Raw genomic sequence first — 57671 nt, 5'->3', positions numbered from 1 at the left:
TTGCTACACCGGTTGCACAGTTGTTCAGGTGGCAGATGCGCAGATATTTACAGCCCAGTGCAACCATTGGACCGGTACCAAAGCCGAAGCTTTCTGCACCCAGACAAGCTGCTTTAACCACATCCAGACCGGTTTTCAGGCCGCCATCGGTTTGCAGGCGGACTTTATGGCGCAGGCCATTTTCTACCAGCGCCTGCTGAGTTTCTGCCAGACCCAGTTCAAATGGACTACCAGCATATTTCACTGATGTCAGCGGACTGGCACCGGTACCCCCATCGTAGCCAGATACCGTAATCAGATCGGCGTAGGCTTTAGCAACACCGGTAGCAATGGTACCAACCCCAGGCTCTGAGACCAGCTTAACGGAGATAAGGGCTGCCGGGTTGACCTGTTTTAAGTCAAATATCAGCTGCGCCAAATCTTCGATAGAGTAGATATCATGATGCGGCGGCGGAGAAATCAGCGTTACGCCGGGTACTGAAAAGCGCAAGGTTGCGATATAGCGATTGACCTTATCACCGGGAAGCTGACCACCTTCACCGGGCTTAGCGCCCTGGGCGACTTTAATCTGGATAACATTCGCATTGACCAAATAGTGCGGTGTTACGCCAAAGCGTCCTGATGCTACTTGTTTAATCTTAGAATTTTTTTCGGTACCAAAGCGCGAAGGATGCTCACCGCCTTCACCGGAGTTGGACTGACCGCCCAAACGGTTCATGGCAATAGCGAGCGCCTCATGGGCTTCGGGACTTAACGCACCGATGGACATTGCAGCGGTATCGAAGCGTGGGAATAGATTCTCGGCAGACTCTACCTCACTAACATCAATTGCCTCAGCCTGAGGATTGAATGTCAGCAGATCACGCAGGTGGGCCGGATCGCGCTCATTAACCTGTCTGGCGTACTCCTGATAATCTTCATATTTACCCGATACCACGGCTTTTTGCAAAGACATGACTACACCCGGGTTATACGCATGGTACTCCCCATCGTGCACATACTTTAACAAGCCACCATGTGAAATCGCTTTACGTTTGAGCCACGCGATGCGTGCCTGGTTAAGAATGTCCTGCTCAAAATCACTGAACCCGGCGCCCTGAATTCTTGACGCAATACCGTCAAAACATAGCTGCATCACTTCACTATTAATGCCAATAGCTTCAAACAGTTTGGCTGAACGATAGCTGGCCACCGTGCTGATGCCCATTTTGGACATAATCTTGTAAAGGCCTTTATTAATGCCCTTACGATAGTTGATGGTGGCTTCCATCGCAGAGATATCCAGCTCACCTTTATCGCACAACTGCTCAATGGTCTCGTATGCCAGAAACGGATAAATTGCCGTGGCACCAAGACCAATCAGTACAGCGTAATGATGTGGATCGCGGGTAGTGGCCGTTTCCACCACAATATTAGCATCACAGCGTAGCGCTTTATCGACCAGTCGGCGCTGTACCGCGCCCACCGCCATAGCAGCTGGAATGGGTAAACGGTTCTTGCGGATGTTACGGTCAGACAGGACGACAAATGCTGCCTTTTTGGTCTTAACCAGATATTCCACTTCGTTACAGATTCGCTCGATAGCTTTGCGTAAGCCTTCTTCCTGCGAATACTGAAGCTCGACAATTTCTGAATAATAATGCTCGGGATTAAACTCCCGCAGCTGTTTCAGGTCGGTGTACATCAGTATGGGCGATTGGAAGAGGACACGGTCAGCGTAGCCGGATGTTTCGCTGAAGACGTTTTGCTCACGGCCAATACAGGTGGCCAGCGACATCACATGATTTTCCCGCAGCGGATCGATAGGCGGGTTAGTGACCTGCGCAAACTGCTGGCGGAAATAATCATAAAGCGTGCGGGTTTTTGATGACATGACGGCCATCGGCGTATCATCACCCATAGAGCCCACCGCTTCCTGACCATCCTTAGCCAGCACTTTTATAACCTGCTGAATCTCTTCATAGCTATAGTTATAAAGCTTGTGATAGACCGCCATCATATCGTCGTCAAACACACGGGTGCCTATTTGTGAGGCATCCGCCTCCTCAACAGGCGTTAACCGGCGGATATGTTTGTCTAGCCACTCACGGTAGGGGTGACGATCTTTAAGCTCATCATCAATTTCATTCGAGCGCCACACCTTGCCATTGTACGTATCCACCGCCAGCATTTCGCCGGGCCCCACACGGCCTTTTTCTATCACATCCTTTTCATCGTAATCCCAGATGCCGACTTCAGACGCGAGGGTAATAAAACCGTTTTTGGTAATGACATAGCGAGCAGGACGCAGACCGTTACGGTCCAGATTACAGGCCACGTGGCGACCGTTTGTTAATACGATACCAGCAGGTCCGTCCCACGGCTCCATGTGCATTGAGTTGAACTCATAAAAAGCACGAAGGTTATCGTCCATAGTACGGTTATTCTGGTATGCCGGTGGCACCAGCAATCGCATCGCCCGAAATAAATCCATGCCGCCGGCCAGGAATAATTCCAGCATGTTATCCAGTGAAGAGGAATCTGAACCATCCGAATTCACATACGGCGCAGCGTCTTTAAGATCCGGAATTAACGGCGTTGAAAATTTTCCGGTACGGGCTTTCGCCCAGTCACGGTTACCTTTAATGGTATTGATTTCACCATTATGCGCCAGAAAGCGAAACGGCTGGGCCAATGGCCAGCGAGGTAATGTGTTTGTGGAAAAGCGCTGGTGGAAAACACAAATTGCACTTTGCATGCGCTCGTCGGCCAGATCCGCATAGAATGCCGGCAGATCTTTGGGCATGACCAGGCCTTTGTAAATCGTGACCAGTCCTGATAAACAGGCTACATAAAAGTCAGGATCCTGCTCAAGGCGTTTTTCTGCCCGGCGTCGAACCATATAAAGGCGGCGTTCAAGATCACGCTTGCGCCAGCCTGGCGGCGCGTTAACAAAAACCTGTTCAATCTGCGGTACGCCAGTGAGTGCAAGCTCGCCCAGTACATCATTGTTTACCGGAACTTTGCGCCAGCCAGGTACACTTAATGTTTCTTTCTCAAGCTCTTCATTAAGCACATCTCTGGCCTGTTGGGCGAGTGTGTCGTCCTGGCTCAGAAAAATCATGCCGACAGCATATTTCTTACTTAGCTTCCAGCCATTTTCCTGAGCAACAGATTTAAAAAATGCGTCCGGCTTTTGCAGCAATAAGCCACAGCCGTCACCTGTTTTACCATCGGCAGCGATACCGCCGCGATGTTGCATCCTGTCCAGACCATGAATGGCTGTCTTAACCAACTGGTGACTGGCTTCGCCATTTGTATGGGCGATAAGGCCAAAACCACAGTTGTCCCTTGAATCATTGGGATTATATAAACTCATCTCTAAACTCCTTCAACCTTCGACTGGGCAAGGTACAGGCTACATTTTCACGCAGAGGTTCGTGAACTGTAGCTACGTCAGACATCTTATTTTGCGGGCGTTTGTCGCCCATCAGGCATGTGTCTGTTATTTGTCGTTATTTATTATTAGAGGATACCAGCCATGTGCGCCGCATCATTATGCAATGTTGCATAGCGGGGGATACAAAATAACCATAATGAGAAATAAAATCAATTCATAACAAAGACCGAATACAGCCCTAATCAATGGTTTTTTTAAAAATCAAAACAAAACAATAGGTTGCTGTTTTAACGAAGGATGGCGCTAAACGCATTAGAAGACGGGAATTTACTAATTTTAGTATGTTTATACTAAATATCCATTTTTTGCATTTCTGCCAAGATGAATAAATATTTAATATTGATAGTTAAATATACGCATCCAGTTAACACTATGTTTGCAAAAATATACGTACCGTTAACATGAGGATACCCAAAGTCTGGGAAATCTGCATTACATTTACGTGTGTGAAACACATTCTCATACAGAAAATCAAAAGTTAATGCAAGGTGGTCGAGCTTTTGCATTATCTAGGTTAAGTGTTAATTGGCGAACTCTGTAGCCAGACCGTCATGCACGAGAGCTACAGTCGGATATAGCGGCTGTGACATTCAATTTGACGACCCGATAAAAGGTGAAGCTATGTTAGATTTTCATGCATTTGATGAAGAAGAAATCGACGATATTGCTGTTCCAGGTTATAACTGAAACAAAAACAGGAAGTTAGAAAACTTTCTAAGCAATATCTACTCTATAAAATTTGTATGCCGGTGGTAGTAGACCTCAGTTATAGCAGGTCTGCCGGTGCCCCTTCTTGCTCAATAATTCCTTCCTTTTAAATTATACCGGCATTTTTTTATACCGCCCACGGATTTGCTCATAATATGAAGCTGTCACAAGTTGCCTGTTAACGGTGCAGCTGTCTGCAAAATGGTGCACTTGAAGGCTGATTCTGCGGGATCGCGTTTATGTTATTTGTTCCGTATCTAAGACCTGCTAGGATACCTGCAGTTTTATCTGAGAAAAAAGTTATATGCATCAGGATTCTCCCAATGATTCATGGGCCATTCGTATTGCCCAGTTTGTTAAACGCTTCGGTACACTGAAACTCAGTATTTTATTTGTCCTGGTGACCCTGGTGTTTACGCTGGGAAGCTCTTATGTCGTCAGGGTGAGTCTGGGAAAATCCGTACAGCCGGATGATTTTATCATTGCCATCATCATCACACTATTGTCGGCGCCCTGGGTGTTGTACTTTTTCAGTGAATTGGTAAAGCAACTTGAAAACTCCAGAACAAATCTTAAAGAGGTTGTCACTCAGCTTGAGCGGCTGCGCGAAGAAGACGTCTTTCTGAATCGCGAGTTGCAGTCTAATATCAGACAACTGAATCATGAGATTGAACAGCGTAAACAGGCTCAGGAGGAGCGTGAAGCGGTATTCAAGGAGCTTGAGCGGGAAATTGACGACAAGTCCAGCTCAGAAGAACAGGCCCGACGCCTCTCAACGTTGCTGCGCTCGATTATCGATGCGTCTCCTGATCTGATTTACTATCGCAATGAGGAAGGACGCTTCGCCGGGTGCAACCGGATTGCTGAATTGCTGACCGGAAAAACTGAAGAAGAGCTGGTGGGTCTGACGCTGCATGATGTCTTTGAAGAAGAGCTGGCCAGTCAGATTGTGGCCAGTGATCAGGAAGTACTGGAAACCAACGCCAGTATTACCGAGGATTTGTGGCTGCGCTTCGCGGATGGTCGTCGCCGTTACTTTGAAATGAAGCGCGTGCCGTTTTTTGATGCAGCAGGTAACCGGCTTGGTCTGCTGGCGTTCGGGCGAGATATGACAGAACGCAAACAGGCAGAAAGTGCAGCAGCCAAAGCCAACACAGATAAAACCCGCTTTATTGCCACAATCAGTCACGAGCTACGAACGCCGCTGAATGGCATCGTCGGTTTGAGCCGCATGCTTCGTGATACTGATTTATCCGAAGAGCAATTTAACTGGGTAAGTACTATCTATGCCAGCGCGATTACGCTGGGAAATATCTTCAATGACATTATTGATTTGGACAAACTGGACAGAGATAAGCTTGAGCTGAGTCTGAAGACCGTTTCACTGCGTGATTTCACCGAGGAGTTGTCCAGCATCATCCGTCTGCTTGCCGCCGATAAGGGACTGGAGCTGGTCACTTCAATAAAAGAGCCCCTGCCTCAACAGGTTGAGGTTGATGGAACGCGCCTGCGTCAGATCCTGTGGAACATTTTGTTCAACGCCGTAAAATTCACGCAAAAAGGGCAGGTTAGTTTGACGGTGTCAGCTACCGAAGCGGCCAATGGCATCAGTGTGGTCACCTTTGTTGTGCAGGATACAGGTGTGGGTATTCCTGATAGTGAAATCGATAAAATTTTTGCCATGTATTATCAGGTTGATCACCCCGACCATCAGTCGGCGACGGGAACGGGTATCGGTCTGGCAATCTGTAAGCAAATGGTAGATTTGATGAAAGGTGACATTCGTGTCAGCAGTGAGGTCAACCAGGGCACGCGGTTTGAAATTGAACTACCGTTACAGATTTCGACTAAGCCTATGCAGGCTTCAAAGCTGCTGGTCACCGATTTGAGTATTTTGCTGGTCGAAGATATCGAGCTGAACGTGATGGTTGCCAAAGCGCTGCTTGAAAAACTGGGCCAGCGTGTGGATGTGGCGATGACCGGCCAAGAGGCGATCGATAAAGCACGGGCAAACACGTATGATCTGATTTTACTGGATATTCAGCTACCTGATATGACCGGGTTCGATGTTGCCAATGTGCTGCACGAAGAGGATCTGGTGATGCAAACACCGATTGTGGCCCTGACCGCTAATGTGATTAAAAAGCGTGAAGAATACCTGCAAAACGGTATGGACGATGTTATAGCCAAGCCCATCAAGAAAAGCCGGGTGGTTGAGGTCTTCAATCTTCTGTTTGCCGAGCCTGCCGCGCCCTCTGTGCAGGATGCAGAACAAAGGCGTGAAAAGCCTGATGCGACTAAATCGCTGTCGAATATTCTGGATATGGACCTGCTGCAAATGCTCGTAGATACGATAGGTGAAGACATGGTACGGGCCAGTGTAAAGGTATTTCAGGATAAGATGCCTGAGTACATGGAAATCCTGCAGCTGAGCTTAAGCGCCGATGAGAAATCTGAGGTCTGCTCTCAGGCTCATAAGATAAAAGGTGCGGCCGGCTCAGTCGGGCTGTCCCGGGTGCAGCGTATCGCTAATCAGATCCAGCAGGGCGATCATCCGGCGTGGTGGCAAAATGTTCACGACTGGGTCGAGGAACTGCAAATGGCCGTGCAACATGATATGAATGCTTTGGATGAATGGTTAAACGAGCAGGTGCTGGATGACTGAAAACGACTCATCGGCTGTGGCAGCGTTTGAAAACCGGGAAGTGGATGTTAAGACACTGCCCGATATGATGGCGGTGTCGATGCAACCGATATCGCCGCGTTACCGGTGGCTGAACCTTACAGTTGCGGTGGCCGCAGTTGTCATCGTTTCAGCGATATTGAGCTTTTTCAGGTATCAGTCCTTTATGGCTGTGCCGTTTGGTCTTGAGCGTTTTTATACGATGGCCATCGTGGTGGTCTGTACACTGGGGGCGCTAAGCTTTATCTACCACTTGCTGGCGGATAAGAAAATTAAATACTGTTTGCGTGAACAGGATTTGGTGATGCAGCACGGGCTTATTTTCAGAAAAATTGCCTGTCAGCCGATATTGCGGATCCAGCATATCGAACTTAAGCGCGGCCCGCTGGACAGGGTTGCCGACCTGGCATGCCTGCAGGTGTTTTCGGCCGGCGGCGCCATGCATACCTTTGAAATCCCCGGGTTAAGACTGACTGATGCGCAAAAGGTAAGGCAGTATATTCTCAATCATAAAGAACTCGATGCTAAATAAGGTGTTATGCCGACAATGAATCACGCATCTGAGCCGCAGAACGTCGATAACCCTGGTGAGGTAAATACCGGCAAACACTGGCGCAGACTGGCGCCGGTGGCGCTGCTGTACTTTATCGCCAGCAACATCAAAAGTACTGTTCAAAGTGCACTGTATATTATTCCTGCGCTGGCGATTAGCGTCCAGACCACCAGTGTTATTGATACGCAATGGTTCTGGCCGGCAGTGTGTGCGATTATCGCACTGATTGTTATCAGTGGCATCGTAAGCTATTTATTTTACCAGTTTCGGGTACGCAACAGCCATGTTGAAATTCGTACGGGACTGTTTAATCGCCGTCATATTAACTTACCTTTCTGGCGGATCCAGAATGTAAAGGTCGAACGGCCCTTTTACTACCGCCCGACGCAGTTTGCGGTGGTCGTACTGGATACCGCGGGCTCTGCTAAAGAAGAGGCGAAGATTGTTGCTGTGACGCAGCGTTATGCAAACCGGCTTCGTGCGCAGATCCTCAACGAACGAACAGAATTTCTGCAAAATGAAGAAAGTGCAGAGGCTCGAGAGCCTGTTGAGGATACGGAATCAGTCAGCCAGTCGCCCGGTCAGGACACAGTAATCAATCGCCGCTCATTGAGCGATCTGGTGATACACGGCATTACCAATAACCGGGTGTGGATTATTCTTGGTGCGCTTGCCCCTTTCTACGATGATTTGGCGGGGATGGTGAGTGACTGGCTTTCCCGCCATGGGCTGCAACTTGAGCAACTGGTGGGCTCGTCCAGTGTAACCTGGTGGCAATGGGGATTGTACGCATTTACTATTATGATGCTGATTATGGCCCTGATGGCGCTCTTGTCGATAGGCGGCTCATTGCTGACCTATTATGGATATACCCTTACCCGCAGTGATGATCGCTATGTGCGGAAAAGCGGTCTGTTAAGTCAGCAGGAAGTTAGCATGCGGCAATCCCGGGTGCAGATGGTGGCGGTGAAACAGGATTGGCTGGATCGGGTACTTAAACGCGCCAACGTATTTTTTGAGCAGAACAAAACCGGTAATCAACAAAACCAGGAACTGATGGCACCGAATAAACTGCTGGTGCCCTCAGTCACATTGCCTGAAGCCGGCGCGCTATGCGAAGAAGTCTTACCCGATAGCCGGTTGTTCAGTCAGACATTCTCACCCGTTACGCCCTTCTATCTGGCCCATCACCTGTTGGTTCGCTTGTTTCCGGTTGCGGTGATTGTTGCGTTGATTCTTATCCTTGAGCAGCAATGGCAAGCGTTATCCGTTGCGGTTACCGCGGCTGTTGTGGTGTCGATAGCAATCTGGCTTCGCTACAAACGATGGGGCGTTGCCCGTGATGACAACTATATATATGTTCGCAGCGGTATAATTGGTGAGGATTTTCAGGTGTTCCCGTTGTACAAGGTGCAGCAGGTGGTTATCAAACAAAGTGTGATGATGAAACGGCGGCAGCTTGCGTCAATAAAGTTTGTTTTAGCCAGTGGGTCGGTGACGGTCCCGTTTTTAAAAGAAGTCCAGGTAAGACAATTAGCGAACCTGGCACTGGCAGATGTTGAGCGCAGTGCCAGATCCTGGATGTGATAAGCGCAGGGAGGGCCGCCCTGCGACATAACAGATCAGCCGTTAACGGGCGGGATGTGTACAAAACCATGCATCAGTACCCGCGCGCTGCGACTCATAATGGCTTTTTCTACTTCCCACTGTTCACCCTGTTTCGTGGCCTTCGCGCCAACTTTGAGGGTGCCTGAAGGATGACCGAAAACAACGGACTCTCTGTCTGTTCCGCCGGCTGCCTGATTAACCAGCGTCCCCCTGATTGACGCTGCAGTGCCAATTGCCACTGCAGCAGTTCCCATCATCGCATGGTGCAGTTTGCCCATTGACATAGCGCGTACTAACACATCGATCTCTTCAGCAGCAATTTGCTTGTTGCTTGATGCAGTGTAGCTGCAAGGCGGAGCAACGAAGGCAATTTTTGGAGTATGCTGGCGGGAGACAGCCTCGCCTACATCGCTAATTAAGCCCATTTTAACTGCACCATGGGCGCGCAGGCTTTCAAACTTCGCCAGCGCATCAGCATTTGAATTTATATCATCCTGAAGCTCCGTGCCGGTATAGCCTATATCTTTGGCATTCACAAAAATGGTCGGGATCCCAGCGTTAATCATGGTGGCTTCGATACTGCCAAATTCAGGGACGCTAAGGGTGTCTACCAGATTTCCCGTCGGGAAAAGGGCTTTTTCGCTATCTGCGGGGTCGATAAATTCTATTTTTACTTCTGCAGCAGGAAAGGTCACGCCATCCAGTTCAAAGTCACCGGTTTCCTGCACATTGCCGTCAGTCATAGGAACATGGGCAATAATGGCTTTTTGAATATTGACCTGCCAGATACGAATTTCAGCGATACCATTGGCAGGCACGCGCGCTGGATCCACAAGCCCGTTGCTGATTGCAAACGCGCCTACGGCCGCAGTCAGGTTACCGCAGTTACCGCTCCAGTCGACAAACGGCTTATCTATGGCTACCTGTCCAAACAGGTAATCTACATCGTAACCTTCATGTTCACTGGCTGATAAAATCACCGTTTTACTGGTGCTGGAGGTTGCGCCGCCCATTCCGTCGGTATGTTTTCCATAAGGGTCAGGGCTGCCAATCACGCGCAAAAGTAATGCATCGCGCTCTGGGCCAGGCTGCTGCGCGTATTCAGGTAAGTCGGCTAATTTAAAAAACACACCTTTACTGGTCCCGCCGCGCATGTAGGTGGCGGGAATTTGAATCTGTGGCTTATGCGCCATATACACTCCTTAAAACCTTTAAAAGGTCTGCCCCAGGGCACTGACATATGTTCGCGTCAGTTCCCGGGGAGCAGGCCGCTGTCATCGCTGATACATGTCTGATCAGCGCTCTGAAACAGCTTCTTCCGCTTCCAGAAAGTCCTTCGCGAAGCGTTGCAGCACGCCACCTGCGGAGTAGATGGAAAGCTCTTCAAAGGTATCCAGACGACAGGTAACAGGTACGGATTCTGCTTCGCCGTTTTTACGATTTACGATTAACGTGAGCTCGGCACCCGGGCTGGGCTCACCTTTGACATCATAGGTTTCTGTACCATCAAGTTTAAGCGTGATACGGGTTGTGCCCGGTTTAAACTCCAGCGGCAGAACCCCCATACCAATGAGGTTGGTGCGGTGGATCCGCTCAAAGCCTTCCGCTACAATAACCTCAACGCCTGCCAGACGAACGCCCTTAGCCGCCCAGTCCCGCGACGAGCCCTGCCCGTAATCAGCACCGGCAATAATAATCAGCGGTTGTTTACGCTCCATATAGGTCTCGATGGCATCCCACATGCGCATCACTTTGCCTTCAGGCTCCAGACGGGTGAGTGAACCCTGTACCACTTCGCCCTGTTCCATAACCATCTCGTTAAAGATTTTGGGGTTGGCCAGCGTTGCGCGCTGCGCAGTGAGGTGATCGCCACGGTGTGTGGCATACGAGTTGTAGTCCACTTCCGGTACGCCCATGCTGGTCAGGTATTCACCTGCTGCACTGGTTGGCAGAATAGCATTGGACGGGGACAGGTGGTCGGTGGTGATATTATCTGGCAGAATCGCCAGCGGTCGCATTCCCGTCATCGTGCGCTCAGCCGCCAGCGCGCCTTCCCAATAGGGTGGCCGGCGGATGTAGGTACTCATCTCACGCCAGTTGTACAGCGGATTGATATCTTTGCCATAGTCGACTTTCAAATCGAACATGGGTTCGTAAACTTTGGTGAAATGCTCAGGCTTAACATAATTGGCGACCACATTGTCAATTTCTTCCTCTGTAGGCCACAGGTCTTTCAATGTTATCGGATTGCCGTTTTTATCGGTTCCCAGCACGTCTTTTTCAATATCAAAACGGATGGAGCCGGCAATTGCATACGCCACGACCAGAGCTGGGGACGCTAAGAATGCCTGTTTGGCAAACGGATGGATACGGCCATCAAAATTCCGGTTACCTGAGAGCACCGCGACAGAATAAAGATCCCGCTCTTCCAGTTCTTTTTGAATATCCGGGTCAAGCGCGCCGCTCATTCCGTTACAGGTGGTACAGGCGAAGGCCACCACACCAAATCCCAATGATTCCAGCTCACCCATCAGGTTGGCTTCTTCAAGGTAGAGTTTTACCGCTTTAGAGCCAGGGGCCAGCGAGGTCTTTACCCAGGGCTTTCTGCTCAGGCCATACTCATTGGCTTTTTTGGCCAGCAGGCCAGCTGCGACTACGTTTCTCGGATTACTGGTATTGGTACAACTGGTGATAGCTGCAATGATGATAGCCCCGTCAGGCATCTGGCCATCTTCGTGTTCCACCGAGCCCAGCAGACCGTGTTGCTTCAAATCGCTGGTAGGCAATTTAGCATGTGGCTTGGATGGCCCCGCCATGGTTCTGTTAACCGCTCCTAAGTCAAACTCAAGTACGCGTTCATACTCAGCGGTTGCCAGGTCGTCGGCCCACAGTCCGGTATGCCGTGCATAGTTTTCAACCAGAGCAACCTGCGCATCATCACGTCCGGTGAGCTTCAGATAGTCGATGGTCTGCTCGTCAATATAGAACATAGCCGCGGTGGCACCATATTCAGGCGTCATGTTGGAGATGGTCGCACGATCGCCGACTGTAAGGTTCGCTGCCCCTTCGCCAAAGAACTCCAGATAGGCGCTGACCACACGTTGTTCACGCAGATATTCTGTCAGGGCCAGTACGATGTCGGTGGCGGTGATACCTGGTTTGGGTTTACCTTTAAGTTCAACACCTACAATATCCGGCAGGCGCATGTAGGAAGCGCGGCCCAACATGACGCTTTCTGCTTCCAGACCGCCCACGCCTACGGCAATGACGCCCAGTGCATCAACATGCGGCGTATGACTGTCGGTACCCACCAAGGTATCAGGGAAGGCTACGCCATCCCGGCTATGTACAACCGGTGACATCTTCTCTAAGTTGATTTGGTGCATGATGCCATTACCAGGCCCAATCACATCAACATTTTTAAATGCCGTTTTCGTCCAGTTGATAAAGTGAAATCTGTCATCGTTACGACGATCTTCAATGGCACGGTTTTTATCAAACGCGTCTTTTTCAAATCCGGCGTGCTCAACAGCCAGCGAATGGTCAACAATTAATTGCGTCGGCACCACAGGGTTTACTTTTGACGGATCGCCGCCTTTTGCAGCAATGGCATCGCGCAGACCAGCCAGATCGACAAATGCGGTTTGCCCCAGAATGTCATGACACACGACTCTGGATGGGAACCAGGGAAAATCATGCTCACGCTTTTTAAAAACAAGTTGTTCCAGGGATTGAGTCAGAATGTCTGACGGGCATTTGCGTACCAGGTTTTCGGCCAGTACCCGGGAGGTGTAAGGCAATGTCTCATAAGCGCCCGGCTTGATATCATTGATGGCCTGACGGGTATCGAAATAATCCAGATGACTGCCCGGCAGGGGCTTTCGATAATCGGTATTCATAACGGTCTCTCAGATGAAAAAAAGGCGCACGGTTAGTGCGCCAATTTATTAATTAATCACGTTCGCTCATTGGCGGCACCGGACGCAGTTCCTCACCGGTATATTCAGCAGAAGGGCGGATAATCCGGTTATCTGCCCGCTGCTCCATAACATGAGCAGCCCAGCCGGTCAGACGTGACATCACGAAGATTGGCGTGAAAAGCTTAGTGGGAATGCCCATAAAGTTATACGCCGAGGCATGGAAGAAGTCGGCGTTACAGAACAGTTTCTTCTCGCGCCACATCACCTCTTCACAGCGCTCAGAGACCGCGTACAGCACCTCATCACCGACATCTTCAGACAGTTTTTTCGACCATTGCTTGATAATTTCATTGCGCGGGTCGCTGTCAGAGTAAACAGCGTGGCCGAAGCCCATTATTTTTTCTTTACGCTCAAGTTTCGCCATCATTTCTTTTTCGGCGTGCTCGGGTGAGGTAAAGCCCTCAATCATTTCCATAGCCGCTTCGTTAGCGCCACCGTGCAATGGCCCGCGCAGTGAACCGATGGCACCGGTAATGCACGAGTGCATATCAGAAAGCGTGGATGCGCACACGCGAGCAGTAAAGGTTGAAGCGTTAAATTCGTGTTCCGCATAAAGAATCAGTGATACGTGCATCACATCTTCGTGCAGCTGTGAGGGTTTTTCGCCGCGAAGCAGGTGTAGGAAGTGCCCGCCGATAGACTCATCATCGGTATTCTCGTCAATTCTGACGCCATCGTGGGTAAAGCGATACCAATAGCAGATGATGCTTGGGAAAGCCGCGAGCATACGCTCGGTGACATCCTGCTGCTGATCGAAATTGGCTTCACCTTCCAGATTACCCAGCATCGAGCAACCCGTGCGCATTACGTCCATAGGATGCGCATCCTTTGGAATGCGCTCCAGCACTTCTTTTAGCGGCTGGGGCAGACTGCGAAGTGACTGTAATGTCTTTTTATAGGCCTTTAGCTCCTGCTGGTTAGGCAATTTACCTTTTAAAATAAGGTGGGCGACTTCTTCAAACTGGCAGTTATTGGCCAGATCTTTTACATCATAACCGCGATACGTCAGACCTGAACCTGAAACGCCAACGGTAGACAATGCTGTTTTGCCAGCGACCTGTCCACGCAGTCCTGCGCCACCGAGTTGTTTAGCCATGCGTTATCTCCTGAAAAAATGTAGTGTACAAAGGGAAAAATTTATTAATTTTTATTGCGGCTGAACAAATCGTCCAGCTTCTGTTCGTAGTCGTGATAGCCCAGGTAATCGTATAGATCCATGCGGGTTTGCATGTCATCCACAACGGCTTTTTGATCGCCGTCTGTCAGAATGGTCTGATAAACCCGTTCAGCGGCTTTGTTCATGGCTCTAAAAGCGCTCAGTGGATACAGCACCATGTCTGCGCCCCATTCACCCAGCTCTTTTTTATTCCATAATTCGGTTTTTCCAAATTCGGTAATGTTGGCCAGAATCGGCACATCAAGCGCATCAGCGAAGGCGCGGTAATGTTCTTCGGTCTGCACAGCTTCTGCAAAAATACCGTCGGCACCTGCAGCGACATAAGCTTTGGCGCGCTCAATTGCAGCCTCCAGGCCTTCCTGTGCGAACGCATCGGTACGCGCCATAATAAAAAAGTCCGGATCGGTACGGGCATCAACCGCTGCTTTGATACGATCAACCATCTCCTGCGTGCTGACAATTTCTTTATTCGGGCGATGGCCGCAGCGCTTCTGCGCCACCTGATCTTCCATGTGAACCGCCGCTGCGCCTGCTTTTTCCATATCCCGTATGGTTTTGGCAATATTAAATGCGCCGCCCCAGCCTGTATCAATGTCGACCAACAGGGGTAAGTCACACGCCCGGGTAATGCGCTGCACATCTTCAATGACATCATTGAGCGATGTCATGCCTAAATCAGGCAAGCCATAAGAAGCATTTGCAACGCCACCGCCTGACAAATAAATGGCTTTGTGGCCGATTTGTTTTGCCATAATCGCTGTGTACGCGTTAATTGTGCCGACAATCTGAAGCGGGTGATTGTCAGTTAACGCCTGACGAAATTTTTTTCCTGCACTTTGCATAATTAAAGCCTCGTAGGGTTAAACAGAAATTGAGTTCAGTTTTCTTTCGATGTTGTTCTTTGAATAGAGTATATGTCTGCGCATAAGCATTTCAGCCAGCTCGCCGTCTCGATTGGCAATCGCCCGTACAATATGGCTGTGCTCTTCAAACGCAGTGGTAACACGGGGGCCCGCCATGCCAAGCTGAACGCGGTACATGCGAACCAGATGGTAGATACCGTCGATCAGAACGCTGATGAGGTGGGCATTTTTGCTTCCTAATACAATCCGGTAATGAAAATCCACATCACCGGCCTCTTGGTAATAGGTTTCCCCCGAGCTGACCTTATTAGAGTGAGCATCCAGTAACGACTGCAAATCGCTGATTTCATCCGCATCCATGTTTTCAGCGGCCAGTCTGGCCGCCATACCTTCCAGTGCTTCGCGCACCTGGTAAAGTTGCACCAGCCCGGCAGCTGAAAGCGTAACGACTTTTGCGCCGACATTAGCCTTGCGCTCGACCAGGTGACAGGCTTCAAGCCGGTTAATTGCTTCGCGGATGACAGCCCGGCTCACCGCGTAGCGTGTCGACAATTCAGTCTCGCTGAGTTTTGCGCCTGCCTGAATGACACCCTCTACAATATCGGTCCGCAAACGAAAGAATGTTTTGTCCGCATTGGTGACAGGTGTTTCGATAGGTAGCGACATAGGATGAACAGGAATGTAAATGCAATGTCGACAATATAGGGGTTTGGGATGTGTGAGTCAATGGTATTGTGGTGGTATTGTCGACAAAGCGCCCGGCGGGCGCTTGTCTTTTGAGACTATTCTGCTGTTTGCAGCCTGACGATGGTGTCAGCGTCTATCTCATAATCTTCGAAAAAGTCATCTTCAATTGAAGCGGTGACTTTTACCCGGTCGCCGTGCTTAAGCACAAGGTAGCCATCTTTATCCAGCGGGTTATCGCGAAGATCATCCACTTCTACGGTAAGTGCAGCATCCCCGGCACCAAACTGAAATGCATCATCGGATAGCGTGGTCACATTCCCAATAAGTGTCACTTCTGACTTATCCAAATCCAGACCCGCGGCAGAAATCAGCATATCTGACTCATGCGCCATGGTATTTGCGGCCACAAACGCCGTGCCTACGTTTTCAAGATAGAGGCTTGAAGCACGCATTCTGCCTTCAGTAAGTAATTGCTGATTCAACATGCCAGTGACAGTCACCGTTGCATCCTCAAGATTCTCAAATGCAGTCTTATCCAACTGCAGAGTATCTGTGTCGACAATTAACTCACCTTCACCATAATCCATGGTGATAAATTTTGAGTCAACTTCGGTGACCGTGCCGGTCAGAGATATCCAGGTCGTGCTGGCCTGCGATGTAGCCACAGGTACGCTGTTCGTTTGCGTTTCCTGGGCGATAGCCGTACCGGCCATCAGTGATGTGGAGATAAGTGTAGCAAGCATCAGTTTATTGGCGTTCATAGAACCTCCTTAGTGAGCTTTTCAGGCTGTGCCGGCAAAGTGTCCGGTTTAGCCAGACTTTTCATTGTCTTGCCGAAGAAGCGATGCAACTTTGATGCTAATTTATTTTTTTATTATATTTCATGCAATTAACATTTTTAAGATAGATCGCTACGCACTTGCCGGGTGGAGAAGGTTGTAGCTTTTACATAAAAATCGTCACTAGCGGGCACGCCGGTGGTTAAGTACAGCGTCACCGATGTCTGACTCAACCCGTGCGCTGTTAACCAGAGATATCAGCGCAATAATCCCCATGAATACCATCGTCAGTTGGAAGTCAGACGTCACTGGCGTGCTTCGCGTGTCATCGATAATAAATGTTGCCAGGGCTAACGCCAGTGCGCCTGCCGTGATGCCCATCCCCCGGGTCATTTGCATGATGACGGCACTGAGCGTATTGGCGTCGCGGATATAGGATTGCGGGACGTCCGCAAAGCTCAGCGTGTTAAGCACCGTCAGATGCATTGAGCGCGTCATGCCACTTAAAAACAAAATAATACCCAGCAGCCACGCTGAGGTTTGTGCATCGCACAGTGCCAGTACAAAAAAGCCAGCAGCAACCAGAACGGTGTTGTAAATGAGCACATTTTTAAAACCAAATGTGTTCATAATCCAGGTTGTTGCCGGCTTAACAGCAAGGTTACCGGCGAATAACCACAGTAATAGGGTGCCGGCTTCAATTGCACTGTAGCCAAGACCCACTTGCAGCATCAATGGGATAATAAACGGCGCACTGGATAGCGAGATGCGTATTATCGACCCTCCTGTCATGGTGGCACGGAATGTTGAAAATCTCAGCGCCGACAGTGAAAACAGGGGGTTACTGGCATACAGCATATGGCGGATAGCGAAGGCGAGAATTCCGCTTCCTCCTGCAACCATCAGGAGGGGAAGTAAGATATCGTCAGGGCGGGCACTAAACGATTCCAGTCCTGCCATCAAAGTGCCAAAACCGGTTGCACTGAGTAAAAAGCCGGTCACGTCAAAGGGCTGCCATTGCCCCTTATCGTTATTGAGTAACCAATAGGCAAACAGCAACGCAATGATGCCAAGCGGAACGTTTATAAAGAATATCCACGACCAGTGCCAGGTTTCTGCAATCCAGCCCCCCAGAACCGGTCCTATTAACGGGGCGCCGAGTGCAGGCCAGGTCAGAATAGCCATCGCGTTGACAATCTGTTCTTTGGGCAGGTTGCGTAATACCACCAGGCGACCCACAGGTACCATCATTGCACCGCCAATTCCCTGCAGAACTCTGGCAACAGTAAATTGAGTCAGACTTTGGCTGAATCCACACAGGACCGAGGCGGCTACGAATATTAAAATAGCCAGGGAAAATATGCGCTTGGCGCCAAACCGATCTGCAGCCCAGCCACTGATAGGGATGAAGATCGTGACGGCCACCAGATAAGCACTCACCCCCACAGATAAATGCGCAGCCGGTACACCAAATTCGGCTGCTATTATAGGCAACGCCGTAGTAATGATGGTGGCATCAAGAATTTCCATAAACAATGCGGCGGCAACGAGCAACGCCGTCGCCGTTTTGTGCGATACAGTTGGCATGTGAGTGTTGTCTCACTTTTTTACAAAACGAATAATGAGTCAGAGCAATCTTGCGGAAGATTGATTCGAAGGAGCGGGCCGGCGAGTCGTAACAATCAGTGACACTCGCTGACCTCATTCTATAAGCAGATTCGCAGGGGACAGATCACCCCTTTTTTAAGCACTTGTGCTACGTAATTTCAAACGCTCTGACAACACGCTGTACCCCATCAACATTTCGCGCTATATCGACAGCGTAAGTGGCCTCCTGGTTTGTCACGCGTCCCATCAGAAAAACTTCAGAGTTTTCTACGACCACTTTAATTTGCATAGAGGGTACATTATCGTTGGCCAGAAGCTTAGCTCTGATTTTATTTGCCAACCAAAGGTCATAGGCCTGTGAAGACGCACCTTGTGGTGTGCCGACTCTCACCTGATTGTGAATTTTTCTGATGTAGGCGACCTGCTGAACCTCACTAACAGCCTGCTCGATAAGCTGACGGTCCGGAGCCTGGCCTGTCATCAGGGCAACACCATTGTAAACGTCCACCCGTAGATTGGCTTCGTCTTTAAGACGATCATATTTGGCCCATCGAAATGACACTTTTCCTTCAGCGTTCTGGTCATCCAGTTGCGTACCAACAGTACGACGGTCATTGGCGACTTTAGCCGCCGCAGCAGCGCCTGCACCCACAGCTGCAACAACGCAGCCCTGTAGCTGGATTGTTGCAATGATAAGTGCCAGAACGCCTGCCGAAAAGGCGCGGTTTGTCATCTAGCTATTATCTCCATGATCAGCAGGGAACAGACTATCATCAATGCATTCACACAGATTATGAATAACCAGTAGGTGAACCTCCTGAATACGGGCGGTACGGTTTGATGGCACACGAATTTCAACATCATGCTCGCTCAGAAAACCTGCCATTTCGCCGCCGTCTTTGCCCGTAAGCGCAACAATAGTCATATCCCGGGACAGAGCAGCTTCCATCGCCGCTATTACGTTACGTGAGTTACCACTGGTAGATATGGCCAGCAGGATATCGCCGGACTGACCCAGCGCACGAACCTGTTTGGCAAATATCTCATCATAGCTGTAGTCGTTTGCGATGGACGTCAGCGTAGAGGTATCCGTGCTTAAAGCAATGGCAGGCAGGCTAGGGCGATCACGCTCGTAACGATTAAGCATTTCAGAGGAAAAATGCTGCGCATCACCCGCGGAGCCACCATTCCCGCAGCTAAGAATTTTATTTCCACGAATCAAAGCCTCGACCATCATGGTAGCCGCTTTTTCGATGGCCTCAGGAAGCACCTCCGAGGCTGCTATCTTAGTCTGGATACTTTCAGTAAAATTGGCTTTAATATTTTCAATCATATCGCTTCACTATTCAGGCAATGTTTTAGCCTGCAATGTTCTTTATCCATTGCAGATTCTGATTATCTAATGCTACCACATCAAGTCGCATTGATGTGTGATTCGGGTTAAGACCGCGTGCCAGCAAATATTGTTCAAAGCAAGTTTGCAGCTTTCTGCACTTTGAGGCGGTGACAAATTCGCTGGCCAGACCATGGGTTGAGCGTCGTCTTGCCTTGACCTCTACACATACCCACGTTTGCCCGTCGCGCATAACAATATCCAGCTCACCATAGCGCGTTTGAAAATTACGGGCTTCCAGTTTCAGGCCCTGTGCCAACAGATAAGCCGCGGCGCGCTCTTCTGCCTGCTGACCAGCCTCTCTGGACATGGCTATTCTCCGGTGACCGGAATAATCTGTTGATTGTTAATACGCGCCTGAGGCAGCGTTCGAATTACCCGGCCATCTTTGTCCACCGATAGTTTCCCGGTAAGCCCTTCAAGACTCACCTGGGGTAGCAGGGCCATTTGTTGAACATTTGGCAGCATCTGGTATGCATCAACGCCAAAGGCAAAAAAACGAGAGAACGCAGTACTCCGGTCCGGCCATAATGCATTTGCTGTGCGGGTAAATTCGGGCCAGCGATTTTGCGGAAGCATCCAGGGCATATCGATAAAACGAACATTCTGCAGATCACGCCACTGATTTTTGCCGCTGTCATACTCCATTGAGCGCGACGTTGTATAAACCGGCACCGTTTTACCGTCGAAGGGGCTCAGACTGGCTTCAACCATAGGATTCAGAAGTTCCGTTTGTTCCGGCGAGGCAAATACAACAATGGCGTCTATATCACGCCGGTTGCGGGTAACGTTATGCAATTTTTCATTAACCATGTAGCGAATCTGGTCGATACGCGATTTACTTTGCGCAACGCCTAACGCATCGGTTATACCGTCTTTGAGCGTTCCACTGTCATCAAAGGTTACGATATTCAGTGTATGTGGCTTGTCGTCTTCGCTGTGATGGCGCTGCCAGCGCGCTTCAAAGGCGTCCAGTAAACGCTGATAAATGGTATTGTTGGCGGCGACTACGATGGGCGAGCGGTATCCTTTTTGCGCAATGTGATCAGCCAGTTGATACGCTTCGTCTTCCGGTGCCAGGGCAAACCAGGTTGCGGGTACCGGAGCGGCAGCGGGAACAGCAAATTCTTCCGGGATCAGCGGACTATCAATAGTACTGAGTGTGACCGGCGACGTGTCATCCGGACGGTTCAACGCTAAAAGATGGATATCGCGGGGCAACATCGGCAGCATCAGATCCAGGGTTTCTTTTAATAACGGGCCGATGACCCACTGTGAATCACCAATTGCACTGATGAGTGCTTCACCCGACTTACCATTGGTATCGACAAACCTCAGTTGTGGTACTGAGTTAGATCCGGAACGGGACAACTGGTCATAATAGGCAGCCAGTATGCCGTCTTTGACCGCCATTCCTGTTGCTTTATAACGACCACTTAATGGCAGCATGACCGTTGCCTGCTGAATTCCGGCGCGGCGCAAGCCGGCGGCTTTGGTGATATTTTCCGGAAGATAAGTAACCAGTGATGAACCGCGGTAGACGCGTGTAAACCGACTGAGCGCCTTTTTAAACTGTGCTGCATGCAAACCGTTTTCTTCAATCAGGTTTTGCAGGGCAAAATAGGGCTGAAGATCATTGTATCGCGATGCATTTTGTTTAATTTCGCTGGCTGGTACGTTATTTACCCACTGCCATACGCGTTCCACCGCCTGCGGCGCATCTGGCATGATTTGCACATAAGATGCCGCAGCATCGAGGTAATTTTGCTGGCGCTCGTACAGGTGAGTAAGCAATGTGAGCTGATGCGTCTTAACCTGCTCATCGTTTGCCAACGGCGTGAGCAGATTAATTAACTGCTCTGTATCAGCAGCTGGATCGTTCATGTAACTTTGCGCGATCAGTGTTTTTGTACGACGTCTTTCGGGTGCATCAAGCGGCTGAGAAATTAAAGACAGTAAAATCTGTTGTGCCCGGGCAGGCTGTTCGCGCTGCAAATAAGCCGTGGCGGCATCCAGCAATATCCGGGTTACTTGCTTTTGATCAGCATCCGGTCCCATTTGCTCAGCGCGAAGCAGCAGAGACTCTGGCGATTGCTCGACCTTTTCCACCACCGGTATCGTATTTGTTGCGATTGGATTTTTTTCGGGCGCCCGACTAACTGGTGAGGTACAGCCAGCTATTGTTAACACAAGCACAAGAGCACAGCACGATAAAGATAAACGGCCCTGACTGTTTAATTGCACATCTGATCCCTCTTATTCTGAAGCCACAAGTTTATCTGAACACACAGGAAAATCTACGCCTGCAACAATAAACCGTACTCAAGCCGTGGTACACTGCCGGTTTTCAAAATGGCTGAAACAGGTGAGCACGTTTATGCCCGCAACGCTGTATATTGTACCCACACCCATTGGTAATCTGGAAGATATCACTACCAGAGCGTTGAAAACGCTGGAATCAGCAGACTGGATTGCCGCCGAGGACACCCGCCACACCCAGCGTCTTTTGCAGCATTTCAGTATTAAAACCCGTACGCTCTCGTTGCATGAACATAACGAGGAAAAGCGTGCCGCCATGCTTTGTCATCGGTTACTTGAGGGCGAAACGGTGGCCCTGGTCAGTGACGCCGGCACACCACTTATCAGCGACCCGGGATTTGTACTGGTGCGACACTGTCGGGAGCAGGGCATTCCAGTCGTCCCGTTGCCCGGACCGTGCGCCGCAATTACTGCGTTAAGCGGTTCAGGGCTGCCCACCGATCGCTTTATTTTCGAGGGGTTTCTGCCAGTTAAAAATCAGGCAAAGGAAAACAGACTGGCGCTTTTAGCAGATCGCAACGCCACTACCGTTTTTTACGAAGCGCCACGTCGGGTTATTGCTACTCTCAGGGATATTCAAAAAGTCCTTGGCGAGGCGCGGCAGGTGGTCATCGCCAAAGAGCTTACCAAAGCCTTTGAGTCAATTATCAGCGGGCGGCCAGAAGAGGTTATTGCGTGGCTGGAAGCTGAACCGGCCAGGCAAAAAGGCGAGTTTGTTGTGATGGTATCGCCAGCGCCTGATAAGGAGACTGAGATTTCAGCGGAAGCATTATCCCTGCTCAAGACGCTTGCAGCAGAGCTACCACTGAAAAAAGCGGCGGCAGTTGTGGCATCGCACTATAAACTTAAAAAGAATGCGCTGTATCAGGCGGGGTTGAACTTTTCTGAGTGAACCGGTGCCGCTGTGTTCGTTATGTTGCCAGGCCGGGCCGCAATACCAGCGCGCGGTAATCAAAATTAGCAGCCTTTGCGTACCCAACATATATAACTTGGAGGGCATATGACAAATCGTACTTTGAAGCTGGACATTCACGAGGGAACGTGGATGGTGAATGTTATCGACAGAGCCAATGATGATGGGGTTTATGAGCTGCTGCATCCGAATAAGGAAGCGCAGGTTGAGGTAAACGACGATAAAATGCAGGGCTTTGAGTACAACATCACGGCGCATGCCGGAACACCATTTAAGCTGTTTCTTGATGATACGGTGCTTGCTGAGGGTGAGGTGCCTGATGAAGGGGTAGCAAGAGGAAAAGGTGTCCTGTAAATTAGTTTGTTGATGTGATGCTACATCGCACAGTGTATATGTATTGCGGAAAATAAAAAACGGGCAGTTGGTGGTATACCTATTGCCCGATTTTTATGGGATTACAGCACTAAGCCGAATGATTTTTCGGTGATGTCGCAATTATGCTCAGGACAGGCGACCCTTAAAATCTTCATAGGTAAACTGCCGGACCAATTCGAACTCACCATTCTTTCTTAAGATACCAATGGAAGGATGTTCAACCCCGTTGAAAAAACTGGTTTTTACCATGGTGTAATGCATCATATCTTCAAACTGGATGCGGTCGCCAATATTAAGCGGTGCATCGAATGAATAGGTATCAATGACATCACCAGCCAGACAGGAATTTCCACCCAAGCGATAGTTATGTGCTTTATCCCCTGGCATACCTGCATGTGTGATAGCAGGACGGTAAGGCATCTCTAATACATCAGGCATATGGGCAGTGGCTGAGATATCCAGAATGGCAATATCACCCTCATTTTTAACAATATCCACGACTTCTGCTATCAGCGGGCCGGTTTGCCATGCCACAGCAGATCCGGGTTCGAGGATAACATCGAGATGCGGATACCTGTCTTTAAATGCTTTTAGCGTACTAATCAGGTGATCAACATCATAATCGGCCCGAGTCATCAGGTGACCGCCACCCAGATTAAGCCATTTCAGCGAGGGAAGCCACTGGCTAAACCGGGCTTCAATCGCTTCCAGGGTCCGCGCGGTAGCAAACGAGTCGCACTCACACAAGTTGTGACAGTGAAAACCGTCAATGCCGGTTAAATCAACATTGTTTAATTCGCTTGCGCGCACACCCAGGCGTGAGCCCGGCGCGGCAGGATCATATAACGGCGTTTCTGCTTCCTGATGTTCGGGATTAATTCTAAGCCCCAGAGATACATCAGGCATGGCATCGCGGTAACGCTCCCACTGCCCGAGGCTGTTAAACGACAGGTGATTGACCAGCTTATTAAGCTGGTCAATATCATCAGGTTTGTAAGCGGGAGAGTAAGCATGCACCTCTTTGCCCATTTCACTGGCCAGTTTGGCTTCCCAGACGGAACTGGCGGTAGCGCCATGTAAATAAGGTTTGATGATGTCAAACGCTGACCACATGGAAAAACCCTTTAACGCCAAAATGATCCGGGCACCCGATTGATCCTGAACACGCTGCATCAGTGCCAGATTCTCCAGTAACCTGGCTTCCTCAAGCACATAGCAGGGTGAAGGAATATCATCCCGAGATGTTAAGTCGTTCAAACCCGTACTCCTGACTATTTAGAAAAAGGGCTCTGGTCACACTCGATGACATGCCATGGGAGGCCATGCTTACCCAATTCTTCCATAAACGGGTCAGGGTCAAATTGTTCCATGTTCCAAACACCCGGCTTCTTCCAGGTACCGTCCAGCATCAACTTGGCGCCAATCATCGCCGGTACGCCGGTGGTGTAAGATACCGCCTGTGCACCCACTTCCTCATTGGTTTTTGCATGATCACAATTGTTATAGATAAAGATTGTTTTTTCTTTACCATCTTTAACACCCGTAATGTAGGTGCCAATGCAGGTCATGCCGGTATAGCCTTCCGCCAGCGAACCGGGGTTTGGCAGCACTGCTTTTAAGAACTCCAGAGGCACAATTTTCTGGCCCTGAAACTCAACCGGTTCAATGCTCGTCATGCCGATACCTTCCAGCACTCGCAGGTGATTCAGATATGCTTCGCCAAACGTCATCCAGAACCGTGCACGCTTGATGCCCGGAATATGTTTAACAATGGATTCAAGCTCTTCGTGATACATCAGGTATGAGGGGCGAACACCGATATTCTGATAATCGAGATCTTCACGCACACTCAACGGATCCGTCTCTTTCCACTGACCGTCTTCATAGAATTTACCACGCTGAGTAATTTCACGAATATTGATCTCAGGATTGAAGTTGGTCGCAAACGCCTGACCATGGTCACCGCCGTTACAATCTACGATATCCAGATAATGGATCTCATCAAAGTAGTGTTTGGCAGCATACGCCGTGAATACATTCGTTACGCCAGGATCAAAGCCTGAACCCAGCAGCGCCATGATGCCGGCATCTTTAAACTTGTCCTGATAAGCCCATTGCCACTTGTATTCAAACTTGGCTTCATCTTTTGGCTCATAGTTCGCCGTATCCAGATAATCGGTACCTGTGGCCAGACACGCATCCATTATGGGTAAGTCCTGGTAAGGCAATGCCAGATTGATGACCAGATCAGGCTTAACCTCGTTAATAAGCGATTCTACTTCGCCGGCATTGTCTGCATCTACAGCAAACACAGCCTTAACGCGATCTGCACCTACTTCTTTTTGCAGGGCTTCACATTTTGACACTGTACGGCTTGCCAAATAGATTTCGTCGAAATATTCAGGCAACCGTGCACATTTTTTTACCGTTACCGTAGAGACGCCGCCGGCGCCAATGATTAAAACTCGAGACATAATTGAATTCCCAAGGTATTGAAATTTGCGGTGAATCCTAGCAGACATCATTAAATTGGCAAGCAAAGTTGATATCGGCAAATACAAAAAAGCCATCACCATGTGATGACTTTACGTGATAAATAGCTTAGCTATTAAGCGGCAAGCTATGACTAATAACCTAACACTGACCGGCTTATGCTTTCTACCTGAATTGGTATTGCAGCTGTTACTTGTCAGGTCGCAGAGTGATTCATAGGCGGTGAAATCAGAATCTTGCCGTCAATGCGCTTATACGGGTAAAGCAGTACTGTTTCATAGCCCGACGCATCTGTTGCATTAATTGCAATTGCATCGAGTTGCTTTTGATATTCAGTTGTTACAGTTGCTGCATACACTAAGATACTGTGGCTGTGAGTATCAGTGGTTGTATCGATAATCCGCCACTGCAATTGCTCGATAAGATAGCTTTCATTCTGCGAACTGGTAATGTCATCAGCAAACAGACATCCGGCTTTACCATTTTCATAAACGGCAGCAAAAGGATAGAACGCCTGGCTGTGTGGCAACATCAATTCGCATAAAGTCAGTGCTTTGCGAATAAGCGTTTGTAATGGAGTGGACAACTGAATAGGACCATTAATCACAGAATCACCCTCCGGCATATTCAGGGACAGATAATGAATATGCATTGTCGAATTTACGGTCAGTTTTTGAACCGACTTGAACAAGAAAAAATCCCACGTCTGTCTTAGGGTTTAAAACGAAATTCAGCAAGGGCAAGATCAGTTTCTCGCCCCTTGTAAGCCACCAGTATGTAAGGCAATCAGGCTACTGCCCTCAGCAAACTCTCCTGCAGCGATTTTATTTTTCAATGCGAAGAACAATTTACCGGAATAAACCGGTTCAACCGGGATATTATAGGTCTCCTGCATTTCGTGGCAAAAGTCTTTCAATATGACATCCTGTTTTGCATAGCCGCCGCCATGGAAACGATGATCAACATACCAGTTGCCTTGCGGCCCGGGCATCAATTCACTTACCAGCGACTCCAGATATTGATTACCTTTAAGCACTGCAATACCACAGACGGTTTTTTGTGAAGAGACTGAACTGGCAATACCGGCAAGGGTAGCGCCGCTTGCAACCGGGGCCAGAATATAATCGAAATCGACTGAAATTTCATCCACCAATGCTGATACGCCGGTTAGTGCTGCTGATGAACTTCCTCCCTCAGGAATGATAAGCGCATCGTCATACTGGTGACGAAGTTGTGTTAAGAACCGCTTGTCGTGTCTTTTGCTATAGGTTGCGCGATCAACAAACCGAATATTAATCTGCCAGTGCTTCAGGTCAATTAACATCGGTGTCATATTTTTTGAATAGTCGCCGCGAACGATAACAGTGCAGTTGATGTTAAGCGTTTTGCATAAATAGCCCAGTGCATGCAGGTGATTGGAATACCCGCCACCAAAACTAACAATATGTGACGGCAGACTTTGCGAATCGTTAAACAGACTACTGAGCTTGCGCCATTTATTGCCCGATATCACCGAATGAATCAGGTCATCGCGTTTGATGTAAATATTCAGTCCTTCGGCCCCTGGCCAATCGGGACGAAAAATATGTAACGGACTGGGCATGGTCAGTGACAGTAAATCGGTAATGGATTGCGGCATAACGTGAAACAGTATTTTACTTAATATTGTGTAATGAATGATCAGCCCGACAGCATCGCGGGGTAAATATAATACTACCAGCAAACAGGAGCAGACTATGCGATATATTGTTCTAATCATGTCGCTTTTGGCAGGCAGTCCGGCACTTGCTATGTCGCAGACTGTTCAGCAAGAGCTAACTAACCCAGCCGAAGTCGGGCAGGGCAAGTTTACCTATTATTTCTGGGATGTGTATAACGCCACCCTTTACGCGCCTGAAGGACAGTGGGACAAATCGGGACCATTTGCGCTGACCCTTGAATATTTGCGCGACTTCGAGGGGCGAGATATTGCCGAAAGAAGTATTGAAGAGATGGAAAAGCAGGGCGCCACCAATCAGCAACAACTGTCGGACTGGCAGGCACAGATGGAGCAAATATTTCCTGATGTTAAAGACGGTGATGCATTGACAGGGGTCGTAACCAATGAAGGAAAAACACGATTCTTCTTCAATGGGTCATTAATTGGTGAAGTAGAGGACAAGGCGTTTACACAGCGCTTTTTCGATATTTGGCTGGCTGAAAATACGTCTGAGCCAGAACTTAGAGAAAAATTATTAGGAGACACGGATTGATGACATTGAAACGACTAAGTATTTTTTTGCTGCCACTGATAATGTTATCCGGATGCATTGGCGCGCCAGACGGTAAAGATTATCAATCAATGTCGCCGACATTGAATATTCAAACGTTTTTTGTTGGTGACGTGAAGGCATGGGGGATTGCTCAGGATCGCTTTGGCGAGGTCGTACAACGCTTCAAAGTTGATATCGAAGGGCGGATGGAAGGCGATACACTGATTATGGACGAAACCTTTGAGTATGGCGTTGGAAAAGGGCCAAATTCGCGGACCTGGCGCATAGAGCCAGATGGCGAGGGTGGTTTTATCGGCAGAGCCGGAGACATCAATGGTGTGGCTAAGGGTGAAAATTACGGTAACGCGTTTAATTTTGAATATGAAATGGATTTACCGGTGGGAGATTCATCTTACACCGTTACGTTTGACGACTGGTTTTTTGCATTCGATGAAAATACATTGATGAACCGGTCATATATTAAGAAATACGGTGTGATGGTTGCTGAGGTGACAATTTTTATGCAGCGACAAAATTGATTTATTAGCCCAAGGCCACTGAGGGCTTTTTGAACATTAACGTGATGCCAAGGCCCGATCCTTCCAGTAACGGATCGGGAATGTAATAAATGTGTGCGTTATGCAGGTCAGCCACCGCTTTGACCATAGACAGTCCCAGTCCGTTACCTTTTGAAGTCCGACTTTCCTGAGCACGATAGAAACGACGGTCCAGTTGTTTAAAATTGCTGACATCCACGCCCGGCCCGGAGTCATCGACGCTAACGATGTAACTGGTAGATGTTTCTTTTGCAGTAACGCGGATTTGTGCGTTTTCTCCGGCATATTTGACGGCATTATCGATAAGATTCGCGAAGGCCTGAAACAGCAGATTGCGGTCGCCGCGTAGCGTGGCTGGCTCAATGTCAAACGTAAGTGACATGTGTTTTTCTTCAATATAAGGTTCGTACAGATCCACTACATCGCGCACAATGTCGCCCAGACTCACTTCAGAAAAGCCCATCCGCTGGCGTTTACTTTCAATATCAGCAATACGCAACAGGCCATTGAACATACCCAGCAGAACATCGGTTTCCGCCAGAGCCTGTTGTTTTAAACTGCTATCGGGCAAATCTTCCAGTCGAGAACGAAGGCGAGACAACGGTGTGCGAAGATCATGGGCAACATTATCGGTGACAGACTTAATGTTTTGGACTGAATACTCGATCTTATCCAGCATCTTGTTCAGCACCAGCGCGAGCTTACTCAAATCGTCCCAGTTGCTGTCTATATCAAGGCGCTCTTTCAGGTTGCCCGTCTGCATAATAGAGTCAGCCGTGGCCGACATCCGGTTAATGCGATTTACCACATAGAGAGCAACGCCCAGGCTCAAGCCGGAAATCAGCCCCAGGATGGCGATAAACACCCAGCTCAGGGAGCGACTTAATGTCTGCGCGCTGTAAAGTTCATCAACATCGCGGGCAACAGTCACAGTCACGCCTTCATCAATAGTCTGCCGGCGTACTAGTACCGCTTTGTGGCCCCAGCCAGGTGCATCCTCGGCAGTAAGCGGAGTGTCGATTTCCAGAATGTCCGCGTCATCTTCTATTACCAGCTTACCCAGTGGACGACTATTTCCGGCTAAAAATTTACCATTTTTATCTGTAATAGCGACCCAGTTTATTAAGTCATTATTCAGGTTTTGTTCTACCAAACCGATAACGGCCTGGCGACCACCACGCTCATATAAAGCCTCGTAAGCCCAAAGCTGGGATAGCGCCGCATTTCTGGCTTCGTCAATTAAAATGTCTTTGTTGGTCACAGACCACAAGTAGATGATAAACGCCATGGCGGCGCCAGAGAGGAGGGTAATCAGCGCACCTACCCGAAAGCTAGAGCTTCGGGTAAATGTGCCTATCGCGATCACGCCAGATTTTCCGAAATCCGGTAACCAGTACCGCGTACAGTTTCGATTAACGGCACGTTAAACGTTTTGTCGACCTTTTGACGAAGTCGACTTATGTGCACATCAATCACATTTGTTTGCGGATCGAAATGATAATTCCACACATGTTCAAGCAACATGCTGCGGGTTACCACCTTGCCACGATTGCGCATCAAACATTCCAGTAACTGAAACTCTTTGGATTGCAACTCAATCTCGGTATCGCCGCGGGTGACTTTCCTGTTAAGCAGATCCAGTGTCAGATCGCCCACTTTTAATGCAGTGGTGGTATCGGCCTGTCGACCCACCAGACCTTCAACCCGTGCCAGCAACTCCTCAACAGCGAAGGGTTTTGTCAGGTAGTCATTGGCGCCTGAGCGCAGGCCCAGAACTTTGTCTTCGACCTGACTTTTGGCGCTGAGTAGTAGCACCGGTGTCGTATCTTCCTGTTCTCTGAGAGACTTCAGAATACTGATACCATCTGTACCTGGCAGCATAATATCCAGAATAATTATATCAAATGTGTCATTGCGCGCCGTCAAAAGACCATCTGAACCATTTTCAACTGCGGTGCAGGTGTGACCGGCAGACTCCAGTCCTTTTTTCACGTGCCCGGCTACCGTGCTATCATCTTCAATAATTAACGCTTTCATGATTCGCCATTCTTCTGTGTGCCCGGAATCCATTTAGGTATTTGTCTTTGCTGATACAGGTAAAATTACCTAAATCGATCACTTAACACGCAAAATCATATCGTCGCTATACGTCATCCCGGGGCAATCTGGCGGACGCATCATAGGGGGTAAAGTTTGGCACCGCGCCGCTACCTGCTATGGCTTGCAACTCCCGCCAATACGATGCGGTCATCAGGTCGCCGTGCATTGATTTAAGCATTGCTTTCAGGTGGCGCTTGCCGACAATAAAATGCTCAAACTGTTCCGGAAATACATCATCCGGCGCCACTGATAATGTATCCATGGCATAGGGATCGTCACTTTTGGGTAATTCCCGAAAGTTGCGGTCTTTCATCAGGCAAATTTCGTCGTAGTCATAAAAAATGACACGGCCTAATCGCGTAATGCCGAAATTTTTATGCAACATATCGCCGGGAAAAATATTGGCAAGAGCTATTTGCTTGATACAGGTGCCAAGTTCATTTATCGCGCTGCGTATTTTTTCCGGATCAGTTTCCTTATCCAGATAAAGGTTGAGTGGCGTCATTTTTCGCTCAATGTAAAGGTGGCTGATAATGAGTTCATCACCTACTATTTTTACACTGGATGCGCAGGTTTCATGGAGCTCCTGCAACAATTCAGGCGCAATGCGCGCCAGCGGAAAGCGAAAGTTGACGTATTCATGGGTGTCAGCCATACGGCCAACGCGGTCAGACATCTTCACCAGTTTATAGCAACTTTTAACGTGGTCGCGGGTGATTTTTTTACTTTCGGCAAATTCATCTTTAATAATTTTAAATACTACACCGTATGAAGGCAGGTGAAACACCATCATAACCAGTCCCCGCGTGCCAGGTGCTGCCTCAAACAGGTCCGTACTGTGCTCCTGATGATGCAGGAAATTTCGGTAAAATACGGTTTTACCATGTTTAAAGTGTCCTAACGCCATATACAATTCGAAGTGCTTCTTATGTGGCAGCAACTCTTGCAGAAAGGCGGCAACTTCAGCCGGATACAGAGTATCGGCCATAAAATAACTGCGGGCGAAGCCAAAGATGATACTCAAATCCTTCCTGTCAGTGAGCAGGGCATCAACAAACAGGGCCTGGCGGGTGCTTGTCTGCAAGGCAATTACAAAAGGCAGAGTTTCATCGGGCATGCATATTCTGCCAATGACATACGCCGCTTTAGAGCGGTAAAAAACAGGCTTTAGCATTTCAACCGCTGTCACGCTGGCCAGTTGCGCAGTAGATAACCGCTGTCGCAATGCAGTCTCCAGATTGCCAATATCACGTGCTTTATCCTCAAAGGGTATATTGAAGCGGTAGATGTGAAAAATGGCCTCATACATTTGCGCGACCGTTGTGGTGGGGTCAAAGCTATTGATAACCTTTTCTCTGTCACGGCCCGGAAGGTAACAACGACTCGGTAGCATGAACATGACACTGTTATCAATTCTCTGGTGTTTGAAAATGCGTCCAATAACTGAGTTATAAAAAGTTTCTGCCAGTTCAAATTGGGGGTGGCCTTCCAGTAATGAAAAGTAAGCCTGCTTCATGGCATGCCAGAATGCGTCATTTTTCTGATGCACGGTAAGGTCATGATAAATATCAGCCACGGCTTCAGACAGGCTTTGCTCGTAAACCGTAATGCGTTCCTTAGAGGCGCGAACGGTTTCCTGCCATTGGCCATTTTCAAACCGCTCCTGCGCCCCCCGGGTGATGCGTGAGAACCACCGGTAGCTTTTGTCGAAATGTTGAATTATCCGAAACGCTATTTTTTGTGCAGGCTGTTGCTCAGCAGGGCTCATGCGCTGATCTCACTATTGAAGGGTACATAGGGTAGTAAACAAAATTGTTGCTTTTTTGACTACCTTGGGTAATTTATTGAGCGGAAATAAAGCCGCCTATGGTTACAGTGTTATACCACAGGGAAGAAGTACAGGGTATATCGTGAGTTTTACTGTTTTAGTGTGTGATGATTCTGCTATTGCCCGCAAGATGGCAATTAAAAGCCTGCCCTCTGCGCTGCAGAAGAATGTTTATCAGGCAGCGGATGGCGAGGAAGCATTGTCGGTACTCAACGCCCGGCGTATAGATCTGCTATTGCTGGATTTAACCATGCCGGTGCTGGATGGGGTTGGTGTGCTGGAGTCAATCAGACAGCACGTGCATGAGGTGTATGTACTGATCATCTCTGGCGATATTCAGCCTCATATGCAGCAAAAAATCCGACAGTTTAATGTACTGGGATTTTTACCTAAGCCAGTGTGTACAACGCAAATGTCGTACACACTGAACCAGTATGGATTGTACTAGTTAGTTGGCATCAGATAAATTTCTCTGACGCTGTTGCGCTGGTGCGCGTCAATGGCAAAGGCAACCGCTTCTGCCACATCTTCTGGTTGTAACTTGTCATCTTTTGCTTCATCAAAAAAAGGTGTGTTCACTACACCCGGGCAAATTGTGGTACAACGACCATTCCACTCTTTCATTTCTTCCGCCAAATTATTGCCAAAACCATATGCGAACCATTTGCTCGCGCCATACACCGACCCCTTGATAGCCCGACGACCAGCGGCTGAGGATGTCATGATAAAGTGACCTTCCGTTTTTCGCAGATGCGGCAAGGTCAGGTTTGCTGTCCACAACAGCGCTTTCACATTAATATCTATTAGTTTATCCCACTCCTGTGGATCACCGTTTTCTGTTCCGGCGGCATTTAAGCCAATCCCTGCGTTAGCAAAAGCCACATCAAGTCGGCCATAGTGAGCGACCGTTTTCTCTACCACCTCTTTTTGCGCATCAAAAGAAGTTGCATCAGCGCTGAACGCAACGGCATTGTCTTGCCCTAACTCTGAAACCAGGCTATTGAGCTTGTCTTCACTGCGCGCCGTGAGTGCTACTTTATGCCCGTTTTTAACCAGCTCCTGGGCAGTCGCACGACCAATGCCACTGGACGCGCCGGTAATGAGTACAATTTTACTTTTTGACATGATGTCCTCCGTAATCAATATACTCACTTTCGCAAATTCGCAGCAGACAGATCATTTTTATCGCCACATCATGACAGCCCTATGAACTTGAAATAACAAAAACGTGACAGCGGGGGAAAGCATGTTGGATAGGCACAGTGTCGCAACGCGTTGGTTTAACGATATTAAGCAAGGTCTGCGCGTTTAGCGGATAGCGTTTGAAATACAAACAAGACGCTGATTACATTTTTTACAGTTTTTATTTGAAACGCGGTTGACAGATAGACGTCTATACGGCAAATTGAAGTCATGAAGACAATAATTAGCACCACCGGCATGATGATGATTACCACCTCAATGAGGGCGGTTGCTGGTTAGTGCACGAAAGTCACACATACCAAAAACCCGCCCTCCAAAGAGAGCGGGTTTTTTTTTACCTGAATGATCTGCCAGATAGGCGATACAAAAAGGAGCGACAAATGAAAGTGTTAAAGTTTGGTGGTTCATCTCTGGCCGATGCCCAACGTTATCTGACTGTGACAGATATTAGTATCGATACACACCAAACCGACGGCGCTGCAGTTGTTTTGTCTGCTCCCAAAGGAGTGACAAATGCACTGGCGTTATTATGCGACCAAGCTGCAGCCAACGAGGATTTTCTGCCGTTATTCGATAAGCTGACCACACTGGTGAGTGGTATTGCTGCTGATCTGCAGGCTGAATTAGACGGGTTTGACTACGAACGTGTTATTACCTTTATCAACGATCAGCTCGCTGCGCTTAAAAAGCAGCTTGATGGTATTCGTTTACTGGGATGTGCGCCAGAGTCTGTTGCAGCGGGCATCTTAAGTATGGGGGAATACATCAGTGTGACCCTCTTCGGGGCAATCTTATCGGCCCGCAATATAAATAATCAGGTGCTGGACCCTGTTAACTACATTCAGGCGCAGGGCGATTTTCTGGATAGTATTGCCGATGTGGCAGTCAGCAAGGCTCGTTTTTCTGATGTACAGCGAGACGGCAGTGTGCTTCTTGTGATGCCGGGTTTTGTCGCTGCAAACGAGCAGGGCCAGAAAGTGACGCTCGGCCGCAATGGCTCGGATTATTCAGCGGCCATTCTGGCCGCGTGCATTGATGCACAAACCTGCGAAATATGGACTGACGTAGATGGGGTCTACAATGCCGATCCCAATCAGGTGGAAGGGGCCATTCTGCTGGACAAGCTGACGTATCAGGAAGCGATGGAATTGTCCTACTTCGGAGCAAAAGTCCTTCATCCAAAAACCATTGGCCCTATCGCTCAGCACCATATTCCCTGCCGCATCAGAAACACCCTCAACCCTGCCGCGCCCGGCACATTAATTTCCAAAGAGGCCAGCGAAACCTGGACGTCAGTTAAAGGTATCTCGCAGTTAGATGACATCACTATGTTTAATGTCGCAGGTCCGGGCCTTAAGGGAATGGTGGGCATGGCTAGCCGGGTTTTTGAGGTTATGTCCAACGCCAATATTTCCATCAGTCTTATCACTCAGTCCAGCTCGGAGTACAGCATCAGCTTTTGTATTGCTGAAAAAGACTCTGATAAAGCGCTGGCGCTGTTGGAAGATGCATTTGCGCTGGAGCTGCAAAATCAGTTATTGGATCCCATCGAAGTGCGCCGTAGTCTGGCGATTGTGACGCTGGTGGGTGACGGCATGCGACACACGAAAGGCCTGGCTGCCCGCTTTTTCAACGCACTGGCGCAGGCACGGGTTAATAATGTCGCTATTGCGCAGGGCTCCTCTGAACGCTCCATATCCACCGTTATTGAAGCGCCCAAAGCGCGTAAAGCGGTACGCGTTATCCATCAGAACTTTTTTTCGAACAGGCATAATATTGATGTTTTTCTGGTGGGCTGCGGTAATGTCGGTACCGAGCTTCTCAGCCAGATTTCACGACAACAACCGGCACTGCTCAAACGCAATGTGCAGCTGAGAGTATACGGTATCGCCAATAGCCGGAAGCTTTTATTAAGCGAGCAGGGGATAGATATCGCCGGCGACTGGGCCGGGCAGCTGTCTGCTTCGCAAAAGGCATTCAGCATCGACACGCTGCGTGAGTTTGTTAACGCAAACAGCCTGGTGAACCCGGTGATTGTTGATTGCACCAGTCACGCCGGAATTGCCAATCAGTACGTAGAAATGATGGAGCAGGGTTTTCACGTGGTGACGCCCAACAAGAAGGCGAATACCGATACCATCGACTACTATCGTCAACTGCGCAAAACAGCGCTTAAAACCAATCGCCAGTATCTTTACGAAACGACGGTGGGCGCAGGGCTCCCGGTAATTGATAATTTGCAGAAGCTGTTTAGCGCCGGTGATGTTCTGCACCGTTTCGAGGGAATTCTTTCGGGCAGTCTGTCTTATGTATTCGGAAAGCTGGAAGAAGGCATGACACTGTCGGAAGCTACGTCTACGGCTAAGCAGAATGGTTATACCGAGCCGGATCCCCGCGATGATTTAAGCGGTATGGACGTAGCCAGGAAGCTGCTGATTATGGCCAGAGAAGCTGATCTAGAGCTTGAATTGTCTGACATCGAGATTGAGTCTGTGCTGCCTGAAGGGTTCGGAGAATCATTCAGCGTTGATGAATTCATGAATGAACTTCCCACCCTTGACGCTGAGTTTGATAAAAAGGTACAGCAGGCTCAGGCGCAGGGTAAAGTTCTGCGCTACATTGGTACTATTGAGCAGGACAAATGCAAAGTCAGCATTCAGGCGGTGACCCAGGATCATCCGCTGGCTGCGGTGAAAGATGGCGAAAATGCCCTTGCTATCAGCAGCGATTACTATCAACCTATCCCTTATGTTATTCGTGGTTATGGGGCCGGCGGAACAGTGACAGCAGCGGGAGTGTTTGCTGATATCTTGCGGACAATGCCATGGAAGCAAATAAACGGTTGAGGATGATTGCATGAGTGATTCAGGTAGCCAGAGCAGCGCATTTGCGCCGGCATCAATTGGTAATGTCAGTCTGGGCTATGATGTTCTGGGGGCAGCCATTGAGCCAATAGACGGTACTCGGCTGGGCGATGAAGTGGTGGTTAAGGCTGCCAGTCAGTTCAGCCTCACTGTGACCGGTCCTTTTGGCCACAAGTTGCCGGACAATGTGAACCAGAATATCGTGACACACTGCTACGAGCATTTTATTGAGGCCTGCGTAAAGTACGGTCATCAAACCCATTCGGTAGCCATGACGCTGCACAAGAATTTGCCAGTTGGCAGTGGCCTTGGCTCAAGCGCCAGCTCCATCGTGGCAGCCCTCAGTGCGCTGAACAGTCATTTCGGTCACCCCTTTGATAAAAATGCGATGTTATTGATGATGGGGGAAATGGAAGGGCAAATCAGTGGCAGTATTCATTATGATAATGTGGCGCCCTGTTATCTGGGGGGGATGACGTTGATGAGCGGAAAATCGCGTCCGGTTTCGCTTTCATTGCCCGTTTTTAAAAACTGGTACTGGGCGATCTGTTATTCGGGAATCAGTGTTTCCACCTCTGCAGCTCGTGAGATCTTACCTGACAGCGTATCGGTTCCAACCGCACTGGCCTTTGGTCGGCAGCTTGGTGTGTTTGTCCATGCGCTACATACGCAGGATGAGTCACTTGCGGCCAGTGTGATGCAGGATGTTATCGCAGAGCCATTTCGCAAGCAGTTACTCCCCGGGTTTGATGATGCCAGAGATTATTGTCTGGCCAACGGCGCGTTAGCGTTTGGTATTTCGGGGTCTGGGCCAACGGTTTTTGCAGCTTGTCCGGATAAGCCGACCGCAGAAGCATTAACGCAATGGCTGGACCAGCATTATAAGCAAAACGAAGATGGCTTTAGCCACGTATGTTGTATTCCCGATGTGGGTGCACAGGAACAGCAAGGGTAATTGATAAGTGGAATTAGTTAATTTAAAAGATGCCAGTGATACGGCTTCATTCTCTCAGGCAATTGTAAGAGGGTTGGGTAAAAATCAGGGCCTGTACTTTCCCACCGCTATTCCGAAGCTGGCCAATATGGAACAACTGCTTCAAAAGCCATTTGTCGAGCGCAGTATCGAAATTCTTCATGCGCTGATTGGCGATGAACTGGGTGAGGGTGTTTTGCAGGATGTTGTCGAGCAGGCCTTTACGTTTCCGGCCCCAGTGGAAAAAGTCTCGGATGATATCTATACCCTGGAGCTTTTTCACGGGCCTACGCTGGCGTTCAAAGATTTTGGCGGACGCTTCATGGCACAGTGTCTGTCGCGCATTCTGGACGGTAAACCGGTCACCATTTTAACGGCAACGTCCGGCGATACCGGTGCTGCAGTTGCCCATGCATTTCACGGCATAGAGAATATCAACGTCGTCATTTTGTTTCCGGATGGCAAGATTAGTCCGTTGCAGGAAAAGCTATTCTCGACATTAGGTGACAATATTCACACTGTGGCCATTGACGGTGATTTTGATGATTGCCAAGCCTTAGTTAAACGCGCCTTTGACGACAAACAGGTTCGTGATGAGCTGCATCTTAACTCGGCCAACTCAATCAACATCAGTCGGCTTCTGGCACAGGTTTGCTATTATTTTGAGGCCGTTAGCCAAATTCCTGAAAACGAAAGGGAGCATCTGGTTATCTCTGTTCCCAGCGGTAATTTTGGTAATCTGACCGCAGGACTTATCGCGCAGGCCATGGGCATGCCGGTAAAACGCTTTATTGCGGCAACGAATCTTAACGATACCGTGCCGCGCTACCTGAGGACCGGAGAGTGGGAGCCGAAGAAAACGGTTGCCACTATGTCCAATGCCATGGATGTCAGCCAGCCAAATAACTGGCCTCGCATTGAGGGGTTAATCGAGCGCGGATTTGTGAACAAAGACGTGCTCAAGGGCGAGTCAATTGACGAACAGTACACACAAATGGCACTGCGCCAACTTGCTCAGGCTGGCTACACCAGTGAACCCCACGCGGCTATTGCATATCGCTCGGTGAGTCATGATCTGGCACCGGGCGAGAAAGGCTTGTTTCTGGGCACGGCGCATCCGGCAAAATTTCGTGAGACAGTAGAAAATGTGCTCGGGCAGCCTATCAGTCTGCCTAAAGTGCTGGCAGATGTGGCAGGTGAAGATAGCCTGGCGAAACAACTTCCGGCCGATTACGAAACACTCAAGAAGCATATTTTCGACACTCTCAAGGGGCATGCGTGAACTGGGAGGATGTCTTAGGCGCAGAAAAGCAAAAGCCATACTTTCAGTCATTGATGAGGCGCGTAGAAGAGGCACGTCAAAGTGGCAAGACGATATATCCTGCCCGTGAGGATGTTTTTAATGCGCTTACATTGACCCCTTTTGATGATGTGAAGGTCGTGATACTTGGCCAGGATCCATACCATGGGCCGGACCAGGCTCACGGATTATGTTTTTCAGTGCAAACCGGCGTTGCCACGCCGCCCTCACTGAAAAATATATACAAGGAACTGGCGCAGGATATTGATGGTTTTACTACACCTGTGCACGGTGATCTAACCCGTTGGGCCCGGCAGGGCATTTTACTGCTCAATACAGTGCTGACTGTTGAGCAGGGAAATGCTCATAGCCATGCAAAATGGGGGTGGGAAACACTGACTGACCAGATTATTCAGGCAGTCAGCGATCATAAGCAGGGCGTCGTTTTTTTGCTTTGGGGCAGTCATGCTCAGAAGAAAGGCAAGAATATAGATAAATCAAAGCATCATGTGCTTACTGCGCCGCACCCATCCCCACTTTCCGCTCATCGCGGATTTTTGGGTTGCAGACATTTTTCCAAGACAAACGCACTGTTACGTGAGCAGGGTGAATCTGACATCATCTGGCAGGTGTAAAGTTGACAAATCCGAAGCATGGGCAGCTTGAATTTTAATCTATATTGAAAAAGTGTGCGTAAACATTTTAGTCGCAATTTAAAAAATTGAAATGGGTTAAAAACACCCCTATAGTGAAGTTCAGGGACAAAGTCTGCAATGCTATCGCATGAGGGGCTCGCAGTGCGTCCTGAAAACCGCATACGCGTTTTATCTGTAAGTCAGGGAAAGGAAGACAATCATGAAAAAAGTAATAGCCGTAACAGTTCTACTTTGCACGTCGCCATTTGCAGTGGCGAGCACAAATTCAGCGACCTGCGGTGAATCCTCTCAGTGGCAAGATACCGGCTTTGAACTAGCCAGCAAAGGTAAGGCCGCGACAGAATTTTACGCATTGGCAAAACAATGCAACGGTAGTGTGTCGAAATCGGAGGAAGCGGCCTTTGTTAAAGGTTACATGGCCGGAATCCAGACGTTTTGTAACTACGAAAATGGCTTCGAGCTAGGTAAAGAAAATGCATCAGTTCCAAACATTTGCCCGAAAAGCATGTTGGATGAAATCGCGCAAGGCTATAAGGACGGCAAGGCCCATCAAGACAGGCGCTTAAACGATATTCTTAGCACTGATACAGTTGGCATCGTTCCTCGCTACAATGTTCCTTTCAGTAGTGGCAGGTAGTAATCGTTAGATTATGAAAAAGCGCCTGAAAGGCGCTTTTTTTGTGGCTGCAGATTGTTGCGTTACAGCCAGGCGAGCCGCTTTAAGAGTAAATACGACTTATAAAAAATGGTAAGCGTTACTGGCAGTCGCAACCTTATGGGTTGCTGTGTCGGTTTTCATTTTCTCTGAAAGCCCCTCAATCCACTTGCGTACCAAACAATATCTTCATTCCGCTTCCCGACAACTGTCTAACTTTCTACCTAAAGCGAGGTCTGCCCCAATCAGCATACTGCTTGTTCAAGACACTGCTGGTAGAGATCAGCCTTCGCTGTTAACGACAGGGTAATTAATAAAAAGTAAAAAATGTGGCTTTTGAATCCAACCTTTGATGGCCTGCCTGCTACTAACAAACAACGTATCAAAAAGCGGAATTGTGATGAGAGTACTATTGCTGGCAGGTTTATGGGTATCTGCGATGAATATCGCGTTTGCAGATGAAGTGAAGGCGCTGGATCAGAGCCCGCTGAACTTCAGACAGCTAGAAAAGACCATCAATCAGCAAGTAGCCCGAGAAAGCGTGCCGTCAGTGTCGTTTGCGCTGATTCATCGTAATAACGTCGTGTTCAGTCATCAGGCCGGCGTATTAAAGGCAAATGAAAATACGCCCGTGACAGACCGGACAATTTATGAAGTAGCCTCACTGAGCAAACCGGTTTTCGCTACAGCAGTGCTCAGGCTGGCAGAGCAGGGGCTTCTTGACCTGGATAAACCGCTTTATCAATACCTGCCCTTCAATGAGCTGGAAAAAACAGATAGGTCTTATCGCGCTGTTACCGCCCGAATGGTGTTATCGCATACATCCGGATTTCCTAACTGGCGATGGTTTGATAAGCCCCCTGAATCGGCCAGCATCACTCGTGGGGATATGTATATGAAAGCTACACCCGGGGAGTTTACCTATTCGGGTGAGGCGTTTCATTATCTGGCCCGCGTTGTGATGAAGCTGACTAATTCAGATGAAAAAACGCTGGAAAAGGTGCTAACTGAGCTGGTACCGATTAACGATAATAATGACATTTTCTGGACCTGGGACGATGCGTTAGCGCAACGAAAAGCCTTTGGACACAAGAAAGGAGTGCCTACAGACCGGGAGTGGCCTGTGTCCTTTCCCGATGACAAGCCTGATAGAATAGGGGTGGCCGGCAGACTTCATACGAATGCCGAAACATACGCCCATTTTCTTAGTGCACTGTACAGCGGACAATATATTAATAGCTGGTCATTGATGGAAATGCTCACTGTACAATCTGCTGTTCCACCAGATTCTTATGATTATAAAAATAATCACCTGATAGGCTGGGGGCTCGGAATTGCGTTAGGGGCTTCTGAATTTGGCAGCCGACATGTTCACGGCGGCAATAACGGAGATTTCCAATCTGGCTTCACGGTTTATCGATTTGGTGAGCTTGGCTTTGTCTTTGTCACAAACGGGGACGACGGTGAGCGACTGCACCGGTTATTTGAGTCGATCATAAAACATGGCACGCAATAGCCAGCGAAGAGACTCCTACCTCCTTTATGCAGGCACTTTTATAAAACGCAGATGCAGACGTCTGGCAGCCAAACAACTGTTTACGCCTTGCTAAAAAGTAACTGCATCTGAATCAGCAGTGTTTAGCCTGATATACAGGCATGTTTTATCTGCTTCAGACTTATCGCGCAATCATGCTAGTGTCGTAAAACAAAAAACGGCCATTTGATACCAAATGGCCGTTCCTCATTTTATCTTTGCATGGTCTCAAGCTCGTATTCAAAACCGGCGTCGATTTCGGCGAGCTCTTTTTCTAGTCTGTATCTATCCTGTAAGGCTTCGATTTCTCTCCACTTTCGCTTTTTGCTTTTGGTTTTTGCTGGCGTTGCTTCGATGTCTAGCATGGAAAATAGATCTGACTTATCCACGAGGATCTCCTTTTATTTACCACTTACAACAGTGACAGAGCGACTCTATCTCTTCCTCTGTTCAATTTTGTATCACAGCTACATTGAAAATAAAATAAAAAAGTTTACTTTTTATTAACAAAGTGTGACGTTTCCGTGACAGGGTCGATAAAGGGAGGGGAAGGGCAGCGCAACTGCGTCTACCCGATAGTTAAGAAAGAAATGATGACCTACTTTAGTGCATTCGCGCGCTGAAAGTGAGCAATCAACTGCTGCGTTGATGCATCAAATTTCTCACTGCTCGCGTCGCCGTTTATGCCATCAAGAACTTGATTACCAAGAACTTTTCCTAACTCTACGCCCCACTGGTCAAATGAATTGACCTGCCAGATGGCACCCTGAACGAACACCTTGTGTTCATATAGAGCAACCAGCGAGCCAAGAACTTCAGGCGTCAGGGAATTAAACAGCAAAGTATTGCTGGGCTTGTTGCCAGGCATCGTTTTGTGCTGAGCAATGGCCTTTCGTGTGGCTTCATCCATGTCGGTATCAGATAAGTCGGCATAACATTCGTCAAATGTTTTGCCCTGCATCAGAGCCTGCGTCTGACCAAAACAGTTCGACGCAAGCATCGCATGATGTGTGTCGTCCTGATTAGGTACGTTCAACGGAAGCATGAAGTCGGCGGGTATAAGCGACGTACCCTGATGAATCAACTGATGAAAGCTATGCTGACCGTTTGTTCCTTCACTTCCCCAAATGATAGGGCCTGTCTCATAGTCCACGACATCGCCTTGCTGCGTAACCTGCTTGCCGTTACTTTCCATATCCAGTTGCTGAACATAAGCAGGTAAACCGCGCAGATAATGATAATACGGCAGTAACACGTGGGATTGCGCGCCAAAAAAGTTTCTGTACCAAATACCCAGCATTGCCATAATTACGGGCATATTGGACTCAAGGGGCGCCTCGCAAAAATGCTTATCCATTGCATGCGCACCTTTAAGCAGGCTGTGGAAATGATCAAACCCTAAAGACAGGCAAATTGGCAAACCGATAGCAGACCACAGGGAGTAGCGACCACCAACCCAGTCCCACATCGGAAAAATATTGTCCTTTGCTATGCCAAATTCTGTTGCAGCTTTCACATTGGAAGAAACGGCCACAAAATGTTTGGCGATATCTTTTTGCGCAGCGCCGTTGCCTAAAAACCAGCTTTTTGCTGTTTTGGTATTTTGCAGCGTTTCCTGGGTAGAAAAGGATTTTGACGACATCACGATCAGTGTTTCTTCATGATCAACACCTGCCAGCACGTCATTGATGTGGCATCCATCCACATTCGCCACAAAATGCACTTTTACGCCTTCGTGCTGATAGGGCTTCAACGCCTCTGTCATAATCTTAGGGCCCAAAAACGAGCCGCCAATGCCGATAGCTACGATGTCTTTTATCGGCTTACTGGTATATCCTTTGTGCTCACCGCTATGAACCGATTCGGTGAAGGCACGCATTTTATCCAGCGTGGCTTTGACCTCCGGCATAACATCTTCACCGTCGACATACACCGGTTCATCAGTAAGATTACGCAAAGCCGTATGTAATACCGCCCGGCCTTCAGTCTGATTAATGGGTTGTCCACTGAACATCGCATCACGCTGCTGTTCTACTTTGCCAGCGCGCGCCAATGACATTAATCCGCTCATAACCTCATCGGTGACTCTGTTTTTTGAATAATCGAGAAACAGGCCACAGGTTTCAGTTTGCATTTTTTCAGCCCGCCGCGGATCCGCCTTAAACCAATCACGCATGTGGGTATCTTTTACTGATTCAACAAGGGTTTTCAGATGTTGCCATTCTGGCTGGTGGGTAAGAGAACTCATGAGCAAATCCTGCTTTATAGCGTTTAAACAAAAAAGGTTACACTATGACACAGCGTAACCTTTTTACTATATTAAATGTAGTATTATATTAAAATTAGACGTCCAGTTTTTGCTTCAAAACATCTTCTAACTTCACCTGGTCGGCGGCAAAGTTTCTGATACCTTCAGCCAGCTTTTGTGTCGCCATGGCGTCTTCATTCATCATCCAGCGAAACTCAATTTCTTCAATTTTATCGCCTGGTGTTTTGCTACTTCCCTCATCCTTTAACTGGCGCGGTAATTCAGCTGTCTCGTTGGCCAGTTCCTCCAGAAGAGCAGGACTGATGGTGAGTCTGTCACATCCGGCTAATGCCTGAATCTCGCCAATATTTCTGAAGCTTGCACCCATTACTACCGTGCTGTAGCCGTACTCTTTGTAATAGTTGTAAATTTCAGTGACCGATTGTACACCTGGATCTTCTTGGGCGGTGTATTCTTTTTTATCTGTATTGGCTTTATACCAGTCCAGAATGCGACCTACAAAAGGAGATATCAGAAACACGCCCGCTTCTGCACAGGCTCTGGCCTGAGCAAAGTTGAACAATAATGTCAGGTTACAATGTATACCTTTTTTCTCCAGCTCCTCGGCGGCCCGGATACCTTCCCATGTTGAAGCAATTTTTATCAGAATGCGTGACTTATCAATACCTTCATCAGCGTACAGTTCAATCAGGCGCTCTGCTTTTTCTATGGTTGCTGCAGTATCAAATGATAAGCGGGCATCAACCTCAGTAGAAATACGGCCGGGAACCGATGAGGAGATTTCTTTGCCGATAAGCACAGAGAGTTTGTCGGCGGCATCTACGAGCTGCTGATCAGCATCCTTTGACTGCAGTTTTGCCCATGCCACTGCATCGTCAATAATCTCTTTATAGTGCGGCAGGCTGGCTGCTTTTAAAAGCAGAGACGGGTTGGTTGTCGCATCGACTGGCTGGTACTTTTTGATCGCTTCAATATCGCCGGTATCGGCAACCACGGTTGTCATTTCACGAAGTGCTTCTAACTGATTACTCATAGTTCTCTCTGAATTAGTCAAAAAAATGCAATAGACGAAGTTAACGGATAACCCGTATCGGTTCGTTTTACTTAACCCTTCAGGGCATGTGCGTTGTAGGGTTATTATGGTCAGAATCTTAAAGCAGATCGCAAAAATCTTTTCCTGAGGATCTGCATGACCACTATAAAATCTTATCTAACGTATTATCCAAATTGGGGTTATTTAATGCTATTCAACCAAATAATTGATTAGGATGATAAATTTTTTCGTCTTTAAACACTTTATCTAAAAACATAGACTACCCGCATTATTTAAATTAGGAATGACATTATGTTAGTTGTGGTATCGCCCGCTAAAAATCTTGATTACGACTCGCCGGTGCCGGCAGATAAATCTACACAACCGGAACTCATGGAAGATGCGCAGCAGCTGGTCGAGCGCTGTAAGCACCTTTCTCCGGCTGATTTGTCCTCATTAATGGGGATCAGCGATAAGCTGGCGGTACTCAATGCCAATCGTTTTGCAGAATTTTCTACACCGTTTACTCCGGAAAATGCGCGTCAGGCGCTTTTTGCCTTCAATGGTGATGTTTATACCGGGCTGGATGCTTACTCGTTAAACGACAATGACATCAGCTATGCACAGCGTCATTTGCGGATATTGTCCGGCTTGTATGGCGTTCTGCGACCACTGGATTTGATGCAGCCGTACCGGCTCGAGATGGGTACGAAGCTTGATTCCGAGAAAGGTAAGGATTTGTACGCGTTTTGGGACAACACTATTACTGAGAATCTGAATCAGGCACTCAAAGAGCAAGGTGATAATGTGCTGGTTAACCTGGCCTCCAATGAGTACTTCAAATCTGTGAAGAAAAAAGCGTTGGACGCAATGATTGTCACGCCGCAGTTCAAAGACAAAAAGAACGGCCAGTACAAGGTAATCAGCTTTTATGCAAAAAAAGCCAGAGGATTAATGGCCCGTTATATTATCGAAAACCAGGTTGAAGATGTGGCAGGTCTCAAAGCGTTTGATGAGCAAGGTTATTATTTCAGTGAAGAACAAAGCTCTGACACGGACCTGGTCTTTTTAAGAGAAGAGCAGAAGTAACCAAATAAGGCACAGCGTGCTGCATTCGCTGCGCATGCTGTGCCGGTCAGGTTTACCCATCTTGCTTAAGGGCAATACGGGCGCGTTCAAGCTTGTATATCCGGTAAAGATAACCCAGCGGCACGAACACGGTGCCGATAATTAGTAATGATCTGACGATGCCACCTGTCGCTGGCGTATAGAACCCCCACCAAATGAATAACATTGTTATACTCGTAGCGAGGGTGAATACGACGTCACTGTAAAACCGGAACCGATGAACGTATAGGCGTTTCATGTATCATCACCGCTCTTTTAACCACCGCAAATGACTGCGAAATGACAATACAGTGGTTCATGATAACAATGGTCTGGCTGACACTGGATTAACACAACAGGCGCCAAACGTGGCAATATACTTGTTGAACGAATACGAAGCATAGCGTGTTCGGTAACAGCACTGAACTGTACAAAAGACGGGATATTAGTCGGTAAATAACTTCTGCTGAAATTTTAATGTACGGGTGGTTTCACCGCGTTGTAGTGAGATAGAAAAGCGGTAGGTATCTGCGTTTTCAAATGGAAAAGTCGCCAGATAGTAAATTGCTTTACCCTCTGTGACTTTTTTAAAACGTAGTGGCTGAGCGTTGCCCAGTAAATTAGTCGCTGTACCTGATACGGCAACATTTTGCGCTTCAAGCGTCTCATTATTCAATACTGAGAGATTAACCAATGCGCTGTATTTACTGCGCACAATGTCATATTGATTGGCGACTTCCGGCGTCAGAAATGACGTATTCACCACTATATAATGGACATCCCACTGACCCAGTGTCATTTTTTGCTCGGCCTGACTGAACCATGGAGCAAGCAATAAAACGAGCGTAAACATTAGTCGGGGCAGTGCGATGTTTCCATATTTCATCGTGGTCTCACTATTTTGATTGTAAGGTTAGTACAAACCAAAGGTATCCTGGATTAGCAGCTGTATAAATTGTAGTGCAATAATGGCTACCAGCACCGAAAGATCCAGACCGCCGATAGGTGGAATAACCTTTCTGATTGGAGCCAGAAACGGCTCGGTCAACTGGTGTAATACATACTCAATAGGACTGCTGCCCTGGGAGATCCAACTCAAAATCGCGCGAAGTATCAGCACCCAGAATATTAATGAGAAGGTTTCTTTGACCACATCAATGATGGCCAGAAAAAACACGGCCAGCGGGTTACTCAGGCCTGAACCAAATACAAATGATAGTGTTGCCAATTTGGCAAATGCGACCAGCACCGCTAGCACAAAGGTGGCGGTATCAAACCGCCCCAATGAAGGAATGATGCGGCGCAGCGGGCCCACGATGGGGTGGGTTGCTTTTACCACAAACTGGCTCAGAGGGTTGTAAAAGTCTGCATGAACCAACTGTAGCCACAATCGTAAAATCACTACCATCAGGTACAGATTGAAGAGGGTAGAGATAAGAAATACCGATGCGCTCATCTAACACGTCCTGCTAAAAGTTATAGTTGTTTGGCCATTTCTTCGGCGCGGTCGACCGCCGCACGCATTGCTTTGGCAACGATGTCAGACAGTCCTTCGTCAATCAGTGTATTTACGGCCGCTGCAGTTGTGCCCCCTTTTGAGGTCACCTGCGCACGTAATTCACTTAATTCCAGATCCGGGTTATTGCAAACCATTTCTGCGGCGCCCAGCATAGCTTGCTGGACCATCAGTCGGGCGGCCTCTTTATCAAAACCCATATTCATTGCTTCTTCCTGCATTGCCTGCAGGAACAGGAAAAAATAAGCCGGGCTGGAACCAGCAGCAGCAATGACACCGTTAATATCATCTTCTTTTTCGGCCCAGACCGTCTCGCCCACACCGTTCATCATGTCTTCTACATATTGACGGTCTTCGTCACTGATACTCTCATCAGCATACAGGCCCGACATTCCCTTGCCTAACAGACTTGGCGTATTGGGCATTACTCTTACTACCGGATAATCACCACCCAGCATTTCTTTTAATCGAGAAACCGGCAGACCGGCAGCAATAGAAATAAACAGCTTTCCTTCCAGGTCGTTATTTTCGCGTAACGCTTTACACATATCACCCATGACCTGGGGTTTGACGGATAAAACAATAGCATCAGCAAACGCACAGGCATCATCGTTTGACACCGTAGTCTGAATCCCGAACTCTTCTTCAAGCTTTTCAAGGCGTGGGGCAGTTGGATTACTGGCAAGGATGTGCGCACTGTCGTAACCAGAATGAATCAGGCCACTGATGATGCTACGGCTCATGTTACCTGCGCCAATAAAAGCAAGTTTTCTCTGTTGCATAGGGATCCTTATCGGTTAATTGAAAATCACGTGATAATTTATCCGCGCCGGGCACCAAAAATTGCCGTGCCCACGCGCACCATGGTAGAACCGTGAGCGATAGCCGCTTCCAAATCACCACTCATACCTACGGATAGGGTATCAAAATTGCTCAGCTTTGTATGGTAATGGCCGAATAATTCTGCCAGTTGCTCAAGTGTATCGTTTTGCTGTGCTTCGGTTACATCAGCCTGCGGAATCGCCATGATTCCCCGTAAGCATAAGTTTTTAAACTGCTGAATCTGTTCGACAAGTTCGGGAAGCTGCTCTGCGCCGATGCCGGATTTGGAGGACTCATCGTCCAGATTTAATTGAATACAAACGTTAAGCGGCGCAAGATGCGAGGGGCGCTGCTCATTCAATCGGCGGGCAATTTTCATTCTGTCGACTGACTGCACCCAGTCAAAATGCGCTGCCACAAGACGGGTTTTATTTGACTGAATGGGACCTACCATGTGCCACTGAATATCATCAAGTTCAGTCAGTGCCTGAATTTTTTCAACGCCTTCCTGAATATAATTTTCGCCAAACAAACGTTGTCCCGCTTCATACGCTTGCCTGATATCAGATACCGGTTTTGTCTTTGATACCGCTAGTAATTGAACGGAATTTGAAGGACGATGAGAGCGAGCAGTCGCCTGATCTATCCGCTCGTGGGCTAACTTCAGTCGTTCTGCTATTGTTTGCATTGTGCACCTAACGATTTGGAGAAGTAGTCGTGGATATTACCGAACTTTTAGCGTTCAGTGTTAAGAATAACGCATCAGACTTGCACCTGTCAGCGGGCTTGCCGCCAATTATTCGTGTGGATGGCCAGATGCGCCGCCTTAATATCCCGGAGCTGGATCATAAACAGGTACACAGCCTGATTTATGAGATCATGAACGATGCCCAGCGCAAGGAATACGAAGAAAACCTTGAGGTCGATTTTTCCTTTGAGGTAAAAGATTTATCCCGCTTCAGGGTTAACGCGTTTGTTCAGAATCGTGGGGCAGCAGCGGTACTTCGGACCATCCCGTCGCGGGTCTTGTCGTTAGACGAGTTAGGTGCGCCGGATATTTTCAAACAGATTATTGATCAGCCCACCGGCCTGGTACTGGTGACCGGTGCCACCGGGTCGGGTAAAAGTACCACGCTGGCGGCCATGATCGACCACATCAACAACTTCAAACGTGATCACATTCTGACCATTGAAGACCCCATCGAATTTGTGCATGAAAACAAGCTCAGCCTGATTAACCAGCGAGAAGTACATCGCGATACCCGTAGTTTTAATAACGCACTGCGCTCAGCATTGCGTGAAGATCCTGATGTTATTCTGGTGGGCGAATTGCGGGATCTGGAAACCATTCGCCTGGCCATGTCGGCCGCTGAAACCGGTCACCTGGTATTCGGAACCCTGCATACCAACTCTGCCCCCAAGACCATTGACCGTATTATCGATGTGTTCCCGGCGGAAGAAAAATCAATGATTCGATCCATGTTGTCAGAATCACTGCGCGCGGTTATCTCACAAACGTTATTACAAAAATCCGGGGGAGGGCGAATTGCTGCGCACGAAATTATGCTAGGTGTGCCGGCGATCCGTAACCTTATCCGTGAAGATAAGGTGCCGCAGATGTATTCTGTGATACAGACCGGTCAGGCGCAGGGAATGCAGACTATGGACCAATGTCTGCAGCGACTGGTTGCAAAGGGACTGGTGTCGCAGCAGGATGCCAGTTCCAAAGCTATTGATAAGTAAAAGAGGAACTGACGGTGTTAACTGATTATTTGCAACAAGCCACCGAGCAGGGTGCGTCGGATATTTTCATCACAACCGGCTTTCCGGTCAGCGCTAAAATTAACGGCCAGCTCACCCCCCTTGATGATCATACGCTTTCTCCCGAGGATGCCAGAAGCCTGGTTCATAGCGTGATGGAACAGCGCTACATCGATGAGCTGGATTCGACCAAAGAGGCTAATTTCGCTGTGGGCTTGGACGGTATCGGCCGTTTTCGGTGCAGTGCTTTCTGGCAGCGTGATTCAATCGGTATGGTCGTGCGTCGGATTGTGACCGAAATTCCAAAAGTCGACGATCTGGGCCTGCCGCCGATTCTCAAAGATGTGATTATGAGCAAGCGGGGCCTGATTCTGATGGTGGGTGCGACCGGTACGGGTAAATCCACATCACTGGCTGCCCTTATTGATCATCGGAACCATAACTCCCGCGGACATATCCTGACTATTGAGGATCCGATCGAATTCGTGCATCAGCATGGTAGCTGCGTGGTCACGCAACGCGAGGTTGGCGTCGATACACAATCTTTTGATGAGGCGCTGAAAAGCTCATTGCGCCAGGCACCGGATGTCATTCTGTTGGGCGAGATCCGCTCCATGGAGACGATGGAGTATGCCATGTCCTTTGCCGATACGGGTCACTTGTGTGTGGCAACGCTGCACGCCAATAACGCCAATCAGGCAATTGAACGTATCATGCACCTGGCCCCGCGTGAACTGCACGACAAGTTGCTCTTTGATTTAAGTCTTAACCTGCGTGCTATTGTGGCGCAGCAACTGGTACCGAACAAAGACGGTGGCAGGGTTGCCGCAATCGAGATTTTGCTCAACACCCCGTTTATCCGGGAACTGATTCAAAATGACAGAATTGGTGAGCTCAAAGAAGCGATGAAGAAAAGTAAAGAGGCGGGTATGCAGACATTTGATATGGCTTTGTACGAGCTGTATCAGAACGGCGATATCGAGCTTGAGCAGGCACTACATCATGCGGATTCACCGAATGATCTTCGTCTGATGATTAAGCTGGATTCTGATAATGGGGCGAGTCTTGGTTCCTTAAGTGATGTTTCTATTGATATGGACTGATCATGGAAAAATTATTCGGAAGTGATGACCAGTTTCTTATCCAGCGTCTGCGAAGCGAGCTGGAAGAAGCAGGCATTCCTTATCTGATGAAAAACCAGTATGTTGCCGGAGCAGTAGGCGAGCTGCCCTGGCAGGATATTCAGCAGGAAGTGTGGCTGGTCGATGAAAGCTGGAGCCATCGAGCCAGCAAAGTGGTAGAGAGTCTGAGTTATAACGGCACGTGTTTTTGTGAAAACTCTGACTGGCAGTGTGATCAGTGCCAGGAAATCAATGAGGGTGCCTTTGCTATCTGTTGGCAGTGCCAGGCACCTAAACCAGAGCCCTGTGAGCACTACTTGGCGGCGAAAGCCGCGGGTGAAAAAGACTGAGAACTGAGCTTACTGATACTGATTTTCTGCCCAGCTGGTGAATATCACGCAGGCGGACACACTATCAACTTTGTCTTTCGTCAGCTTTTTGTACCCACCCAGTTCAAAGAGCATCGCTTTAGCATCGGCGGTAGATAGCCGCTCGTCCCAGGTTTCCACCGGACGTCGGAAACGGCCGTGCAGCCGGTTGGCAAACTTTTTAGCGCGCTGGGTGACTTCCTGTTCGGTGCCATCCATGTTCAACGGTAATCCTACAACTACAAGGTCGGGTTCCCACTGTGTATAGAGTGTTTCAACCTGCTGCCAGTCCGGAATACCGTCTTTGGCCTTAAGTGCGGGCAGCGGGGATGCTGTTGCAGTAATTTCCTGACCAACCGCCACACCAATACTTTTTGTGCCGAAATCAAAGGCCAGTATTGTGCGCTGACCTGTCTCACGCATGGCCAACACCGGGGGTGAGCTGCCACACATCAATTCCCAGCTTATTAACAGCTGCCTGCCATTTCTCATGTATAGGCAGATTAAACAGAATATCCGTGTCTGCTTCTATAGTCAGCCATGCATTTTCCTGCAGTTCTTTTTCCAGCTGCCCGGCGGACCATCCGGCATAGCCCAGCGCGATGACTGATTTATCCGGACCTGCATTGGTTCCTATCGCTGTCAGAATATCTTTGGAGGTGGTAACCACCACATTATCTGCCAATGTCAGACTTGAGCCCCACTGGCCCTGGTCAGAATGAAGGACAAAGCCGCGCTCCTGACTGACCGGGCCGCCGGCAAGAATAATCTGTTCACGTTTATCCTCAGCAACCTCAATCTCTTTATCCGTTTGCTCAAGAAGCTGTTTAAGTGTCATCGTGGACGGTTGATTGATAACGATACCCATTGCACCTTCATCATTGTGTTCACAAATATAGGTGAGCGACCGTTCAAAGTACGGGTCGTCAAGCGAAGGCATCGCAATGAGGAGGTGATTTTGTAAACTCTTAAGCTCTGTCATAAATTGACTCTCTGTTATTGCTTAAGACGACGCTCAATGGCATCAAACAGCATCGCCATAATATTGATATCAAAACTGGCTTCTATTTCTCTTACGCAGGTGGGGCTGGTAACGTTTATTTCGGTAACCTTATCACCGATAACATCGAGACCGACAAACATTAAGCCGTGAGACTTAACCACCGGTGCAATTTTTTCAGCCACTTTTTTGTCTTGCTCACTTAGCGGCTGGGGACGACCCGTACCACCGGCGGCAAGATTACCCCGTGTCTCGCCTTTTCCTGGCAACCGTGCTAACGCATAGGGCACCACTTCACCGTCAACGATAAGAATTCGCTTATCACCATCGGTAATTTCGGGTAGATACTTTTGCGCCATCATGTAACGCTGACCTTTCGCCGTCAGCGTTTCAATGACCACCCCAAGATTATTGCCGTCTTCCTTTATCCGAAAGATAGAGTTGCCGCCCATGCCATCTAATGGCTTGCAGATAATATCGTTATGCTTAGCGTGAAAAGCCTTGATGCGCTCGCTGTCGCTACTCACCAGCGTATCGGGAATAAGATCGCCAAACCACGCCGTAAACAATTTTTCATTGTAGTCACGTAGCGCCTGCGGGTTATTAACCACAAGCGCCCCGTCTTTTTCAGCCAGAGATAAAATCTGCGTCGCGTACAGAAATTCGCTGTCAAAAGGAGGATCTTTACGCATCAACAGTACGTCAATATCGCCCAGCGCCATAACCTGTGGCGCTTCCAGAGAATAAAAATCTTCAGTCGTATCCTGTACTGTGACACGACGAACTGTGCCCATAGGTTTGCCATTATCCAGATAAAGACTGCTCATCTCCAGATAGAGCAGGGTGGCCCCGCGACGCTGCGCCTCAAGCATCATGGCAAAACTGGTATCTTTATGCGGTTTAATAGTGGCAATGGGATCCATTACCACACCAACGGAATAGCTCATGGCTGTCTCAACTTAATCATATAGTGAACGGAATATGGCGCCCGCCCTCACTTTTTCAAGTTCGCGGTACACCAATGCTTGCTAAATATCGCCGTGGATACCCTGAAGTAAGCTTATGCTGGCAATCGCCGCGGTTTCGGTGCGCAGTATACGTGGCCCCATATTGACAGCACCGTATCCCCCCTCTTGAGCCTGGTGAACTTCCTGCTCGCTTAAGCCGCCTTCAGGGCCGATAAGCAAACGGTAACCCTGGGTTTTATAAGGCGTCTTGCTAAAACCACTTTGAGCGACCGGACTCAGGACCAGTCGATGCTGCTGTGTCGATGCCGATAAAAACTGGCTGAGCTCCTGAACCGGATGCAGCACGGGTAAGCGGTTACGCCCGCTTTGTTCACACGCGCCAATGATGACTTTTTGCCACTGAGCAAATTTTTTCTCCCAGCGCTTTTGATCCAGCTTTACTGTGCATCGCTCGGTAATCACCGGCGTAATTTCGGTAACACCCAGTTCAACACTTTTCTGTAGCACCGTCTCCATCCGATCGCCCTTGGAAATGCCCTGGGCCAAATGGATAGGCAGCGCTGACTCGGTAGAGAGTGACAGGCAGGCGTCAATTTCAACCATCACCTCTTTTCTCGAAACGCTGATTATTTGCCCGCTGTATTCATTCCCGTCGCCGTTAAATAATACGACTGGCTGATTAGCTTTCATTCTTAGCACCGTGCTGGCGTGATGCGCCGCATCGGCAGATAGTGGAAACTCCTGGTCCAGAGGGACATGATCCGGATGATAAAAGCGGGGAATTCGCATAATTCTCATTATTTTAGAAAAAGTGCGCCTATAATAACGAGGAAGGCCCGGCAGAAGCAATCTTCACCGGGCCTGTCATCAATGCAACTATGCTGTCAGTAACAGATAAACTGGTTTAATTAACAGATACTGCCTTTGACGCCGCTTTTTTCGGCAACGTAACGATATTCTGGGGTATGTGCTGAGCGTTAGTCTGCGCAGCATGACGCCTTGCGTGAACGGTATTTTCGCCTTTATCCGCGGTTAAAGCATAAATAAGCAATAGGGATACAATGACAAAAAGCACTGTAAGAAATAACATTGTAATAATCCTTTCTTTTCGTTGAACAACGAAGTTTTCCAAACTGAAAACGTGATCGAATCCCACTTCGAAAACCTGTTTGGATATCTCAATAACCCGAACAGCGCATCCCTTGGCTTGGGGAATTGAGAAGACTAATTATAGGAAAATCAGCCGCTATATACCAGTAATTACCACAGTGGGGTTGTCAGTTTTTTACGTTCTTTATTAAAATCAGCGTGTTGCAAAGTGGAAGCGCAAACGCGTTATCTATATACGTTGCGAGCGCGTTCTTAGTGCATTATTAGGCGAGAAAAATGACAGGTTGTCGATTACGTCAACTATACATTGGTATAAATCTTATTTAATCATCAACATAACTCATTGCAAGGACACTACCTTCCTTGCTAGGTTATTCTCAAGTATCACACTTTTTGGGAAATACCTGTATGGAAGAAAAGCTTAAGCTGTTTACCGCAGATGACATTGAAATGTATGTCAACGATTACGCCATTCCGTGGGCGATTAATATCGCCATGGCGATTATTATCTATTTGGTGGGCCGTCTGGTTGTGGGCATTGTTATGTCGATGTTCCGCCGGGTCATGGCCAAGTCAAAATATGACGAAATGCTAATTAATTTTGTTGAGTCTATTTTGGGCGCCATTCTGATGCTCTTTGTCATCGTCGCCTCGCTCAACGAATTGGGAGTGGATACCACCTCTCTGGTGGCTATCGTCGGTGCCGCAGGGCTTGCTATTGGTCTGTCACTGCAGGACTCGCTTAAGAACTTTGCTGCCGGTGTTATGTTACTGGTCTTCAAACCGTTTAAAGCCGGTAACTTCGTTGAAGCAGCGGGGACTACAGGGGTCGTGCAGAAGATAGGTATATTCCATACCACCATGACGTCTTTGGATAATAAAGAAATTACGATTCCGAACTCGAATATCTACGATGACAACATCACCAACTATTCTGCTAAAGAAACGCGCCGTGCAGATATGGTGTTTGGTATCGGCTACGATGATGATCTACGTAAAGCCAAGCGTATCCTCGAGGAGATGCTGGCTGCCGATGAGCGAGTGCTCGAAGACCCTGCGCCGGCTGTTGGTGTTATGGAGTTAGGCGACAGCAGTGTGAACTTTACCGTTCGCCCCTGGGTCAATGCTTCAGACCTGCTGGTTTTCAAATGGGAGTTTACTGAGAATGTGAAGCTTCGGTTTGATGAAGAAGGCATTTCCATTCCTTACCCGCAAATGGATGTACACTTTTTCAAAGAGGCAGACAACACGCAGCAGAAACCTGCCGCCTCGTCTGCCGGTTCGCAGGAGACATCACCAGGCGCGTGATTATCTTCATCTAAAAAAAACACCGCAACATTGCGGTGTTTTTTTATGCCGTTCATACCGCTATGGTTATCGACGGCAGTTGGGACGCTTGCCGGTTTGTTCATACACATTAAGCGCTTGCGACATGTTTGCCTGCAGGTTCTCAATACGGGTCTGTGGCGCAGGGTGGGTAGACATCAGTTCGGGCGGACGTTGTCCTCCACTGGCAGCTTCCATATTCTTCCATAATTCAACTGACTGACGTGGGTTAAAACCCGCTTCGGCCATTAACTGCAAACCTATTAAATCTGCTTCTGATTCATGAGCGCGACTGTAAGGCAATTGCACGCCAACCTGCACACCCAGTCCGATCGCAGCCATTATCGGCCCGGTCTGTGGTACTTCGTTGGCAGCCAGAATCTGGCCTACGGCTTGCGTACCCACATTGATAAGTGCACCTTGCGACATGCGCTCATTACGGTGCTCGGCAATAACATGACCTATTTCGTGGCCAATCACCGCGGCTAACTGGTCCTGGTTCTGAGCAACCTCCATTAGTCCGGTATAAACGCCAATCTTACCGCCTGGCAGCGCAAAGGCATTCACCTGATCTTCATCAAAGACAACGACCTCCCACTGACCATCGTAAACAGACTTTGGTACGAAGGGCGTCAGACTGTCAGCAATACATTCCACATATTGGTTTTTCACCGGCTGACGGGAAACATTTTGCTTTTGCTTCATATCTGTAAATGCCTGTTCTCCCATTTGCGCGAGCTGGTCAGAAGAAAACAGTAAAACCTGATTACGTCCTGTAGGCGATGTAGCACACGCCACGACAGCCAGAGTTAGTGCGGCAACCAGTATCGACTTTACCCGTCCTGACATAGATGTTTCCTCAATTTTGTTAGGTTTTTCAATGTGTTTTAAGACGAGTTTACTGTGAGGTGTGCACTGACACCAGTCTTAATCACAGATAACATTGTCTATTCCTGCAAGCTTATATGTCTGGCGGTGACACACAGTTTACTTCTGCTGACAAACAATCGCTGAAAAAGGCGCTCATCTGCTAGCAAGATTTATGCATCGATACCTATGAATACTTTGTCTCATGACATTTTTGTCACAACGCGCTAAGCTAGAGCCATAACTGGCATCAGCGTTATCAGCGCAGCCTCGCAATTGTATTAATGCGTTTAAAACAGAGGCTGGGGTCCGGATAGCATTCGTATTCGTGACTTTTTCTGTGCGCAAAAAGCTGAGCCATCAACAGCATAAGAGAGCGAAATGGCAGAACAAATTGTTGTAAGTGGGGTGGGGGTCTGGAATCCGGAATTTACCATCACCAACGAAGAGCTGGTAAATAGTTATAATACCTGGGCAAATTCGTATAACGAAGTGCACAAGGCACAAATCGAAAATGGCGAGCTTACTGCAAAGCCACTTTCCAGCGCAGAGTTTATTGAAAAGGCCTCGGGTATAAAGCAACGCTATATCTACCAGAAAGACGGCGCTCTTGATATCGACAGAATGCGCCCGAACATTCCTGAACGTGACGAGAACACCTTAAGTGATCAGGCACAAATAGCGGTAGCGGCGGCCAAAAAGGCACTGGCTGAAGCTAATAAGTCTGCTTCAGATGTTGATGCTGTTATTGTTTCCTGTGCATACACGCAGCGGGCCTACCCGGCGATTGCCATCGAGGTACAGCAGGAACTGGGGATCGATGGATTCGGTTTTGATATGCTCGTGGCATGTTCAGCAGCGACATTCGGCATGCACCGGGCTTATGAAATGATTGCGTCGGGC

At 48.4% G+C, this 57671-nt stretch carries 52 protein-coding genes (2 of these 52 cut by a window edge); 20 read left to right on the top strand and 32 right to left on the bottom strand.

The features are described 5' to 3' along the window. A protein-coding gene (gene gltB, locus HHX48_RS10545) for a glutamate synthase large subunit (RefSeq protein ID WP_191024915.1) crosses the window boundary here: on the bottom strand, positions 1 to 3358 show its 5' portion. The gene continues 1109 nt to the left of window position 1, outside the view; only the first 3358 of its 4467 coding nucleotides appear in the window; its start codon is at positions 3356 to 3358; its stop codon lies beyond the left edge, outside the window. Between the two features lie 1093 nt (positions 3359 to 4451). Between gltB and arcB the strand changes: the two genes are divergently transcribed. From arcB to HHX48_RS10530, 3 genes are read left to right on the top strand one after another with little or no spacing between them, the layout of a single operon-like run. Further along, complete coding sequence (arcB, locus tag HHX48_RS10540; RefSeq protein ID WP_191024913.1) at positions 4452 to 6812, top strand: aerobic respiration two-component sensor histidine kinase ArcB; 2361 nt, start codon at positions 4452 to 4454, stop codon at positions 6810 to 6812. After that, complete coding sequence (locus HHX48_RS10535; RefSeq protein WP_191024911.1) at positions 6805 to 7362, top strand: PH domain-containing protein; 558 nt, start codon at positions 6805 to 6807, stop codon at positions 7360 to 7362. The genes arcB and HHX48_RS10535 overlap by 8 nt, the downstream gene beginning before the upstream one ends. A gap of 15 nt (positions 7363 to 7377) precedes the next feature. Then, positions 7378 to 8970 carry a PH domain-containing protein gene (locus tag HHX48_RS10530; RefSeq protein WP_191024909.1) on the top strand — a complete coding sequence of 531 codons (1593 nt, stop codon included), beginning with the start codon at positions 7378 to 7380 and terminating at the stop codon, positions 8968 to 8970. A 35-nt stretch (positions 8971 to 9005) separates the two neighbouring features. On the opposite strand, the gene prpF is transcribed toward HHX48_RS10530, so the two are convergent. The 11 genes from prpF to HHX48_RS10475 form a co-directional block, all read right to left on the bottom strand. After that, on the bottom strand, positions 9006 to 10184 hold the full coding sequence (gene prpF, locus HHX48_RS10525; RefSeq protein ID WP_191024907.1) for a 2-methylaconitate cis-trans isomerase PrpF: 1179 nt from the start codon (positions 10182 to 10184) through the stop codon (positions 9006 to 9008). Between the two features lie 102 nt (positions 10185 to 10286). Continuing rightward, positions 10287 to 12890, bottom strand: coding sequence for a Fe/S-dependent 2-methylisocitrate dehydratase AcnD (acnD, locus tag HHX48_RS10520; RefSeq protein ID WP_191024905.1), 2604 nt, complete (start codon positions 12888 to 12890; stop codon positions 10287 to 10289). Between the two features lie 52 nt (positions 12891 to 12942). Then, positions 12943 to 14067, bottom strand: a complete 1125-nt coding sequence (gene prpC / locus HHX48_RS10515; RefSeq protein WP_191024903.1) for a bifunctional 2-methylcitrate synthase/citrate synthase — start codon at positions 14065 to 14067, stop codon at positions 12943 to 12945. A gap of 44 nt (positions 14068 to 14111) precedes the next feature. Next, positions 14112 to 14990 carry a methylisocitrate lyase gene (gene prpB / locus HHX48_RS10510; protein ID WP_191024901.1) on the bottom strand — a complete coding sequence of 293 codons (879 nt, stop codon included), beginning with the start codon at positions 14988 to 14990 and terminating at the stop codon, positions 14112 to 14114. 18 nt (positions 14991 to 15008) lie between these two features. Continuing rightward, entirely contained in the window at positions 15009 to 15677 is a 669-nt protein-coding gene (locus HHX48_RS10505; protein ID WP_191024899.1) for a GntR family transcriptional regulator, read from the bottom strand. 116 nt (positions 15678 to 15793) lie between these two features. After that, on the bottom strand, positions 15794 to 16459 hold the full coding sequence (locus tag HHX48_RS10500; RefSeq protein WP_191024897.1) for a hypothetical protein: 666 nt from the start codon (positions 16457 to 16459) through the stop codon (positions 15794 to 15796). A gap of 201 nt (positions 16460 to 16660) precedes the next feature. Further along, on the bottom strand, positions 16661 to 18064 hold the full coding sequence (locus HHX48_RS10495; RefSeq protein ID WP_223858277.1) for an MFS transporter: 1404 nt from the start codon (positions 18062 to 18064) through the stop codon (positions 16661 to 16663). 169 nt (positions 18065 to 18233) lie between these two features. After that, the gene (gene dolP / locus HHX48_RS10490; protein ID WP_191024895.1) at positions 18234 to 18818 is read right to left on the bottom strand and encodes a division/outer membrane stress-associated lipid-binding lipoprotein; all 585 of its coding nucleotides are present in this window, start codon (positions 18816 to 18818) and stop codon (positions 18234 to 18236) included. After that, positions 18819 to 19418: a phosphoheptose isomerase gene (locus tag HHX48_RS10485; protein ID WP_191024893.1), complete on the bottom strand. Its 600-nt coding sequence runs from the start codon at positions 19416 to 19418 to the stop codon at positions 18819 to 18821. A gap of 25 nt (positions 19419 to 19443) precedes the next feature. Next, a complete protein-coding gene (locus HHX48_RS10480; protein ID WP_191024891.1) occupies positions 19444 to 19788 on the bottom strand; it encodes a YraN family protein in 345 nt (114 codons plus the stop codon). A gap of 2 nt (positions 19789 to 19790) precedes the next feature. Continuing rightward, positions 19791 to 21722 carry a penicillin-binding protein activator gene (locus tag HHX48_RS10475; protein ID WP_191024889.1) on the bottom strand — a complete coding sequence of 644 codons (1932 nt, stop codon included), beginning with the start codon at positions 21720 to 21722 and terminating at the stop codon, positions 19791 to 19793. Between the two features lie 133 nt (positions 21723 to 21855). Between HHX48_RS10475 and rsmI the strand changes: the two genes are divergently transcribed. Together rsmI and HHX48_RS10465 are read left to right on the top strand one after the other, a co-directional pair. Further along, complete coding sequence (gene rsmI, locus HHX48_RS10470) at positions 21856 to 22689, top strand: 16S rRNA (cytidine(1402)-2'-O)-methyltransferase (protein ID WP_191024888.1); 834 nt, start codon at positions 21856 to 21858, stop codon at positions 22687 to 22689. Positions 22690 to 22797: 108 nt separating this feature from the next. After that, positions 22798 to 23064 carry a hypothetical protein gene (locus HHX48_RS10465; RefSeq protein WP_191024886.1) on the top strand — a complete coding sequence of 89 codons (267 nt, stop codon included), beginning with the start codon at positions 22798 to 22800 and terminating at the stop codon, positions 23062 to 23064. 147 nt (positions 23065 to 23211) lie between these two features. Here HHX48_RS10465 and nspC read toward each other — a convergent pair whose 3' ends face one another. From nspC to HHX48_RS10445, 4 genes are all read right to left on the bottom strand, one after another. Then, complete coding sequence (gene nspC, locus HHX48_RS10460) at positions 23212 to 24342, bottom strand: carboxynorspermidine decarboxylase (RefSeq protein WP_191024884.1); 1131 nt, start codon at positions 24340 to 24342, stop codon at positions 23212 to 23214. Positions 24343 to 24356: 14 nt separating this feature from the next. Further along, entirely contained in the window at positions 24357 to 25559 is a 1203-nt protein-coding gene (locus HHX48_RS10455) for a saccharopine dehydrogenase family protein (protein ID WP_191024882.1), read from the bottom strand. Positions 25560 to 25774: 215 nt separating this feature from the next. Beyond that, on the bottom strand, positions 25775 to 26269 hold the full coding sequence (locus HHX48_RS10450) for a hypothetical protein (RefSeq protein WP_223858275.1): 495 nt from the start codon (positions 26267 to 26269) through the stop codon (positions 25775 to 25777). A 54-nt stretch (positions 26270 to 26323) separates the two neighbouring features. Next, on the bottom strand, positions 26324 to 27217 hold the full coding sequence (locus HHX48_RS10445) for a 1-aminocyclopropane-1-carboxylate deaminase/D-cysteine desulfhydrase (RefSeq protein ID WP_191024880.1): 894 nt from the start codon (positions 27215 to 27217) through the stop codon (positions 26324 to 26326). Positions 27218 to 27314: 97 nt separating this feature from the next. Between HHX48_RS10445 and HHX48_RS10440 the strand changes: the two genes are divergently transcribed. Continuing rightward, the gene (locus tag HHX48_RS10440; RefSeq protein WP_191024878.1) at positions 27315 to 27830 is read left to right on the top strand and encodes a chalcone isomerase family protein; all 516 of its coding nucleotides are present in this window, start codon (positions 27315 to 27317) and stop codon (positions 27828 to 27830) included. Further along, positions 27830 to 28369, top strand: a complete 540-nt coding sequence (locus tag HHX48_RS10435) for a DUF3833 domain-containing protein (protein ID WP_191024876.1) — start codon at positions 27830 to 27832, stop codon at positions 28367 to 28369. The genes HHX48_RS10440 and HHX48_RS10435 overlap by 1 nt, the downstream gene beginning before the upstream one ends. Before the next feature lie 4 nt (positions 28370 to 28373). Here the strand turns inward: HHX48_RS10435 and HHX48_RS10430 are convergent, their stop codons facing one another. The 3 genes from HHX48_RS10430 to aceK all read right to left on the bottom strand — a co-directional run bounded on the left by HHX48_RS10430 (position 28374) and on the right by aceK (position 32255). Beyond that, on the bottom strand, positions 28374 to 29753 hold the full coding sequence (locus HHX48_RS10430) for a sensor histidine kinase (protein ID WP_191024874.1): 1380 nt from the start codon (positions 29751 to 29753) through the stop codon (positions 28374 to 28376). Then, positions 29750 to 30424, bottom strand: coding sequence for a response regulator transcription factor (locus HHX48_RS10425; protein WP_191024872.1), 675 nt, complete (start codon positions 30422 to 30424; stop codon positions 29750 to 29752). Before HHX48_RS10425 ends, HHX48_RS10430 begins: the two co-directional genes overlap by 4 nt. A gap of 106 nt (positions 30425 to 30530) precedes the next feature. Further along, positions 30531 to 32255: a bifunctional isocitrate dehydrogenase kinase/phosphatase gene (aceK, locus tag HHX48_RS10420; RefSeq protein ID WP_191024870.1), complete on the bottom strand. Its 1725-nt coding sequence runs from the start codon at positions 32253 to 32255 to the stop codon at positions 30531 to 30533. A 142-nt stretch (positions 32256 to 32397) separates the two neighbouring features. Between aceK and HHX48_RS10415 the strand changes: the two genes are divergently transcribed. Then, positions 32398 to 32763, top strand: coding sequence for a response regulator (locus tag HHX48_RS10415; RefSeq protein WP_191024868.1), 366 nt, complete (start codon positions 32398 to 32400; stop codon positions 32761 to 32763). Here HHX48_RS10415 and HHX48_RS10410 read toward each other — a convergent pair. Continuing rightward, positions 32760 to 33440, bottom strand: a complete 681-nt coding sequence (locus HHX48_RS10410; RefSeq protein WP_191024866.1) for an SDR family oxidoreductase — start codon at positions 33438 to 33440, stop codon at positions 32760 to 32762. The genes HHX48_RS10415 and HHX48_RS10410 overlap by 4 nt on opposite strands. A 458-nt stretch (positions 33441 to 33898) precedes the next feature. Between HHX48_RS10410 and thrA the strand changes: the two genes are divergently transcribed. The 6 genes from thrA (at position 33899) to HHX48_RS10380 (ending at position 41482) form a co-directional block, all read left to right on the top strand. Next, on the top strand, positions 33899 to 36364 hold the full coding sequence (thrA, locus tag HHX48_RS10405; protein WP_191024864.1) for a bifunctional aspartate kinase/homoserine dehydrogenase I: 2466 nt from the start codon (positions 33899 to 33901) through the stop codon (positions 36362 to 36364). Between the two features lie 10 nt (positions 36365 to 36374). Further along, on the top strand, positions 36375 to 37337 hold the full coding sequence (gene thrB, locus HHX48_RS10400; protein WP_191024862.1) for a homoserine kinase: 963 nt from the start codon (positions 36375 to 36377) through the stop codon (positions 37335 to 37337). 7 nt (positions 37338 to 37344) lie between these two features. Beyond that, positions 37345 to 38637 (top strand): threonine synthase, encoded by a 1293-nt coding sequence (thrC, locus tag HHX48_RS10395; protein WP_191024860.1) that lies wholly within the window; start codon positions 37345 to 37347, stop codon positions 38635 to 38637. Beyond that, positions 38634 to 39290 carry a uracil-DNA glycosylase gene (gene ung, locus HHX48_RS10390; protein WP_191024858.1) on the top strand — a complete coding sequence of 219 codons (657 nt, stop codon included), beginning with the start codon at positions 38634 to 38636 and terminating at the stop codon, positions 39288 to 39290. The genes thrC and ung overlap by 4 nt, the downstream gene beginning before the upstream one ends. Positions 39291 to 39510: 220 nt before the next feature. Further along, positions 39511 to 39948, top strand: coding sequence for a DUF2799 domain-containing protein (locus HHX48_RS10385; protein ID WP_191024856.1), 438 nt, complete (start codon positions 39511 to 39513; stop codon positions 39946 to 39948). A gap of 418 nt (positions 39949 to 40366) precedes the next feature. Beyond that, a complete protein-coding gene (locus tag HHX48_RS10380; protein WP_191024854.1) occupies positions 40367 to 41482 on the top strand; it encodes a serine hydrolase domain-containing protein in 1116 nt (371 codons plus the stop codon). Positions 41483 to 41712: 230 nt separating this feature from the next. On the opposite strand, the gene HHX48_RS10375 is transcribed toward HHX48_RS10380, so the two are convergent. From HHX48_RS10375 to tal, 3 genes are all read right to left on the bottom strand, one after another. Beyond that, a complete protein-coding gene (locus HHX48_RS10375) occupies positions 41713 to 41889 on the bottom strand; it encodes a DUF3545 family protein (protein WP_139755482.1) in 177 nt (58 codons plus the stop codon). Positions 41890 to 42098: 209 nt separating this feature from the next. Further along, positions 42099 to 43748 (bottom strand): glucose-6-phosphate isomerase, encoded by a 1650-nt coding sequence (pgi, locus tag HHX48_RS10370; RefSeq protein ID WP_191024852.1) that lies wholly within the window; start codon positions 43746 to 43748, stop codon positions 42099 to 42101. A gap of 94 nt (positions 43749 to 43842) precedes the next feature. Further along, the gene (gene tal / locus HHX48_RS10365) at positions 43843 to 44802 is read right to left on the bottom strand and encodes a transaldolase (protein ID WP_191024850.1); all 960 of its coding nucleotides are present in this window, start codon (positions 44800 to 44802) and stop codon (positions 43843 to 43845) included. A 312-nt stretch (positions 44803 to 45114) separates the two neighbouring features. Here tal and yaaA point away from each other — a divergent pair, with 312 nt between their 5' ends. Then, on the top strand, positions 45115 to 45891 hold the full coding sequence (gene yaaA / locus HHX48_RS10360; protein ID WP_191024848.1) for a peroxide stress protein YaaA: 777 nt from the start codon (positions 45115 to 45117) through the stop codon (positions 45889 to 45891). A 463-nt stretch (positions 45892 to 46354) separates the two neighbouring features. Here the strand turns inward: yaaA and HHX48_RS10355 are convergent, their stop codons facing one another. The 4 genes from HHX48_RS10355 to HHX48_RS10340 are packed head-to-tail and all read right to left on the bottom strand — an operon-like array spanning position 46355 to position 48935. Beyond that, a complete protein-coding gene (locus tag HHX48_RS10355; protein ID WP_223858291.1) occupies positions 46355 to 46762 on the bottom strand; it encodes a DUF4426 domain-containing protein in 408 nt (135 codons plus the stop codon). Positions 46763 to 46822: 60 nt separating this feature from the next. Further along, the gene (locus HHX48_RS10350) at positions 46823 to 47365 is read right to left on the bottom strand and encodes a YggT family protein (protein ID WP_191024844.1); all 543 of its coding nucleotides are present in this window, start codon (positions 47363 to 47365) and stop codon (positions 46823 to 46825) included. A 20-nt stretch (positions 47366 to 47385) separates the two neighbouring features. Beyond that, positions 47386 to 48207: a pyrroline-5-carboxylate reductase gene (gene proC / locus HHX48_RS10345; protein WP_191024842.1), complete on the bottom strand. Its 822-nt coding sequence runs from the start codon at positions 48205 to 48207 to the stop codon at positions 47386 to 47388. Positions 48208 to 48245: 38 nt separating this feature from the next. Next, positions 48246 to 48935 carry a YggS family pyridoxal phosphate-dependent enzyme gene (locus tag HHX48_RS10340; RefSeq protein WP_191024840.1) on the bottom strand — a complete coding sequence of 230 codons (690 nt, stop codon included), beginning with the start codon at positions 48933 to 48935 and terminating at the stop codon, positions 48246 to 48248. A gap of 29 nt (positions 48936 to 48964) precedes the next feature. On the opposite strand from HHX48_RS10340, the gene HHX48_RS10335 reads away from it, so the two are divergent. The 3 genes from HHX48_RS10335 to HHX48_RS10325 are packed head-to-tail and all read left to right on the top strand — an operon-like array spanning position 48965 to position 51479. Then, positions 48965 to 49990 (top strand): type IV pilus twitching motility protein PilT, encoded by a 1026-nt coding sequence (locus HHX48_RS10335; RefSeq protein WP_191024838.1) that lies wholly within the window; start codon positions 48965 to 48967, stop codon positions 49988 to 49990. 14 nt (positions 49991 to 50004) lie between these two features. Next, entirely contained in the window at positions 50005 to 51111 is a 1107-nt protein-coding gene (locus HHX48_RS10330; RefSeq protein ID WP_191024837.1) for a PilT/PilU family type 4a pilus ATPase, read from the top strand. A gap of 2 nt (positions 51112 to 51113) precedes the next feature. Beyond that, positions 51114 to 51479 carry a putative signal transducing protein gene (locus tag HHX48_RS10325; RefSeq protein ID WP_191024835.1) on the top strand — a complete coding sequence of 122 codons (366 nt, stop codon included), beginning with the start codon at positions 51114 to 51116 and terminating at the stop codon, positions 51477 to 51479. A gap of 9 nt (positions 51480 to 51488) precedes the next feature. On the opposite strand, the gene ruvX is transcribed toward HHX48_RS10325, so the two are convergent. The 4 genes from ruvX to HHX48_RS10305 form a co-directional block, all read right to left on the bottom strand. Continuing rightward, positions 51489 to 51920, bottom strand: a complete 432-nt coding sequence (gene ruvX / locus HHX48_RS10320) for a Holliday junction resolvase RuvX (protein WP_191024833.1) — start codon at positions 51918 to 51920, stop codon at positions 51489 to 51491. Then, on the bottom strand, positions 51913 to 52479 hold the full coding sequence (locus HHX48_RS10315; protein ID WP_191024831.1) for a YqgE/AlgH family protein: 567 nt from the start codon (positions 52477 to 52479) through the stop codon (positions 51913 to 51915). The genes ruvX and HHX48_RS10315 overlap by 8 nt, the downstream gene beginning before the upstream one ends. Positions 52480 to 52493: 14 nt before the next feature. After that, complete coding sequence (gene gshB / locus HHX48_RS10310; RefSeq protein WP_191024829.1) at positions 52494 to 53444, bottom strand: glutathione synthase; 951 nt, start codon at positions 53442 to 53444, stop codon at positions 52494 to 52496. Between the two features lie 81 nt (positions 53445 to 53525). Beyond that, positions 53526 to 54254 (bottom strand): 16S rRNA (uracil(1498)-N(3))-methyltransferase, encoded by a 729-nt coding sequence (locus HHX48_RS10305; RefSeq protein ID WP_191024827.1) that lies wholly within the window; start codon positions 54252 to 54254, stop codon positions 53526 to 53528. A gap of 729 nt (positions 54255 to 54983) precedes the next feature. On the opposite strand from HHX48_RS10305, the gene HHX48_RS10300 reads away from it, so the two are divergent. Next, positions 54984 to 55883 (top strand): mechanosensitive ion channel family protein, encoded by a 900-nt coding sequence (locus HHX48_RS10300; RefSeq protein WP_191024825.1) that lies wholly within the window; start codon positions 54984 to 54986, stop codon positions 55881 to 55883. A 66-nt stretch (positions 55884 to 55949) separates the two neighbouring features. Here the strand turns inward: HHX48_RS10300 and HHX48_RS10295 are convergent, their stop codons facing one another. Further along, entirely contained in the window at positions 55950 to 56750 is an 801-nt protein-coding gene (locus tag HHX48_RS10295) for a M48 family metallopeptidase (protein ID WP_191024823.1), read from the bottom strand. 399 nt (positions 56751 to 57149) lie between these two features. Between HHX48_RS10295 and HHX48_RS10290 the strand changes: the two genes are divergently transcribed. Next, positions 57150 to 57671 carry the beginning of a beta-ketoacyl-ACP synthase III gene (locus tag HHX48_RS10290; RefSeq protein ID WP_191024821.1) on the top strand. The gene runs 603 nt beyond the window's last position, so the window shows 522 of its 1125 coding nt (coding positions 1-522); it begins with the start codon at positions 57150 to 57152; its stop codon lies beyond the right edge, outside the window.

It is taken from the genome of Salinimonas profundi (genome assembly GCF_014750655.1).
Lineage (GTDB): Bacteria > Pseudomonadota > Gammaproteobacteria > Enterobacterales > Alteromonadaceae > Alteromonas > Alteromonas profundi_A.
Note: the sequence above shows the minus strand (reverse complement) of the source record. Positions and strands in the feature narration are given on the sequence as shown.

Excerpts from the sequence above, each read along its gene's own strand:
- HHX48_RS10305 (WP_191024827.1), bottom strand. The coding sequence starts at position 54,254 with ATGCGAATTCCCCGCTTTTATCATCCGGATCATGTCCCTCTGGACCAG.
- HHX48_RS10485 (WP_191024893.1), bottom strand. The coding sequence starts at position 19,418 with ATGATTGAAAATATTAAAGCCAATTTTACTGAAAGTATCCAGACTAAG.
- gshB (WP_191024829.1), bottom strand. The coding sequence starts at position 53,444 with ATGAGCTATTCCGTTGGTGTGGTAATGGATCCCATTGCCACTATTAAA.
- HHX48_RS10385 (WP_191024856.1), top strand. The coding sequence starts at position 39,511 with ATGAAAAAAGTAATAGCCGTAACAGTTCTACTTTGCACGTCGCCATTT.
- pgi (WP_191024852.1), bottom strand. The coding sequence starts at position 43,748 with ATGAGTTCTCTTACCCACCAGCCAGAATGGCAACATCTGAAAACCCTT.
- acnD (WP_191024905.1), bottom strand. The coding sequence starts at position 12,890 with ATGAATACCGATTATCGAAAGCCCCTGCCGGGCAGTCATCTGGATTAT.
- HHX48_RS10425 (WP_191024872.1), bottom strand. The coding sequence starts at position 30,424 with ATGAAAGCGTTAATTATTGAAGATGATAGCACGGTAGCCGGGCACGTG.
- HHX48_RS10495 (WP_223858277.1), bottom strand. The coding sequence starts at position 18,064 with ATGCCAACTGTATCGCACAAAACGGCGACGGCGTTGCTCGTTGCCGCC.
- prpC (WP_191024903.1), bottom strand. The coding sequence starts at position 14,067 with ATGGCTAAACAACTCGGTGGCGCAGGACTGCGTGGACAGGTCGCTGGC.
- HHX48_RS10480 (WP_191024891.1), bottom strand. The coding sequence starts at position 19,788 with ATGTCCAGAGAGGCTGGTCAGCAGGCAGAAGAGCGCGCCGCGGCTTAT.
- HHX48_RS10440 (WP_191024878.1), top strand. The coding sequence starts at position 27,315 with ATGCGATATATTGTTCTAATCATGTCGCTTTTGGCAGGCAGTCCGGCA.
- HHX48_RS10530 (WP_191024909.1), top strand. The coding sequence starts at position 7,378 with ATGAATCACGCATCTGAGCCGCAGAACGTCGATAACCCTGGTGAGGTA.
- ruvX (WP_191024833.1), bottom strand. The coding sequence starts at position 51,920 with ATGCGTGAGACAGGTCAGCGCACAATACTGGCCTTTGATTTCGGCACA.
- HHX48_RS10410 (WP_191024866.1), bottom strand. The coding sequence starts at position 33,440 with ATGTCAAAAAGTAAAATTGTACTCATTACCGGCGCGTCCAGTGGCATT.
- prpB (WP_191024901.1), bottom strand. The coding sequence starts at position 14,990 with ATGCAAAGTGCAGGAAAAAAATTTCGTCAGGCGTTAACTGACAATCAC.
- yaaA (WP_191024848.1), top strand. The coding sequence starts at position 45,115 with ATGTTAGTTGTGGTATCGCCCGCTAAAAATCTTGATTACGACTCGCCG.
- HHX48_RS10350 (WP_191024844.1), bottom strand. The coding sequence starts at position 47,365 with ATGAGCGCATCGGTATTTCTTATCTCTACCCTCTTCAATCTGTACCTG.
- aceK (WP_191024870.1), bottom strand. The coding sequence starts at position 32,255 with ATGAGCCCTGCTGAGCAACAGCCTGCACAAAAAATAGCGTTTCGGATA.
- arcB (WP_191024913.1), top strand. The coding sequence starts at position 4,452 with ATGCATCAGGATTCTCCCAATGATTCATGGGCCATTCGTATTGCCCAG.
- HHX48_RS10315 (WP_191024831.1), bottom strand. The coding sequence starts at position 52,479 with ATGACAGAGCTTAAGAGTTTACAAAATCACCTCCTCATTGCGATGCCT.
- HHX48_RS10465 (WP_191024886.1), top strand. The coding sequence starts at position 22,798 with ATGACAAATCGTACTTTGAAGCTGGACATTCACGAGGGAACGTGGATG.
- dolP (WP_191024895.1), bottom strand. The coding sequence starts at position 18,818 with ATGACAAACCGCGCCTTTTCGGCAGGCGTTCTGGCACTTATCATTGCA.
- proC (WP_191024842.1), bottom strand. The coding sequence starts at position 48,207 with ATGCAACAGAGAAAACTTGCTTTTATTGGCGCAGGTAACATGAGCCGT.
- HHX48_RS10505 (WP_191024899.1), bottom strand. The coding sequence starts at position 15,677 with ATGTCGCTACCTATCGAAACACCTGTCACCAATGCGGACAAAACATTC.
- HHX48_RS10355 (WP_223858291.1), bottom strand. The coding sequence starts at position 46,762 with ATGTTTACGCTCGTTTTATTGCTTGCTCCATGGTTCAGTCAGGCCGAG.
- prpF (WP_191024907.1), bottom strand. The coding sequence starts at position 10,184 with ATGGCGCATAAGCCACAGATTCAAATTCCCGCCACCTACATGCGCGGC.
- HHX48_RS10340 (WP_191024840.1), bottom strand. The coding sequence starts at position 48,935 with ATGCAAACAATAGCAGAACGACTGAAGTTAGCCCACGAGCGGATAGAT.
- HHX48_RS10500 (WP_191024897.1), bottom strand. The coding sequence starts at position 16,459 with ATGAACGCCAATAAACTGATGCTTGCTACACTTATCTCCACATCACTG.
- HHX48_RS10300 (WP_191024825.1), top strand. The coding sequence starts at position 54,984 with ATGGAAGAAAAGCTTAAGCTGTTTACCGCAGATGACATTGAAATGTAT.
- HHX48_RS10380 (WP_191024854.1), top strand. The coding sequence starts at position 40,367 with ATGAGAGTACTATTGCTGGCAGGTTTATGGGTATCTGCGATGAATATC.
- HHX48_RS10455 (WP_191024882.1), bottom strand. The coding sequence starts at position 25,559 with ATGTCTCGAGTTTTAATCATTGGCGCCGGCGGCGTCTCTACGGTAACG.
- HHX48_RS10435 (WP_191024876.1), top strand. The coding sequence starts at position 27,830 with ATGACATTGAAACGACTAAGTATTTTTTTGCTGCCACTGATAATGTTA.
- HHX48_RS10295 (WP_191024823.1), bottom strand. The coding sequence starts at position 56,750 with ATGTCAGGACGGGTAAAGTCGATACTGGTTGCCGCACTAACTCTGGCT.
- thrB (WP_191024862.1), top strand. The coding sequence starts at position 36,375 with ATGAGTGATTCAGGTAGCCAGAGCAGCGCATTTGCGCCGGCATCAATT.
- rsmI (WP_191024888.1), top strand. The coding sequence starts at position 21,856 with ATGCCCGCAACGCTGTATATTGTACCCACACCCATTGGTAATCTGGAA.
- HHX48_RS10325 (WP_191024835.1), top strand. The coding sequence starts at position 51,114 with ATGGAAAAATTATTCGGAAGTGATGACCAGTTTCTTATCCAGCGTCTG.
- HHX48_RS10445 (WP_191024880.1), bottom strand. The coding sequence starts at position 27,217 with ATGCCGCAATCCATTACCGATTTACTGTCACTGACCATGCCCAGTCCG.
- tal (WP_191024850.1), bottom strand. The coding sequence starts at position 44,802 with ATGAGTAATCAGTTAGAAGCACTTCGTGAAATGACAACCGTGGTTGCC.
- HHX48_RS10535 (WP_191024911.1), top strand. The coding sequence starts at position 6,805 with ATGACTGAAAACGACTCATCGGCTGTGGCAGCGTTTGAAAACCGGGAA.
- thrA (WP_191024864.1), top strand. The coding sequence starts at position 33,899 with ATGAAAGTGTTAAAGTTTGGTGGTTCATCTCTGGCCGATGCCCAACGT.